The 56,335-nt window shown below is 69.5% G+C and carries 56 protein-coding genes and 1 pseudogene (1 of these 57 cut by a window edge); 24 read left to right on the top strand and 33 right to left on the bottom strand.

The genetic code is table 11. From position 1 onward, the window contains the following. Positions 1–859 carry the 3' portion of a bifunctional acetaldehyde-CoA/alcohol dehydrogenase gene (gene adhE, locus Q9G87_RS51830; RefSeq protein ID WP_305924091.1) on the top strand. Its footprint begins 1,769 nt before the window's first position, so 859 of the gene's 2,628 nt are visible here — the last part of the coding sequence; the start codon falls outside the window, past its left edge; its stop codon occupies positions 857–859. 422 nt (positions 860–1,281) lie between these two features. Here the strand turns inward: adhE and Q9G87_RS51825 are convergent, their stop codons facing one another. After that, positions 1,282–2,166: a potassium channel family protein gene (locus Q9G87_RS51825; protein ID WP_305924090.1), complete on the bottom strand. Its 885-nt coding sequence runs from the start codon at positions 2,164–2,166 to the stop codon at positions 1,282–1,284. A 432-nt stretch (positions 2,167–2,598) separates the two neighbouring features. Next, a complete protein-coding gene (locus Q9G87_RS51820; protein ID WP_305924089.1) occupies positions 2,599–2,928 on the bottom strand; it encodes a hypothetical protein in 330 nt (109 codons plus the stop codon). Positions 2,929–3,461: 533 nt separating this feature from the next. Between Q9G87_RS51820 and Q9G87_RS51815 the strand changes: the two genes are divergently transcribed. The 3 genes and pseudogenes from Q9G87_RS51815 (at position 3,462) to Q9G87_RS51805 (ending at position 4,214) form a co-directional block, all read left to right on the top strand. After that, positions 3,462–3,782 carry a hypothetical protein gene (locus Q9G87_RS51815; RefSeq protein WP_305924088.1) on the top strand — a complete coding sequence of 107 codons (321 nt, stop codon included), beginning with the start codon at positions 3,462–3,464 and terminating at the stop codon, positions 3,780–3,782. Between the two features lie 66 nt (positions 3,783–3,848). Further along, positions 3,849–3,968 (top strand): annotated as a pseudogene (locus tag Q9G87_RS51810) (sigma 54 modulation/S30EA ribosomal C-terminal domain-containing protein); the annotation flags it as partial. Positions 3,969–4,025: 57 nt separating this feature from the next. Then, a complete protein-coding gene (locus tag Q9G87_RS51805; protein ID WP_305924138.1) occupies positions 4,026–4,214 on the top strand; it encodes a sigma 54 modulation/S30EA ribosomal C-terminal domain-containing protein in 189 nt (62 codons plus the stop codon). Between the two features lie 78 nt (positions 4,215–4,292). On the opposite strand, the gene Q9G87_RS51800 is transcribed toward Q9G87_RS51805, so the two are convergent. After that, positions 4,293–4,520, bottom strand: coding sequence for a hypothetical protein (locus Q9G87_RS51800; RefSeq protein WP_305924087.1), 228 nt, complete (start codon positions 4,518–4,520; stop codon positions 4,293–4,295). Positions 4,521–4,677: 157 nt separating this feature from the next. On the opposite strand from Q9G87_RS51800, the gene Q9G87_RS51795 reads away from it, so the two are divergent. After that, positions 4,678–5,115 (top strand): hypothetical protein, encoded by a 438-nt coding sequence (locus Q9G87_RS51795; protein WP_305924086.1) that lies wholly within the window; start codon positions 4,678–4,680, stop codon positions 5,113–5,115. Here the strand turns inward: Q9G87_RS51795 and pta are convergent, their stop codons facing one another. The 3 genes from pta to Q9G87_RS51780 form a co-directional block, all read right to left on the bottom strand. Then, positions 5,116–7,194: a phosphate acetyltransferase gene (gene pta / locus Q9G87_RS51790; RefSeq protein WP_305924085.1), complete on the bottom strand. Its 2,079-nt coding sequence runs from the start codon at positions 7,192–7,194 to the stop codon at positions 5,116–5,118. It abuts the gene before it with no gap. A gap of 207 nt (positions 7,195–7,401) precedes the next feature. Next, on the bottom strand, positions 7,402–7,929 hold the full coding sequence (locus tag Q9G87_RS51785) for a DoxX family membrane protein (RefSeq protein WP_305924084.1): 528 nt from the start codon (positions 7,927–7,929) through the stop codon (positions 7,402–7,404). Positions 7,930–8,526: 597 nt separating this feature from the next. Next, on the bottom strand, positions 8,527–8,718 hold the full coding sequence (locus Q9G87_RS51780; RefSeq protein ID WP_305924083.1) for a DUF1918 domain-containing protein: 192 nt from the start codon (positions 8,716–8,718) through the stop codon (positions 8,527–8,529). Positions 8,719–8,895: 177 nt separating this feature from the next. Between Q9G87_RS51780 and Q9G87_RS51775 the strand changes: the two genes are divergently transcribed. Continuing rightward, entirely contained in the window at positions 8,896–9,501 is a 606-nt protein-coding gene (locus Q9G87_RS51775) for an Rv1733c family protein (RefSeq protein WP_305924082.1), read from the top strand. Between the two features lie 158 nt (positions 9,502–9,659). On the opposite strand, the gene Q9G87_RS51770 is transcribed toward Q9G87_RS51775, so the two are convergent. Together Q9G87_RS51770 and Q9G87_RS51765 are read right to left on the bottom strand one after the other, a co-directional pair. After that, entirely contained in the window at positions 9,660–10,154 is a 495-nt protein-coding gene (locus Q9G87_RS51770; RefSeq protein WP_305924081.1) for an NUDIX domain-containing protein, read from the bottom strand. Further along, positions 10,151–10,891, bottom strand: a complete 741-nt coding sequence (locus Q9G87_RS51765; RefSeq protein ID WP_305924080.1) for a helix-turn-helix domain-containing protein — start codon at positions 10,889–10,891, stop codon at positions 10,151–10,153. The genes Q9G87_RS51770 and Q9G87_RS51765 overlap by 4 nt, the downstream gene beginning before the upstream one ends. Positions 10,892–11,043: 152 nt before the next feature. On the opposite strand from Q9G87_RS51765, the gene Q9G87_RS51760 reads away from it, so the two are divergent. From Q9G87_RS51760 to Q9G87_RS51750, 3 genes are all read left to right on the top strand, one after another. Then, the gene (locus Q9G87_RS51760; protein WP_305924079.1) at positions 11,044–11,343 is read left to right on the top strand and encodes a hypothetical protein; all 300 of its coding nucleotides are present in this window, start codon (positions 11,044–11,046) and stop codon (positions 11,341–11,343) included. A gap of 582 nt (positions 11,344–11,925) precedes the next feature. Then, positions 11,926–12,186: a dsRBD fold-containing protein gene (locus tag Q9G87_RS51755; protein WP_305924078.1), complete on the top strand. Its 261-nt coding sequence runs from the start codon at positions 11,926–11,928 to the stop codon at positions 12,184–12,186. A gap of 393 nt (positions 12,187–12,579) precedes the next feature. Then, entirely contained in the window at positions 12,580–12,927 is a 348-nt protein-coding gene (locus Q9G87_RS51750) for an STAS domain-containing protein (RefSeq protein WP_305924077.1), read from the top strand. Positions 12,928–12,939: 12 nt separating this feature from the next. Here Q9G87_RS51750 and Q9G87_RS51745 read toward each other — a convergent pair whose 3' ends face one another. Both Q9G87_RS51745 and Q9G87_RS51740 read right to left on the bottom strand, forming a co-directional pair. Next, complete coding sequence (locus Q9G87_RS51745) at positions 12,940–14,337, bottom strand: WS/DGAT/MGAT family O-acyltransferase (RefSeq protein WP_305924076.1); 1,398 nt, start codon at positions 14,335–14,337, stop codon at positions 12,940–12,942. A 123-nt stretch (positions 14,338–14,460) separates the two neighbouring features. After that, entirely contained in the window at positions 14,461–15,165 is a 705-nt protein-coding gene (locus Q9G87_RS51740; RefSeq protein ID WP_305924075.1) for a universal stress protein, read from the bottom strand. Between the two features lie 165 nt (positions 15,166–15,330). Between Q9G87_RS51740 and Q9G87_RS51735 the strand changes: the two genes are divergently transcribed. The 4 genes from Q9G87_RS51735 (at position 15,331) to Q9G87_RS51720 (ending at position 19,998) form a co-directional block, all read left to right on the top strand. Beyond that, entirely contained in the window at positions 15,331–17,922 is a 2,592-nt protein-coding gene (locus Q9G87_RS51735; protein ID WP_305924074.1) for a bifunctional acetate--CoA ligase family protein/GNAT family N-acetyltransferase, read from the top strand. An 86-nt stretch (positions 17,923–18,008) separates the two neighbouring features. After that, entirely contained in the window at positions 18,009–18,689 is a 681-nt protein-coding gene (locus Q9G87_RS51730; protein WP_305924073.1) for a CBS domain-containing protein, read from the top strand. Positions 18,690–18,691: 2 nt separating this feature from the next. Then, entirely contained in the window at positions 18,692–19,297 is a 606-nt protein-coding gene (locus tag Q9G87_RS51725) for a CBS domain-containing protein (protein WP_305924072.1), read from the top strand. Next, positions 19,294–19,998, top strand: coding sequence for a CBS domain-containing protein (locus Q9G87_RS51720; protein ID WP_305924071.1), 705 nt, complete (start codon positions 19,294–19,296; stop codon positions 19,996–19,998). Before Q9G87_RS51725 ends, Q9G87_RS51720 begins: the two co-directional genes overlap by 4 nt. Before the next feature lie 86 nt (positions 19,999–20,084). On the opposite strand, the gene Q9G87_RS51715 is transcribed toward Q9G87_RS51720, so the two are convergent. The 8 genes from Q9G87_RS51715 to Q9G87_RS51680 all read right to left on the bottom strand — a co-directional run bounded on the left by Q9G87_RS51715 (position 20,085) and on the right by Q9G87_RS51680 (position 27,781). Beyond that, complete coding sequence (locus Q9G87_RS51715; RefSeq protein WP_305924070.1) at positions 20,085–21,554, bottom strand: hydrogenase large subunit; 1,470 nt, start codon at positions 21,552–21,554, stop codon at positions 20,085–20,087. Then, positions 21,551–22,999 carry a proton-conducting transporter transmembrane domain-containing protein gene (locus tag Q9G87_RS51710; protein WP_305924069.1) on the bottom strand — a complete coding sequence of 483 codons (1,449 nt, stop codon included), beginning with the start codon at positions 22,997–22,999 and terminating at the stop codon, positions 21,551–21,553. The genes Q9G87_RS51715 and Q9G87_RS51710 overlap by 4 nt, the downstream gene beginning before the upstream one ends. After that, positions 22,999–23,658 carry a hypothetical protein gene (locus tag Q9G87_RS51705; protein ID WP_305924068.1) on the bottom strand — a complete coding sequence of 220 codons (660 nt, stop codon included), beginning with the start codon at positions 23,656–23,658 and terminating at the stop codon, positions 22,999–23,001. The genes Q9G87_RS51710 and Q9G87_RS51705 overlap by 1 nt, the downstream gene beginning before the upstream one ends. A gap of 14 nt (positions 23,659–23,672) precedes the next feature. Next, positions 23,673–24,608, bottom strand: coding sequence for a respiratory chain complex I subunit 1 family protein (locus Q9G87_RS51700; protein WP_305924067.1), 936 nt, complete (start codon positions 24,606–24,608; stop codon positions 23,673–23,675). A 5-nt stretch (positions 24,609–24,613) separates the two neighbouring features. Continuing rightward, positions 24,614–26,629, bottom strand: a complete 2,016-nt coding sequence (locus Q9G87_RS51695; RefSeq protein WP_305924066.1) for a proton-conducting transporter transmembrane domain-containing protein — start codon at positions 26,627–26,629, stop codon at positions 24,614–24,616. Then, positions 26,626–27,108: an NADH-quinone oxidoreductase subunit B family protein gene (locus Q9G87_RS51690; protein ID WP_305924065.1), complete on the bottom strand. Its 483-nt coding sequence runs from the start codon at positions 27,106–27,108 to the stop codon at positions 26,626–26,628. The genes Q9G87_RS51695 and Q9G87_RS51690 overlap by 4 nt, the downstream gene beginning before the upstream one ends. A 125-nt stretch (positions 27,109–27,233) precedes the next feature. Continuing rightward, positions 27,234–27,581, bottom strand: coding sequence for an ArsR/SmtB family transcription factor (locus Q9G87_RS51685; protein WP_305924064.1), 348 nt, complete (start codon positions 27,579–27,581; stop codon positions 27,234–27,236). After that, positions 27,581–27,781, bottom strand: a complete 201-nt coding sequence (locus tag Q9G87_RS51680) for a hypothetical protein (RefSeq protein ID WP_305924063.1) — start codon at positions 27,779–27,781, stop codon at positions 27,581–27,583. Before Q9G87_RS51680 ends, Q9G87_RS51685 begins: the two co-directional genes overlap by 1 nt. Positions 27,782–27,941: 160 nt before the next feature. Here Q9G87_RS51680 and Q9G87_RS51675 point away from each other — a divergent pair, with 160 nt between their 5' ends. Next, positions 27,942–28,334: an STAS domain-containing protein gene (locus Q9G87_RS51675; protein ID WP_305924062.1), complete on the top strand. Its 393-nt coding sequence runs from the start codon at positions 27,942–27,944 to the stop codon at positions 28,332–28,334. Between the two features lie 185 nt (positions 28,335–28,519). Here Q9G87_RS51675 and Q9G87_RS51670 read toward each other — a convergent pair whose 3' ends face one another. Both Q9G87_RS51670 and Q9G87_RS51665 read right to left on the bottom strand, forming a co-directional pair. Further along, complete coding sequence (locus Q9G87_RS51670; protein ID WP_305924061.1) at positions 28,520–29,497, bottom strand: Acg family FMN-binding oxidoreductase; 978 nt, start codon at positions 29,495–29,497, stop codon at positions 28,520–28,522. Between the two features lie 457 nt (positions 29,498–29,954). Next, positions 29,955–30,473, bottom strand: coding sequence for a flavodoxin family protein (locus Q9G87_RS51665; protein ID WP_305924060.1), 519 nt, complete (start codon positions 30,471–30,473; stop codon positions 29,955–29,957). Positions 30,474–30,756: 283 nt separating this feature from the next. Here Q9G87_RS51665 and pflB point away from each other — a divergent pair, with 283 nt between their 5' ends. From pflB to exaC, 5 genes are all read left to right on the top strand, one after another. Continuing rightward, positions 30,757–33,003, top strand: a complete 2,247-nt coding sequence (gene pflB / locus Q9G87_RS51660) for a formate C-acetyltransferase (RefSeq protein ID WP_305924059.1) — start codon at positions 30,757–30,759, stop codon at positions 33,001–33,003. Positions 33,004–33,013: 10 nt separating this feature from the next. Next, positions 33,014–33,739, top strand: a complete 726-nt coding sequence (gene pflA, locus Q9G87_RS51655; RefSeq protein WP_305924058.1) for a pyruvate formate-lyase-activating protein — start codon at positions 33,014–33,016, stop codon at positions 33,737–33,739. Positions 33,740–33,893: 154 nt separating this feature from the next. Continuing rightward, complete coding sequence (locus tag Q9G87_RS51650) at positions 33,894–34,304, top strand: pyridoxamine 5'-phosphate oxidase family protein (protein ID WP_305924057.1); 411 nt, start codon at positions 33,894–33,896, stop codon at positions 34,302–34,304. A 240-nt stretch (positions 34,305–34,544) separates the two neighbouring features. Beyond that, the gene (locus Q9G87_RS51645) at positions 34,545–35,750 is read left to right on the top strand and encodes a GAF domain-containing protein (protein ID WP_305924056.1); all 1,206 of its coding nucleotides are present in this window, start codon (positions 34,545–34,547) and stop codon (positions 35,748–35,750) included. Positions 35,751–35,834: 84 nt separating this feature from the next. Then, on the top strand, positions 35,835–37,352 hold the full coding sequence (gene exaC, locus Q9G87_RS51640; RefSeq protein ID WP_305924055.1) for an acetaldehyde dehydrogenase ExaC: 1,518 nt from the start codon (positions 35,835–35,837) through the stop codon (positions 37,350–37,352). 108 nt (positions 37,353–37,460) lie between these two features. Here exaC and Q9G87_RS51635 read toward each other — a convergent pair whose 3' ends face one another. Both Q9G87_RS51635 and Q9G87_RS51630 read right to left on the bottom strand, forming a co-directional pair. Further along, positions 37,461–38,081, bottom strand: a complete 621-nt coding sequence (locus Q9G87_RS51635; RefSeq protein ID WP_305924054.1) for a vitamin K epoxide reductase family protein — start codon at positions 38,079–38,081, stop codon at positions 37,461–37,463. Next, on the bottom strand, positions 38,078–38,836 hold the full coding sequence (locus tag Q9G87_RS51630; RefSeq protein WP_305924053.1) for a DsbA family protein: 759 nt from the start codon (positions 38,834–38,836) through the stop codon (positions 38,078–38,080). The genes Q9G87_RS51635 and Q9G87_RS51630 overlap by 4 nt, the downstream gene beginning before the upstream one ends. Before the next feature lie 408 nt (positions 38,837–39,244). On the opposite strand from Q9G87_RS51630, the gene Q9G87_RS51625 reads away from it, so the two are divergent. Further along, positions 39,245–39,601 (top strand): hypothetical protein, encoded by a 357-nt coding sequence (locus Q9G87_RS51625; RefSeq protein WP_305924052.1) that lies wholly within the window; start codon positions 39,245–39,247, stop codon positions 39,599–39,601. 91 nt (positions 39,602–39,692) lie between these two features. On the opposite strand, the gene Q9G87_RS51620 is transcribed toward Q9G87_RS51625, so the two are convergent. The 6 genes from Q9G87_RS51620 to Q9G87_RS51595 are packed head-to-tail and all read right to left on the bottom strand — an operon-like array spanning position 39,693 to position 47,751. Then, a complete protein-coding gene (locus Q9G87_RS51620; protein WP_305924137.1) occupies positions 39,693–40,655 on the bottom strand; it encodes an Acg family FMN-binding oxidoreductase in 963 nt (320 codons plus the stop codon). 2 nt (positions 40,656–40,657) lie between these two features. After that, positions 40,658–41,149, bottom strand: coding sequence for a hypothetical protein (locus Q9G87_RS51615; RefSeq protein WP_305924051.1), 492 nt, complete (start codon positions 41,147–41,149; stop codon positions 40,658–40,660). A gap of 35 nt (positions 41,150–41,184) precedes the next feature. After that, complete coding sequence (narI, locus tag Q9G87_RS51610; protein ID WP_305924050.1) at positions 41,185–41,868, bottom strand: respiratory nitrate reductase subunit gamma; 684 nt, start codon at positions 41,866–41,868, stop codon at positions 41,185–41,187. Further along, the gene (gene narJ / locus Q9G87_RS51605) at positions 41,865–42,578 is read right to left on the bottom strand and encodes a nitrate reductase molybdenum cofactor assembly chaperone (protein ID WP_305924049.1); all 714 of its coding nucleotides are present in this window, start codon (positions 42,576–42,578) and stop codon (positions 41,865–41,867) included. Before narJ ends, narI begins: the two co-directional genes overlap by 4 nt. Beyond that, entirely contained in the window at positions 42,575–44,125 is a 1,551-nt protein-coding gene (narH, locus tag Q9G87_RS51600) for a nitrate reductase subunit beta (protein ID WP_305924048.1), read from the bottom strand. The genes narJ and narH overlap by 4 nt, the downstream gene beginning before the upstream one ends. Then, entirely contained in the window at positions 44,125–47,751 is a 3,627-nt protein-coding gene (locus tag Q9G87_RS51595; protein WP_305924136.1) for a nitrate reductase subunit alpha, read from the bottom strand. Before Q9G87_RS51595 ends, narH begins: the two co-directional genes overlap by 1 nt. A gap of 230 nt (positions 47,752–47,981) precedes the next feature. Between Q9G87_RS51595 and Q9G87_RS51590 the strand changes: the two genes are divergently transcribed. Beyond that, positions 47,982–48,623, top strand: coding sequence for a response regulator (locus Q9G87_RS51590; RefSeq protein WP_305924047.1), 642 nt, complete (start codon positions 47,982–47,984; stop codon positions 48,621–48,623). Between the two features lie 64 nt (positions 48,624–48,687). On the opposite strand, the gene Q9G87_RS51585 is transcribed toward Q9G87_RS51590, so the two are convergent. Beyond that, the gene (locus tag Q9G87_RS51585) at positions 48,688–49,290 is read right to left on the bottom strand and encodes a hypothetical protein (protein WP_305924046.1); all 603 of its coding nucleotides are present in this window, start codon (positions 49,288–49,290) and stop codon (positions 48,688–48,690) included. 252 nt (positions 49,291–49,542) lie between these two features. Here Q9G87_RS51585 and Q9G87_RS51580 point away from each other — a divergent pair, with 252 nt between their 5' ends. Beyond that, positions 49,543–49,980 (top strand): pyridoxamine 5'-phosphate oxidase family protein, encoded by a 438-nt coding sequence (locus Q9G87_RS51580; RefSeq protein WP_305924045.1) that lies wholly within the window; start codon positions 49,543–49,545, stop codon positions 49,978–49,980. Here the strand turns inward: Q9G87_RS51580 and Q9G87_RS51575 are convergent. Beyond that, positions 49,899–50,795 carry a YncE family protein gene (locus Q9G87_RS51575; protein WP_305924044.1) on the bottom strand — a complete coding sequence of 299 codons (897 nt, stop codon included), beginning with the start codon at positions 50,793–50,795 and terminating at the stop codon, positions 49,899–49,901. The two genes, Q9G87_RS51580 and Q9G87_RS51575, sit on opposite strands and share 82 nt — an antisense overlap. Before the next feature lie 1,189 nt (positions 50,796–51,984). Then, positions 51,985–53,262, bottom strand: a complete 1,278-nt coding sequence (locus tag Q9G87_RS51570; RefSeq protein ID WP_305924043.1) for a serine hydrolase domain-containing protein — start codon at positions 53,260–53,262, stop codon at positions 51,985–51,987. A gap of 85 nt (positions 53,263–53,347) precedes the next feature. Here Q9G87_RS51570 and Q9G87_RS51565 point away from each other — a divergent pair, with 85 nt between their 5' ends. Continuing rightward, complete coding sequence (locus Q9G87_RS51565; RefSeq protein WP_305924042.1) at positions 53,348–53,476, top strand: hypothetical protein; 129 nt, start codon at positions 53,348–53,350, stop codon at positions 53,474–53,476. Between the two features lie 4 nt (positions 53,477–53,480). On the opposite strand, the gene Q9G87_RS51560 is transcribed toward Q9G87_RS51565, so the two are convergent. Then, positions 53,481–54,695: an alpha/beta hydrolase gene (locus tag Q9G87_RS51560; RefSeq protein WP_305924041.1), complete on the bottom strand. Its 1,215-nt coding sequence runs from the start codon at positions 54,693–54,695 to the stop codon at positions 53,481–53,483. Between the two features lie 92 nt (positions 54,696–54,787). Continuing rightward, positions 54,788–55,156 (bottom strand): VOC family protein, encoded by a 369-nt coding sequence (locus tag Q9G87_RS51555; RefSeq protein ID WP_305924040.1) that lies wholly within the window; start codon positions 55,154–55,156, stop codon positions 54,788–54,790. 89 nt (positions 55,157–55,245) lie between these two features. Here Q9G87_RS51555 and Q9G87_RS51550 point away from each other — a divergent pair, with 89 nt between their 5' ends. Next, entirely contained in the window at positions 55,246–56,130 is an 885-nt protein-coding gene (locus Q9G87_RS51550; protein WP_305924039.1) for a LysR family transcriptional regulator, read from the top strand. Positions 56,131–56,335: the final 205 nt, after the last annotated feature.

The raw sequence follows: 56,335 nt of genomic DNA, 5'->3' as shown, positions 1-56,335 counted from the left end.
CGCCTTCAAGTTCCCGCCGCTCGGCGACCTGGCCCGCCTGGTCTGCGTGCCGACCACCTCGGGCACCGGCGCGGAGGTCACGCCGTTCGCGGTGATCACCGACACCGCGACGGGTAAGAAGTATCCCCTGGCCGACTACGCGCTGACGCCGAGCGTCGCGATCGTCGACCCGCACCTGGCGGCGGACCTGCCTCCGGTCGTCACCGCCGACAGCGGTTTCGACGCCCTCACCCACGCGATCGAGGCGTACGTATCGGTCTACGCCAGCGACTACACCGACGGCCTGGCCCTGCACGCGATCAAGCTGATCTTCGCGAACCTGGAGAGCGCCGTCCGTCACGGGGCCGGGGACCCGCGGGCGCGCGAGCGGATGCACAACGCGGGCACCATCGCCGGCATGGCGTTCGGCAACGCCTTCCTCGGCATCGTCCATGCCATGTCGCACACGCTCGGCGCGACCTTTCACATCGCTCACGGCCGGACGAACGCGGTCCTGCTGCCCCACGTGATCCGCTACAACGGCACGGCCCCGACCAAGCTGTCCGGCTGGCCCAAGTACGAGCACTACCGCGCTCCGGAACGCTTCCAGGAGATCGCCCAGACCCTCGGCCTGCCCGCCGCCACCCCGGCCGAAGGCGTGACCTCGCTGGCCGCCGCGGTCGAGCGACTGCGGGCCGCCGCCCTGATCGAGCCGTCATTCCAGGCCCTTGGCGTCGACGAGGACACGTTCCTGGCCGCGCTCCCGGTGCAGGCGCGCAACGCCTACGAGGACCAGTGCGCGCCCGCCAATCCGCGGATGCCGATGCTCGACGACATGCAAGCACTCATGCGGGCCGCGTACTACGGCACCGGCAGCTGAGCAATCCGACAACGGAGGAGAACGCACGTGCGGGTGAGGTCAGGGTCGGGGAAGTGGCGGGCGCCGCTCGCCGCTGCCCCGCATCCTCATGGGCCGCACCCGCGGTCCGGTCATCGTCACCGCTGCGGCGGATCGGCGATGAGTTGGGGTTCTCCTAGGAGCATGTGCGTACGCTGGAGAAACGAGCGCTCGCCATCCAAAGCGCCGACCCTCTAGTGGCCGCCGCCCTGATACCAACCGGCTGGCGACGCTGTCCCTGACCAGGACGCCGCGGCGGGCCGTACGCGACAGCCTGGAGACAATGACGGCGGGCGCGGCCGGCAGCAGCGGGCAGGGCGTGGCCGCTCCCAGCACCGTCACGGCGCGCACGGCCTGATCCGACAGGCACCGGCCTCCGAAAGGCTCCTGGGGGCGCAGGGAGATCAGTCTTGGGCCGATGGGCGGCCGTGGTCGGCGGCGTAAGCGTGGAAAACGGCCGATGTGTTTCCTCCGACTCGGAGGAATCGCTGGTCGAGGACCGCCGCGAGGTCTTCCAGTGCGTGGGCGAGCATGGTGGCGGCGAGGCGGACGTCGGCCTGCCGGGATGCCTGTCCCCGCTCGGCCAAGGAGGCCGCGTAGCCGATCGTGACCGGGAGCGAGGCCTGGTCTTCGCCGTCATGGAAGTAGTAGCTCTCGGCGTACTGCGCGAAGTCGACGCACGCTTGCGCGACCTTGGTGGCCAGATCGTCCAGGAGAACGGCGGCGAAGGGTGAGTCCGTATGGGCCAGCCAGCCGTCCGCGTCACTGCGCCGCAGTACGGAGAGTTTGATCGCCAGGGCCCTCCTTCGCATCAGCGTCGGGTAGATCTGCAGCACCCAGGAGACGGTCGCCGTCAGGAGTACGAATCCGATCAAGGCCTGCATCGGCGCCGCGATCCGCAGCCAGCCGGCCGTTGGGACGATGTCACCGAATCCCAGCGTGGCCACCGTGACCAGCGACAGGTAGAGCGCGTCGAGCAGGTCCATCCGCCGGCCCACGTCCAGACCGGCGGCAAAGACGAAGCCGTCCGGGAGGTGCGGCCAATAGATGAGCGCCCATCCCAGAACGATCACTGAGGTCCACGTGCAGACCACCGCCACCATGGCCAGCGGCCCCGCCAGGGTGCTCGCATGCCGGCGACGTCCGGTTCGCCGGGACAAACGCCAGATCAGCCGCATCAGGTGACGGCCCAGGCTCTTCCTGGCGGTCGGGTGCCAGAGCGTGTGGAAGATGTCGCGCAAGCCAAGCAGGACGAGGCCCGCGCCCAGCGCCGAGATCAACCAGTCCACGCACGTCCCCTCATGGCCGCGGTGTCAGCAGCCTCTGTCCAGCGCGAAGGCGATACCCGGGCCTGCTGATCTTTAGTCACCCTGATCGCTTCCGAACGACACCGGTTCAAGCACCTGGCCTGCTCAAACACCGCCGCCTTTCAACTGATCGCCCGCTCCGAGTCGTGCTGGATGCCGCGCATGGCTACTCAGCGCCCGCATCGCTCAGCGGCGGGTGCCACGCTGCTGTTCCAACTGCACGCACTCAGCGCCCTGATGCTCTTCGCGATCTGACCCTTCACCGGACTGGTGCACATGCTCGCCGCGGCCACTGGCCACCTCACCCGGCCGTACATCGTCTGCCGCAACAACGACGAAGGACGGCCCACGGCCCGGCGCGGCTGTGAGCCATCGCGCTGACGCGGGGCCTGGGCCGATCGCCACACGCACCATCTATGTACCGGCCAGCAACGCCACGTGCGCGACGGTCTGGAAGCGGTCGCGGGTCACCCGCGTGTAAGCGTGCGCGGCCGTCTGGCGTACCTCTTCGGCGAGGACGTTGTTGATCTCGCTCAGGAACGACAGGTACACGTGCACCGTGCCGTCCACTTCCACGAGCTGTACCTGCGGGCGCGTGCCCGCGCGGCGCAGCAAGGGCCCGACCGCATCGGCGACGGCCCGGCGGGCTGCGGGGCCGGTCGGCGAGACCGCCGCCGCGCAGGTCTCGACCAGGTCGGCGGGACCGCCGCCGCGCAGGTCTCGACCAGGTCGGCGGGATCGCATCTGGACGCGACCTCGTCCAGCGCCGTCCCCGACGGCGTGGGCCCGGCCACCAACACCGGGACCTGCGCGCGCAGTGCGCACATGACCCCCGCTTCTCTGAGCGTGAACGGGCCCGGCGCCAGCCTGACGTCGACCAGCAGGTCCACGTCCCCGTCCGCCAGCGGGCAGCGTCCGCCCGGGGCCATGCCGGCGCACGGCGCGGCGGACGCCGCCGCGCCGGGAGGATGGCAGTAGGCCACCTCGTGTCCTTCGAGCGCGAGCAACGCCCCTGCCACCGCGCCGCCGGAGGGGTCCAACTCCGTCATCAGGATCCGCATGTGACCACCCTGTCGTCTGCCGTCGCCCTCCGACAGGGACCAAAGTCCGTTCGGCGACGGGCTAGAGACCTCCATGCGATCGCTCCCGCCCTTCAGGTCCCTTCCGTCGCACGAGCCCAACGTCCTTGCGCAATGGGACGAAAGTCCCTGGCAGCGGCCTCCGAACTGATCAGAGGGTGAAGGCATCAGAATCGGATGCGAAGAAGGTGCTCACCCATGAGGCACAGGTCCATCGCTCTTGATCCCGCCGACGTGCAGGTCAGGATCCGTGGCGGGATCCGGTCAGCCGACATCCGACGTGCCCGGCAGACCGTGGCCGATCTGGCCAGGCTCACCCACGAGCCGGTGCTCGGCGCGACGGTCAAGCTCGCCACCGCGCCGGGCCACGCGGCGGAGCGACGCACGGCGGAGGCCGTGCTGGACGTCCAGGGACGGCTCATCAGGGCCCAGGCCCACGCCGCCTCCACTCGCGCGGCAATCCACCTGCTCAGTGCCCGGTTGCGGACACGGCTGCTGGAGACCGCCAGAGATTGGTAGAACCGGCGGGGGCGCCACCACCAGCAGCGACGGCCCGGCGGCCCTAGCGGGGAGCGGCGGGTTGTACGGACCTTCGCGGCCTCCCGTGACGTGCCCGACGAGGCGGTGGTGGAGATGGAGCAGCTCGACTACGACTTCCTACTGTTCACGGAGGACGCGACGGGCCAGGACAGCGTCGTCTACCGCACCGGCGACGGTTACCGGCTCGCCCAACTCGTGCCCCAACCGGGCCTGCCGGCGCCGATGTGCGCGGCGATCTCGGTCAGCCCGCTGAGCACTCCGCGGCTCACCGCAGAGGAGGCCATCGAGCGGCTGGAGCTGACCGGGTTCGCGTTCGTCTTCTTCGCCGATGCGGGCACCGGTGCCGGCGCTCTCGTCTACCGTCGTGACGACGGGGACTACGGCCTGGTCAGCACCGTTCACGACGCCTGACGGGGGCGTCGCCCCGAACTGGACCGCTGCCCCCATGGCGCGAGTGGGGCCGCGGTCCTCTGGCGTGGGCGAGGCATATCAACGTGCGGGTCCTCGCGCGGAGGTCAGGGCGCGTACCGCGGTCTGAGTCAGCACGATGGCCAGCGCGGCGGTGACGGCCAGCAAGGCCAGGCGATCCTTGTCCGACAACCACCCGCCGACCGGCCGCATCAGGACCGCCAGCACCACGAACCCGGCCATTCGGAACGCTGCGTCGGCTTGCTCGAGCCCATAGCCGGTCTGCAGTGGCGTCAGCGAGGAGGTCACGTGAGGAGACGACCGACCGGCTGCTGTGAGAGCCGGCCCCTTTGTGGAACGTTGCCATCGACATCGCGAGTCCGGAGGCGGTAGAACCTCTTGCGGACTGCTCGTCGGCGTACTGGAACTCGTCCTGGCGTCCGGCAGAGCGGCCACGGAGACAGTAATGGGTGGGGGAAGAGTGCTGGTCAGGTTAGGTGCGGGATTCGCGAGCGCGGTCGTCGTGGGAGTGGTCGGAGGGGTGCTGGCCCGGGTGCTGATGCGGCTGGCGACAGTGGCGGCCGGAGTCGAAGGAAGCTTCTCCTGGGCGGGATCGCTGATCATCGTATTCTTCTTCGCGGCCATCATGATGCCCGGAGCGGTGTTCGCGGCCTTCACTCGCCGCCGCCGCGGGCTGATTCCGCTGATGCTGTGCTCAGGCCTGCTGTGTGTCATGGGGGCAGGCATCGCCATCCAAGATCTGAGCGCGGTCAACAACAGGGCCATTCCGAGCACGTTCGAGTGGATACTGGTCGGCGGCACGGCCGTCGGCATCCTCGCCACTGTCCTCGCCATGCCGGCGTTGATCGCGCGCCTCCTGCGCCGCGTCCGTCAGAGCACCTGATCAGTGGCGTATCGCTGCTTCCACCTCGGCCGCGCGGCCGGCGTCTGGTTCGTCGTCGCGTACTTGCGCGACGGTGATGGCCACGGTGGTGACGATATCGGCGACGGTCGCACCGCGCGACAGGTCGTTGACCGGCTTACGCAGTCCTTGGAGCACCGGTCCCACCGCGACGGCACCGGCGCTGCGCTGAACGGCCTTGTAGAGGTTGTTGCCGGTGTTGAGGTCGGGCACCACGAAGACGGTGGCGCGTCCGGCCACCTGGCTGTCGGGCATCTTGGTTCGGGCCACCGAGGGGTCGACCGCGGCGTCGTACTGGATCGGCCCTTCCGCCGGCAGGTCGGGACGGAGCTTGCGGACCAGCAGGGTTGCGGTGCGGACCTTGTCGACGTCGGCGCCGGCGCCCGAGGCGCCCGTCGAGTACGACAGCATGGCGATCTTGGGGTCGACGCCGAACAGGGCGGCGGTGCGGGCCGAGGAGATGGCGATGTCGGCGAGCTGTTCGGCGGTCGGGTCGGGGTTGACCGCGCAGTCGCCGTACACCAGCACCCGGTCGGCCAGGCACATGAAGAACACGCTGGAGACCAGTCCCAGGCGCAGGATCTCGAACGCGGGCCTGATCGTGTGCGCGGTGGTGTGCGCCGCGCCCGAGACCATGCCGTCGGCCATGCCGGTGTGCACCATCAGCGTGCCGAAGTAGGACACGTCCGTGACGGTGTCGCGGGCCAGCTCGACGGTCATCCCCCGGTGCGCCCGAACCCTGGCGTACTCGCGGGCGAACCGCTCGCGTAGCTGCGCGTCGAACGGGCTGAGCACCCTTGCCTCGTCCAGATCCAGGCCGAGCTGGGCGGCCTGCACCCTGATGCGCTCCTCGTCGCCGAGCAGGGTGAGCTCGGCCACGCCACGGCGCAACAGGACGTCGGCCGCGCGCAGGATGCGGGGTTCCTCGCCTTCGGGCAGCACGATGTGCCGGCGCTGGGTACGCGCGCGGTCCAGCAGCTCGTACTCGAACATCAGCGGCGTGACGACGTCGGTCTTGGCGATGGCCAGCCGATCGAGTAGCAGCCGGCCGTCGACGTGCTCGGCGAACAACCGCAGTGCCGTGTCGATCTTCCCACCGGCTTCGGGTGTGAACTGGCCCTCCACCGCCGACAGACGGGTGGCGGTGTCGAAGGTGTCGTGGTCGGTGGCGATGACCGGCAGAGGAATGGCCATGCTGCGCAGCAGCCGGTCCACCGGGGCGGGCAGATCCGTGCCGCCCGTCATGATCACCGCCGACAGCGTGGGGAAGCCCGGCGCGGCATGCGCCGCGATCAGCCCGGGCAGCAGCGCGGCGGCCCGATCGGAGGGGATGATCACGGCTGCGCCCTCGGTATAGCGGTCCAGGATGCTGGGCAACGACATCGCGCCCACCACCAGCGCGCTCGCCTCCCGGCCGAGCCCGTCGCGCTCGCCGAGGAAGAACCTGCCGTCGCAGGCATCCAGCAGATCGGCGACGGTGGGCGCGCGCAGAGAGGGCGCCTCGGGCAGCACGAACACCAGCGTGGGGTGGTCGATCGCGATGTGCTCGGCAGCCGCCCGGGTGACCACGACCGCGAGCTCCCTGGCGTGGTGGTGCACCAGTTGCCGGGACGACAGCTCGACCGCGGCGGCGATCTCCGCGACCGTCCTGCCTCTCCCGCTCACCACGCTCAGCACGGGTGTTCCCAGGTCCGCTGCCAGCCTGGCGTTGAACTCGAACTCGGTAGGCGCGCCCACGTCGGTGTAGTCCGTCCCGACCACCACCACCGCGTCACACCGCCCCGCGAGCGCACGGTAGCGGGCCACGATATCGCCGGCCGCACGCTCGGCATCGGCGTGCACCTCGTCGTAGGTGACGCCGGCGTACGTCTCGTAGGGCAGGGAGAGCTGGAACCTGCTCCGGAGGGTGTTGATCAGGTTGTCCTCGCGGCCTGCCCTGACGACTGGACGGAACACGCCCACGGTCCCCACCTGCCGCGACAGCAACTCCACCATGCCCAGGGCGATCGTGCCCTTGTTGCTTCCGGCTTCGCCTGCCGCGATGTACACCGCACGTGTCATGTTCACCATTCTCGACGGACGCGGCAAACCCCACACACCGGGGAGGCGGACTCGGATCATCCAGCGGTTACGGTGCACTAGGGTCAGCCGAGCCAAGGCTCGGAATTGTCTACCGCGGACCTGCTGCGGCGGGCAAAGACATGAGAAGGAGCCGCGCAAGGCGACGCCCACCCCTGGGGCATCGGGGTGGGCGTGTGGTCTTGCGCACTACTTGAGCCAGGCGTTCTGCTGCACGATCGGCAGCCTGCCCAGGCCGAGCGTGATGCCGGCGTTGGCCAGGGCCAGGCCGATGAGCACGATCGCGTAGATGATGTGGTCGTCCATGAACGGGTTGTTGGCCAGGGGCAGCTCGGCCGCCCACATGAAGACCAGCAGTAAGCCGCCGGTGGCGGCGGCGATCCGGGTGCCGACGCCCAGGACGAGTGCCAGGCCGATGCCGAGCAGGCCGGCCATGAACAACCAGTCCACCCATGCCTGTCCGGCCAGGCTCGAGAAGAAGCCGCCGAGCGCGTTCTCGCCGGTGCCCTTGAGGAAGCCGGTGGTGGGGCTGCCGCCCTCGATCCAGGCGCGGTTGACCGGGGTGGCGAAGCCCCAGCCGAAGGTCTTGTCCAGGAACGCCCACAGGAACACCCAGCCGATCGAGATCCGGGCCATGGCCCAGATGTAGTCGACGGGGCGGCGTGCCTGCGTGCCCGTGCTGGTCGGGGTGACGGGCCTGTTGATGGTGGCGGCCATGATGGCCCCTTTCATCGCTGATTGGTCGTCTCTGTTACGCCTCAAGCACACCGTCTGCGCCCTTGCCGGGGCAGTGCCGTACGACCCGCAGCGCCAGGACCTTGGTCCCATCACGTCGCCGCGACATGACCAACGCCTGAGCGCCACCCTCCCTCGGCACTCCTCGCCGCCGCGATACCGTCAAACCGCCCCGGCGGGCACCAGTTAGCGGGGCGAGGGATCTTCGGCAGGACCTCCGTCCCTGGCAGCACCCGCTCTCGCGGGAAAGACTGAGGCCCTACACCGCCATCGCCGAGGACGAACTGGCCATCAATCCGGAGTACCTGGCCGAGTTGGCGGCTTGGAGCACAGGCCACGGAGTGCCCGCTCATGTCCAAGGGCCGCTGGCCATGGGCGACGTGGATCCGGTCCGCGACTTCGGCCGCCGTGCCGGCAGCGCGCGCTTTGAGGCGCGTCCTCACCTGGCGGTGCTCACCACCGCCGCAGACGAGCCGCTTGACTGGCTGCGCGCCGGGCAGGCCCCTGCAGCGTGTGGGCGGGACGGCTTCGGCTTCCGCCCTCGCGGTCGATCACGACCTCACGCCTGCGCCGTTCTGCTTACCGGGCGGATTGGACGATCCGCGCATCGGGCCCGGGGAAGATGAGGCTCTCGTGTCCGTCGTCCAGCCAGCGCACCAGGTAGGGCGGCGATCCGTCCGCGTGGCTCACCTCCACGATGAAACCTTCGCGGCGGGTGCTCTCGCCGCGAGTACCCTCCACGACCAGCCGATCACCCACTGTCGCCTTCATCGCCGTCTCCTCAGAAGCGCGTTTGCCTGTCCTTCCCTTTCACCCTCCAAGCCTCCGCCCTGGCGGGGCAGGGCCGGAGGTCTCCACGGCGGAGGACCTTCGGCCCTCACGTAGCCGCCGTTCGGCTCTGCCGTTCCCGGGCGGCTTCTCTCACAGTGACCTGAAGGAGGTTGTCCCATGAAGAGCTCGATTCATCCGGTAATGCTGCGTGTGCGCCTGTACCGGCACGACGACAATCCCTTGCGCCGCCATTCCGATCGGCTGGAGTCCGTTTTCGTGCTGGCGGCTCTGGTCCTGGTGCTGGTCAGCCTGTGGCCGGCCGTGGTCGCCGGGCGGGCGGTGTACGAGGGGGCGGTGCAGGATCAGAGCGCGGGGACCGGTGTTCGACGACAGGTCATGGCCACGTTGACGCAGGATGCTCCGCCCGCCCGCGTGTCGTTCTCCGAGGTCCCCGCCGCGCAACCGGAGACGATGGCCCGCTGGACGACCGCTGAGGGCGCGGCGCGATGCGGCTTCGTGCCGGCACCCTCGTTGGCCAAGGCGGGCTCTGTGGTCCCGGTGTGGATCGATGCCGCTGGTGCACCCGCCTCACCGCCCGCTGACAGTGCGGTGCTCGCCATGCGGGGAATGGTGATGGGGCTCCTGGTCGTGCTCGGGACGGGGTTGCTGGTGCTGACGGCGTTCTTGGTCTTCCGCCGGCGGCTGGATCGGGTCCGGTACGGCGAGTGGGACGCCGCGTGGGTGCGGGCCGGCGAGCAGCGGCGCCGCCCCAGACAGCCGTGAGCAACGGCTCAGCCCGGCTCCATCCGGGGTTTCTGGAAGCGCCAGGACACGTTCAGCTCGGGTGGGTGCACGGCAGCAAGCGCACGCTCCAGCGCCTGCTCCGATGGAATCCGACGCTCCCTGAGACATGCCCCGGAACCAGGGGGCACCGGGGGTCTTTAGCCGATGTACGGGTCCAGCCCTTTGAGGCCGTGATCGATACGCAGCCGAATGGCGGGGTGGATGGGGTAGTCCTGGAGAGCTTCAGGATCGACCCACCGCACCTCGCGTGCTTCAGTGGGCTCGGGCTGCATGATCCCGCCGACGACCCGGGCGCGCAAGCAGATGTTGATCGGCTGCCGCACCTCGTCGACCTTGTCACCGTGCATGTAGACGATCACATGGTCAGGGGTGGAGAACACACCCACCAGGCCCGTCACCTCGACGTCGAGGCCGGTCTCCTCACGGCACTCCCGTGCCGCCGCCTGAGCAACCGTCTCACCTCGCTTCACACCCCCGGTGGGGATCGTCCACAGGTCGTTGTCCGTACGACGCAGCATCAGTAGACGGCCCCCGTCGTCACGGACGAACACACTCGCCGACGCCTTACGACTGGTCGGTTTCGGCGCGTCCGGGTCACGCCAGTAATCGACGCGCTTCGTCTTCTTCGTCACGCGACGACCCCGCGATCCCACGGCCGTGCCGACGCCCATACCCGCTCGAACGATTCCACGTAGGTGTTGAACCACGCCCCGTCCATCCTGCGCAGATGGATCGTGGGCGTGTACGCGGCAAGCAGCCCGTACACGTGGACGTTCACCAACATCTCATCGTCGAAGCGGTAGATCGAGTTGTACAGCGGTGTGTCGTGCAAGCGGATCTGCACGCTGGGCGGCATGTGCTTCCGGTAGTAGCCAACCACCGCCGCCACACGTCCCGCCACGCCCCCGCCGATCTGATGCTCTGCGTCACGCGAGGCGAGCTGTTCCCCCTGTGGATCGCCGAGCAGCAGGCGCACCCGTGCACCCTCTTTCGCCTTGCCGGCCAGCGTGGGGAGCCAGTCAGGGTGTTCCTCCGTCAGGAACAGGCCGGCGAACGCCAGGAGGTCGATGTTGCGCTCGGCGTTGCGCAGCGTCTCCGTCCACAGATGGCGCGGCACGTCATTGCGGCGCGGGTAGGAAGCGACCACCTCGGCACCCATGAGTGACGCCTTGTCGATGGCGTCCGGCCACAGGTACGACTCGTCTTCATCGAGGATGGCGGCGACCCGGTACCGGGTCTTGGGGTAAGGGACGACCGTCCCGTGCAGCCAGCGCTCGACGGACTTCACGCTGACCTCACCTCGGTCCGCGAGTTGACGGGGGTCGAGCCCGGCGCGGAGCATAGCCCGGCGTAGGCGTTCGTTCACCATGGCGGCATCCTGCCTTAGGACATCCGAGCGCATCCAGTTGACTGCAAGATGTCGTTAGGTGTCCAGGGGTGACGGTGCGCTGTCCTGTAGTCACAGAAGATGCTGAGGCTGTGAGCAACGCCGTACGCCAGCAAGTGCCTCCCGCTGACAAGGTGGCCGTCGAGATCAGCGGCATGATCCTTCACGTACCAAAGGGCACGACGACCGTGTATCTCGTGCAGGCCCACGTCAACCCGGTGAAGCCCGCGGAGGTCTCCGGAGCGATCCTGACGACGGATCTCATGTTCGCCTGGACATGGCTGATCGAGGCGCTTGCCGATCAAGGTTGGGGAGAAGTGGTCGCGTTCGATGTGGCGCTCAAGACGTGCCCCCGGTGGTCTCGCAACCTGGGCCGGATTGACGGACCCACCAAATACCCGAACCCGCTCAGGCACACGCCGATCGAGTCCTGACCCATGCTCGGTGTGACCAAGCTCGTTTGGTCGCCTTACCAGGGGCGTGGCGCTCACACCCGGGTACGCGATCACGTCACCGTTCACGAGGGAATCGAGCTGGAGCTGATCACCGAGGCCGGTCAGTGGGCGGTTCGCCGGACGACGTGGGAGGGCTTCCGGATGATCCGGCAAGAGGAGACGGCACGAGGGGTTTCGCGTAGGGCGAAGGATGCGTGGCACTGGCTGACTGGCCGGTGGGTCTAGCCTAGGGCCGTCTCTGGGCGGCACGGCATGTGACGTGCCAACGGGTCCCCCGGAGACCGGAGAGTCCCCGCCGAGAACCGTGCGACGGGGGCTCATGATCGAATTCCTCACGAAGCCTGCGGGCGATCATGAAGGAGCCCCCTAGACAACGTACGGACACCGCCGAATTCATCACAACATGAATACCGATTGCGGCATCCACCCCGACCCAGCGGGCCGATGGGCCTGAGCTAAGGGTCTTTCGTCCCCACGGAACCGGGCGTTCGCCCCTGGCGGGCATGCGAGCGCCAGGTGAAGACTGGACAAGATCCAAGGGTTGCGCAGGAGGTTCCTACGGTGGCGAACAAGCAGTGGACTGTGCAGATCTATCTCGCCGATGAAGGGGATGAGACATCGGCACGTGCTGTCCTGATCACCAAGGGCGGCGGGCGTGTGGACGGTATAGGGCGCAGGCGCCGCAACCCGGCCGATGCCTGGGTGCCCGACATCGGCGATGAGCTGGCCGCCTCTCGCGCACTGGCCGACCTGGCTGGCAAGGTGGCGGCCATCACCAAGCAGGATCTCGCGGAATCTGTCGCCATCCCGGCCGAATCGTGATGGACGACGCCGATACCTTCTACCCAAATGTCCCGTTGGAGGCCCATGTCGCCGCGGCCAGGGGACTTCGGTCCAGGCTGCCGGAGAAGTTCGGCCCCAGCGCATCCGCGACACGCTGCGGTCGGAGTCGGCGGGCAGGGAGGGGCTTGCGGCCCGCGCTCTCGGACCTTTGGCAGGCCAGAGCGTGACACGCCAAGGGCTAATCTGCCGAGATGGCTGAGTCCATGATCGATGAGATGGTGTGATCCGTCCCGGTCAACTATCACTCCGTGTGACGTTGGACGTGAAGAGGTGGGACCTTCGGCCCTGGCGCGACCATCGACGTCTCTAACAGGATGAAGTGATTCGGTGAAGGGCCTGGGCTCTTCGGCGAGACTCAGTTGGAGGGGGAAGATGGACAGGAAGCTTGCCCCGCGGGGCCCGCGTGGACATCCCTTCGGGCTTTCCGCGGAGGTGGAAAACGGCACAGCGCAGATCGCGGTCTCAGGAGAGATCGACATCACGACGGCACCGACGTTGGCAGAGCTGCTCGTCGGCACGATGGCAGAACCGGGTACGGCCGCCGAGGTCGACCTGGGCAACGTGTCCTTCATGGACGCGTCCGGCCTCACCGCCCTCATCCGGGCCGACGACAGGGCCCGGGACATCGGCGGGCAACTGCACCTCTCCCGCGTCCCCGAACGTGTCTCCCGACTCCTGAAAATCACTCATTTGGACCGCCGCTTCTCCGTACTCATCTGATCACATGCCGGCTCAGGCGGCGGCGACCGTGTTGACGAGCTTGCCCAGTTCCTCCTCGATGGCGAGGGCGAACCGCTCGACCTCGGGCACGGTGTCGTAGTCGCCGGTTACGCCGAAGGTGACCTGGTCGCAGTAGGAGAAGACGGAGACGCCGGTGCGCAGCCTGGCGATGATCGGGACGTAGGGGAAGAGCTCCAGGGCTCGGCGGCCGAGGAGGTATAACGGCACGGGAGGGCCGGGGACGTTCGTGGTGACCGTGACGACGGTGCGCTGTGGGAGACGGGCGAGCAACCGGATCACCCAGGATACCGGTGGGAACGGCTCGTGGCGGGCCAGCGTGGTCATCGCCTCGCCGGCCTGTGCCTCCATGCTCGCCTTCAGCTCGGTGAGGTGGGCGTGCACGGCTTGGAGGCGTTCGCCGGGGTCGGCCAGATGCACCGGGAGAAGCGCCAGCATGACCGAGATCCGGTTCGCGCACATGCCTTCGTCACCGGGGGCCCGTACCGACACCGGCACCGCCGTACGTACGGCGTGCGGGTGCGGCTCCTCGCCCCGGTGGAGCAGCAGGGATCGGAAGGCGCCGGCGATGGCCGACAGCGCCACGTCGTTGAGGCTCGCGCCGGCCTGGCGGGCGGCCTGTTTCATCTCTGTCAGGGATGCGCGGGCGACGGCGTAGCGGCGCTGCTCGCCGATCGGGCCGCTGAGCGTGGAGCGGGCTGCCGGCCAGAGTGAACCCGCGAAGGTGAGCAGACCGCGGGCGGTGTCCGCGATGCGCTGCGCGGTGGCGCGTGGCGTCCGGAGCGCCTCGCCGATCATGCGCAGCTGCTCGATCGGGTTGAGCACCAGGTCACGTACCGCGCCGGCGATCAGGTGCGGCGTCGATGGCTCCGGATCGGGGGCGTAGGCATCAAGCGGCGCCTCGCGCTGGTCGCCGTCCGGCGACAGGTCGAAGAGCACGTAGTACAGGTTGGCGCCGGAGATGCCGTCGACCAGGCAATGGTGCACCTTGGACACCAGTGCCCAGCGCCCGCTGGACAGCCCGTCCAGCAGCCAGTACTCCCACAGCGGCCGCTCGCGGTCGAGGCGCTGCGACATGATCTCACCGATCCGTTCGCACAGCGCCGCGTCGTCTCCTGGCTCGGCCACGCTCGCGTGCCGGATGTGCCGGTCGAGATCGAAGTCCGGATCGTCGACCAGGACGGGCGCACCAAGGTCGAACGGCAACTGCCGGGCCTTCTGCCGGTACAGGGGGACCAACGGTAACCTGCGCCGCATGGCCGCGACGAGCTCTTGTCTGGAAGGAGGCGGACCCTCCATGACAGCGATCGACGCGATGGCCATCGAGACCTCCGGCACCTCGTCTTCAACGTCGAGGAAGGCCGCGTCCAGCGGGCTGAGGTGTTCGGTCATGGCCGGACCTCCCCTTGGTCTGGTACGGGTTTCCCCCAAGCCTCCGACCGGGACGCGCGGGGGCACAGAGTCTTAAGTCCTGGTCCGATCCGCGATTTGCCACGTTCTTGCCCCCACCCGGGGTCAGCTTTCCGACACCACCGCCACGGGGCAGGGCGCGTGCTGGAGGAGGTAGTTCGCGGGGCCGAGGCGCGTGGCGCGCGTGCGGCCGATGACCATGAGCATGGCGCGATCGACTGCGTCGCCTTCCTGGGTCCGAACCTCAGGATGGCGTGCCGCCCATTCGGTCAGGTCGGCCGAGGAGGAGAGAGGAACATGGCGCAGGGCGGCCTCGCCGAACGCGAACTCCAGCACGGCCGGGTCCGGCTCCTTGCCGGCGACGACGATCGGCCCTGGATGGGTGGATGTGGGCAGGGGTCCTGGGCCGCGTACGACGATGACCGGGCAGTCGGCGTGGGCGGCGACGTAACCGGCGACCGAGCCGACGACCGCCCGTGGCAGCGCGCTGAGGCCGCGGGAGCCGACCACGATGAGGTCGGCGCTGCCGGAGAGCTCGACGAGGCGCTCCGCGGCGGGGCCTTCGTACAGGTCGGTCTCGACGCGTACGCCCGCGCTGGTCGAGCGGGCGCAGTCGGCGCCGTGCCACAGCACGTGCTCGGCCGCCTTGCGCAGGTGGGTCTTGGCTTCCTCCTCCGCCTCGCCGTAGGGCCATTGCCAGGCGTGGGCGACGGTCAGTGGCAGCTTCCTCAGCTCCGCCTCATCCAGCGCCCAGTCCAGGGCCTGCATCGAGAAGTCCGAGCCGTCGTAGCCGAGCACGATGTGGTTCATGTCAGCAGACCCCCTTCAGACGCCCATGGCACCCAGCCTCCCGTACCCACGGCTCGATGAGCAGGGACCTTCGGCCCCAAGGCGAGGGCCGTACGGCACTGTCCGCCGCACATGGCCGGCGGACAGTCTCGGCGTCGAGAGCCATATCGCGGAAGAGAGACCGGCATGCCCGAGGGATACGACGTACTGCTGCGCGACGGCGGCATTGCCCACGTCCGCCCGCTGCGCCCCACCGACCGCGGCGCCCTGCACGAGCTGATCGACCGATCCTCTGAGCACTCGGCGTACCTGCGTTTCTTCACCGGTGGCCGCAAGACCGCGCACGCCTATATGGACCGCATCACCAGCGACGAATACGGCGGACACGCACTGGTCGCCACCATCCGCGGGCAACTGATCGGGGTAGCGGAGTACGTCCCCGGCCGCGATGGCAGTGCCGACCTGGCCATCCTCATTGATGACGCCGTTCACGGGCACGGCCTGGGCACCTTGCTGCTCGAGCACGTCGCGCTGGACGCGGGCGCGCATGGAGTTCGGGAACTGGTGGCCGACGTGCTGGGTGAGAACCGGCCGATGCTGCGGGTGCTGCACGGCCTCGGGCTGGAGATGACGCAACGCTTCGAGGAGGGCATGCTGCACGTCGTCATCGCCGCCGAGCCCACCCATCGGCTGCACGAGGGCATCGCGGCCCGCGATCACGAAGCGGGACGGGCGTCACTACGGCGGGTGCTCGCGCCTCGCTCGGTGGCGGTGATCGGCGCCGGCCGCAACGAGCGCGCCATCGGACACAAGGTGCTGCGCAACCTGATCGACGGTGGCTTCCGCGGGCCGATCCACCCCGTCAACCCCAACGCCACCGAGGTGGCCGGGCTGGCCTGCCACGCCAAGGTTCCTGATGGCGTGGACCTGGCAGTGGTGGCGGTGCCTGCCCGGCACGTGCTGGAGGTGGCCCGCGACTGCGCGGATGCGGGTGTGGCCGGGTTGGTCGTGGTGACGTCGGGGTTCGCCGAGACCGGGCAGCGCGACGGGGAGTCCGACCTGCTAAAGATCTGCCGTGCGGCCGGGATGCGCCTCATCGGGCCGAACTGCCTGGGCGTGGTCAACACTGCGGCCCGGCTCAACGCCAGCTTCCTGCCACACCGACCCGTCCGTGGCCGGGTGGCGCTGATGTCGCAATCAGGTGCCGTGGGCGCGGCACTGCTGGAGCGGCTGGACGTCTCCTCGTTCGTCTCGGTCGGCAACAAGGCCGACGTCAGTGGCAACGACCTCCTCGAATACTGGGAGGACGACCCTGGCACCGATGTGATCGCCCTGTATCTGGAGTCGTTCGGGAATCCGCGCAGGTTCGCCCGCATCGCCCGCCGGGTCGGGGCGCGCAAGCCGATCCTGCTGGTCAAGAGCGGCCGCGGCGGGGCGGGCGACCGGGCGGTGCGCTCGCACACCGCCGCCGCGGCCACCCCCGACGTGGCGGTGGACGCGCTCACCCGCGCCGCCGGCGTGATCCGGCTCGACAGCGTGCACGAGCTGATCGACACCGCCAAGCTGCTGGCCGCCCAACCCCTGCCGCGCGGCCGCCGGGTCGCGATCGTCGGCAACTCCGGCGGACCCCAAGCGATGGCCGCCGACGCCTGCGAGCGTCACGGCCTGGTCGTTCCGGAGCTGCCGCCCAGGCTGCTGGAGGCCCGTGCCGCCGCCGCGCTGGGCAACCCTGTCGATCTGACCGCCGACGCCACCGCCCCCGAGATCGGCGCCGCCGTCAAGGCGGTCGCCGAGGCACCGGACGTGGACGTGGTCCTCGTCGTCTACACCCCGCCGTTCGGCGATGGCCTCGACGCCACCCGCCAGGCCATCGCCGAGGCGGCCAAATGTACGGACAAGGCCGTGCTGGCCTGCGTCATCGGCCACGGCGGCCTGATCGACGGCCGCGTGCCCAGCTACGCCTTCCCCGAGCAGGCCGTCGCGGCACTCGCGCACGCCGTGCGCTACGCCGAATGGCGCCGACGCCCCCTCGAACCCGCCCCCGCGCCGATGTCGGTGGACGTGGTCACGGCACGCGAGATCGTTCAGGCGGAATTGGCGAAGCGCCCTGACGGCTGCTGGCTCTCCCCCGCCGTCACCGCCCGGCTACTGCGCTGCTACAGCATCCCCTTTGCCGAGACGGTCGACGTGCACAGCCCGGAGACCGCCGTGCGGGCAGCGGTCCACGTCGGCCTGCCCTGCGTGCTCAAGGCCGTGGGCCCGGTGCACAAGAGCGACGTCGGCGGTGTCCTGCTCAACCTCCGGTCACACGATGAAGTGCGGCAGGCCTACCGCGCGATGTCCGCGCGGATCGGCTCGGAGATGACGGGCGCGGTCGTCCAGCGCATGCTGCCCGCGGGCGTCGAGATCATCGTCGGCGGGGTCAACTACCTGGCGTTCGGACCGCTCGTCATGGTGGGCATGGGCGGGGTGACAGCCGACCTGCTGGCCGATCGCGCCTTCCGGGTGCCGCCCGTCACCGACGCCACCGACATGATCGGCGAGCTGCGCTGCGCCCCGCTGCTGCGCGGCTACCGTGGCTCCCCGCCTATGAACATCCAGAGCCTGGCCGACCAGGTCACGCGGATCGGCAGGCTGCTCGAAGACCTGCCACAGGTGGCCGAATTGGACCTCAACCCCGTCATCGTCAGCCCGGACGGCGCGACCACGGTGGACGCGCGCATCAGAGTGGCTCCCTGCGAGCCGCCACCCTCGCCGCTACTGCGGCGGCTGCGCTGACCAACGACCGTCCTGCTCGGGACTTCCGCCCCTACTTCCCGGATCGTCCGGGAGATGTGATGAAACCAGCGACATTGGAGGTAGGCATGCGTATGACCGTCGCGGACGTGATGACGGACAAGGTCGTCTCCGTCACCGCCGCCACCCCGTTCAAGGACATCGCCCACACGCTCATCAACGGCGGCATCAGCGCCGTCCCGGTCACCGATGACGGCAACAACGTGATCGGCATCGTCTCCGAGGCCGATCTGCTGCGCAAGGAAGAATTCCGCGAGGAGTTCTACCGCGAGGGCTACCGGCCGCCGCTGCGCGCCCGGCTGCGCCACCCCAAGGGCAGGCAGAAAGCCAACGGCGACACCGCTGCCGACCTCATGACCAGCCCCGCGATCACCATCTCCCCCACCGCGTCGGCGGTCACCGCCGCCCGCTTGATGGACGCCCACGACGTCAAACGACTCGCCGTCGTCGCCCCCAACGGCCACCTCGTCGGCGTCGTCAGCCGCCGCGACCTGGTCAAGGTATTCCTGCGCAACGACGCGGAGATCGCCGCCGAGATCCGCGACGGCGTCCTCGAGCGCAGCCTGTGGGTGGACACCGCCGGCGTCACCGTCTCGGTGAGCAACGGCGTGGTCACGCTGTCCGGGCAGATGGACCGCCGCACCGAGGCCGGCATCGCGGCCCGCATGACCGGCCGCGTCAACGGCGTCGTCGACGTGGTCGACAAGCTGACCTGGAAACACGACGACTCCTCGTGGGAGGCCAGATAGCCATGCTCGTGCGCGAGGTCATGAGCAGACCGGCCATCACGGTCCGCCGTACCGACCCGGTGCGGCGGGCCATCCGGGTGCTCCACGGCCATGACATCACCGCCGCCCCCGTCGTCGACGAGGAGGACCGCCTGGTCGGCGTGGTGAGCGAGCTCGACCTGCTGCGTGGGGAGTTCGAGCCCGACCCCCGCGCCACCGTACGCCCCGTGCCCGCGGATCACGCGCCGCCGCCACGCCGCGTGGTGGAGGTCATGACGCACGACGTCGCCACCGTCACCGAGACCACCGACGTCACCACCGCCATCGACCTCATGGTCGGCAAACGGATCAAGAGCCTGCCCGTGCTGCACGGCGACGAGATCGTCGGCATGCTCAGCCGCCGCGACCTCATGGCCATGCTGGCCCGCCCCGACGACGACCTGCGCGAGGCCGTTGCCGCCGAGCTGCGCAAGCAGTACCCGTCCGGCCCGAGCTGGGACGTCGCCGTACGCGACGGCGTGGCCGAGCTGTCCGGGCCATCCCACGAGCACGCCGACCACATCGCCGACCTGCTCGCTCGCACCGTGCCCGGCATCGTCCGGGTCAGGCACCTCAGGAGATCGCCATGAGAATGACCGTCGAGAACGTGATGACCACCGACGTAGCCGCCGTCAACCAGAAGGCGTCCTTCCACACCGTGGCCGACCTGCTCATCAATCGGGGCGTCAGCGGCGTGCCCGTGCTGGACGACGACAACCGCGTCGTGGGCGTGGTGTCCGAGGCCGACCTGCTGGCCAAACAGGAGTACAAGGAGCGCCACCGCGGAGACTACTACCGGCCGTCGCTGGGAGCCCGCATCCGCCACACCGTGGGCAGCGAGGGCAGCGGCTTCTACAAGTCGCTCGGCGAGACCGCTGGCGCGCTGATGACTTCGCCCGCGCACACCACCACCCCCGACGCCCCCGTCGTGGTGGCTGCACGGCAGATGGACAAGTACGGCGTCAAACGCCTGCCCGTGGTGGACATGGGCGGCCGCCTGGTCGGCATCGTCAGCCGGCGCGACCTGATCAAGGTCTTCCTCCGTGCCGACACCGACATCGAGCACCAGGTACGAGAAGCCATCCAAGCCGTTCCCGGCGAGGTCACCGCCCTCGGCATCACCGTGGCCGACGCCGTCGTCACCCTGTCGGGAACGTACGACGACCACAGCCATGCCATCGCGGCGGTCCGCATGGCCGAGCGCATCGACAGCGTGGTGGCCGTCCACGACGAGCTCACGTGGAAGCACGACGACATCGTCGAGCTCCCTGTCGTCTGGGGCGGGGCCTAATCTGAAGGTCTCAATTTCGGTAACGCATCGCTCACGTCCACGGCGGCGACCTTGGCGGGCCGCTCACACGCTGGCGCATCTTGCTGTCAGAGGTCGTTGCCGGCGTAGGACAGGTTGAAGCTCTTGTTGACCAGGGGAAAGTCGGGGACGATCGCGCTGTTGAGCGCTACCGGAAGAGCGGGCCAGTTGAAGAAGGACGGATCGACGATCTTCACGCGGGTGAGGGTCCCGTCGGGGGCGAGCTCGATGCGGTGGGCGATCGTGCCGCGCCAGCCCTCGACGAGTCCCACACCCGAGGAAGAGCCCACGGCCGGAGGTGAATCCGCCGGCGCCGTGGGCTCGCCGACCAGATGAGTGATCAGGGCGATGGACGTGGCGATCTCATCCGCCCGGATCTGGAAGCGGGCCAGCACGTCCCCGCCGGTGCGGCGGGCGGGGGTGAAGTCGCCGAGGTCGGTGAAGGGGTGGTCGCGGCGGGCGTCGAGGTCCAGTCCGCTGGCGCGGGCCACATAGCCGAGCGTGCCGAGGTCGCGGGCGGCGTCGCCGGACAGCACGGCGGTGCCGGTGAAGCGGTCGGCGACCACGGTGTGCCGCAGGGCGAGTTCGGCGAGTTCGGCCACGTCTGCGCCGATGGCGTGCAGTCGATCCGGGTCGGGGAGGGCCTCCAGGTGGGCGCCGCCGAGGCGGACGCCGCCACGCAGCAGCCGGTGTCCAGTGACCTGGGCGTTGATCCGCAAGAGTTGTTCGCGGATACGCCCGGTGTGCGCGTGCAGGATGCCGAAGGCCACATCGTTGCAGAGCGCGCCCAGGTCGGTGACGTGGTTGTAGAGGCGTTCCAGCTCCAGCAGCAGGGCTCGTTCCCGCTGCGCCTGCACGCTGACCGGGGCCTGGGTGGCCTCTTCCACGGCCAGGCAGTAGGCGAGCGCGTGGCCGACGGAGGTGTCTCCGCTGACACGCTCGGCCAGTTCCAGCCCGTCGGCAGGTTGGCGGCCTTCGAAGAGCTTTTCGATGCCCTTGTGCACGAACCAGAGCCGGGCCTTGAGCTTGATGATGGTCTCGCCGACCACGGAGAAGCGGAAGTGCCCCGGTTCGATGAGGCCGGCGTGGACGGGTCCGACGGGGATCTCGTAGACGCCCTGACCCTCCACGGTGACGAACGGGTAAGGACCTTCTGGGTCGCCGAAGGAGGGTGGCAACCCGGCGTCGGAGCGCATGGGGTACCAGCCGCGTGGCCAGTGATGGTGGCGCACCAGCCGCCGGGGGAGCGGGTGATCGAGCGGGGTGATCCCGTACAGGTCGCGGATTTCTCGTTCGAACCGGCCGGCGGGGAAGGACAGGTGGGCAAGACTGGGCATGGCCGGCTGCTCGAGGGGCAGGCGGAGCCGGAGCTCGGTTCGGCGATCCGGGCCGCCGGTGACGAACAGGTACGCCAGGCCGAACCCGTCGATCTCCTGGCGTGCGGAGACCAGCGCCAGCCGGTGGCCGTCGGCCAGCAGCCGGGCGGCGTGCTCGGGCAACTCGGCGGAGCTGATGTCGGCTATGGTGCGCATGCTCATGGCGTTGCTCCGGCGATGGTGGCGGCGGCCTGCAACAAGGAGTGCAGCGGCCCGAGAGTGATGCCCAGGACGGCGCAGCCGGCCAGGCCCGCGACCAGCGGGACGGCCACACTGCGCGGCAGCGCGATGGCCTCACCCGGCCCGCCGCCCAGGAGCATCCGCCGGCCCTGGCGCCCGATGGCGGCGACGATGACCAGCATCAGCACCAGGGCCGCCGCGATCGCCCAGCCCAACCCGGTGGCGACGCCCGCCCGCGCGATGCCCAGCTCGCTGGCGAACAGGCTGAAGGGCGGCAGGCCGAGCAGGGCAAGCAGCCCCAGCGCGAAAACCCCAGAGAGCAGCGGCGCTCTGGCCAAGAGCCCGCGTACCGCGTGGATCCGGCTGCTGCCGAGCGCCTGGTGCAGCTGTCCTGCGGACAGGAACAACACCGACTTGCCGAGCCCGTGCCCGAGGATGTGCAGCAGCACGGCGACCAGTGCGAGGGTGTTGCCGATCGCCGCGCCGAGTGCGACCAGCCCCATGTGCTCGATGCTGGAGTAGGCCAGCAGCCGTTTGTAGTCGCGCTGCCCGAGCAGCAGCAACGCGGCCACGGCCAGAGAGGCCAACGCCACGACGACCAGCAAGACCCGGGCGAACCCTGCACCGAGCGCCAGATCGGCGATGACCTTGACGCGCAGGATGGCATAGAACGCCACCGACAGCAGCACCCCTGACATCAGCGCCGACACCGGAGCCGGGGCCTGGCTGTGCGCGTCGGGCAGCCAGGCGTGCATCGGCGCCAGCCCGGCCTTGGTGCCGAACCCGAGCACGAGCAGCATGACCGCGATGCGCATCACGCCGGGGTCGAGCCGGTTCGCGTGCTCGGCCAGCACCACCCAGTCCAGGGAAGCAATTCCGGCGCGGGTGCCGGCGTAGTGGACCATGACGATGCCGAGCAGCGCGAGCGCGATGCCGACCGAGCAGATGACCACGTATTTCCACGCGGCCTCGGTGGCCTGGCGGGTGCGCCGGTGCCCGACCAGGAAGGCGGTCAGGATGGTGGTCGCCTCGATGGCGACCCACAGCAGGCCCAGGCTGGAAGACAGGACGGCCAGCGCCATCGCGGCGATGAAGGACTGGGTGAGCACGCCGTAGCGGCGCATCGCGCGCGGGCCCGTATGCCCCGCGGCAAGCTCGGCCGCCAGGTAGGCGGGACTGGCCGCCATCGCCAGCAGCGCGACCGCGCCGATCACGAGCAGCATGAAGGCGCTCAGCGCGTCGCTGAGCAGCAGCCCGCCCAGCGCGTCGCGCCGGTCCCCCGCCGCCAGCGCGACGGCGCAGGACAGCAGCCCGGCCGCGGACAGCGTGCCCAGCCAGGCGGTGACCCGGTTCCAGCCGAGCACGGCATAGACGCAGGCGGCGGCCGCGGGCACCGCGACCGGAGCGATCACCAGCAGGCTGTCCATCAGTCGTGCAACTCCCGCAGCTCGTCGAGGTCGGTGCCGCCGAAGGCGGCCCGCATCCGGGTGGTCAGCACCTGCAGCACCAGGACGGCCAGCAGGACGTCCAGGGAGATCCCGAGCTCGACGACGAGTGGGACACCGCTGGTGGTAAGAAAGGCGGTGGCGGTGATGGCGTTGTCCATCAGCAGGAAGCCCACCAACTGCGACAGTGCCCGCCGCCGGGTCACCAGGACGAAGAACCCGATCAGCAGCACGGTCAGCGCGACCGGCACCGCCTGCGTGGCCGGGGTGGGCGACAGCCGTACCAGCGGCTGGGAGACCGCGTAGGCCAGCATCGCCAGCACCGCCGCCACCAGCAGCGAGGTCGCCACGTTGACCAGCGGCTGCGTCTCGCGGGCCTCGCCGCTCGCGACGAGTGCGCGGCGCATCAGGTACGGCAGCAGTGCGGCGCGCAACGCGCCCACCCCGAGGCCGATCAGGATCAGCTCGAGATCGTCCTGCCGGACACCCAGGACGATGACCATCGCGGTCAGTGCCACCCCCTGCAAGGCGAACAGCCACACGATCGCCGACAGGTCCCGCCGCCACAGCACCAGCACCCCCGTCAGCAGGAACGCCCCGCAGGCCAGGTCCAGCAACTGGATGTACATCGCATCAGTCATGTTCACGCCCATGTTCAGGCCAGGAAGAAGGAAGCGGCCACGGCCAGCAACGCCAACAGGAACGAACCGGCCAGCAACTCCGGAACGCGGAACAACCGAAGCTTGGCCATGAACACCTCACCGACCGACAACAGCACCCCCAGCAGCCCCACCTTGACCACCAGCGAGATCACCGCCACCAGCAGCGCGAGCACCCCCGCGTCCGCGATGGCGATCCCCACGGGGAAGAACAGGCTGGCCAGCAGGCCCAGTAGCACCGACAGCCGCATCGCCGACGCCCACTCGATCAGCGCCAGGTCCGGCCCGGCGTACTCCAGAACCATCGCCTCATGGATCATCGTCAGTTCCAGATGCGTGGACGGATTGTCCACCGGGATCCGGCCGGTCTCCGCGATCGTGACGATCGCCAGCGCGACCGCGGCCAGCACGCTCACCGGGGAGATCACCGACAACGGATCCTCCACTGTCGCCGTCACGATCGACCCCAGGCTGGTGGAGCCTGCTCTGATCGACAGCGCGAACACCGACACCAGGATCGTCGGCTCCACCAGCGCCAGCACGGTCATCTCCCGGCTGGCGCCCATCCCGCCGAACGCCGTCCCGGTGTCCAGGGCGCCCAGGGCCAGCGCCACCGATCCCAGGGCCAGTAGCGCGGTCACCGCGAACAGGTCGGCGACGCCGTCCAGCGGCGAGGCCGTGGTCACCAGCGGCACCACCGCGGCGACGACCAGCGCCGTACCGGCCAGCAGCAGCGGCGCCGCGCGGAACACCCAGCCGGTGCCGCGCGGAGTGATCGGCTCTTTGCGCATCAGCTTGCGCAGGTCCCGCCACGGCTGCAGGACCCCTGCACCAGCGCGTCCCTCCAGCCGGGCGCGGACCTGCCGCATCACCCCCACCAGCAGCGGCGAGCCGATCCCGACGACGATCACCTGAAGCACAGCTCCGACCACGCCCGTCACCACAGCACCACCAAGACGATCAGCGCCGCGGTCAGCGTCCAGAATCCGTAGCCGAGATAGCGGTGCACGCTGCCGGTGGCCAGCCCGCGGGCGCCGCGTCCGACGGCGGACACGGCGGCGATCAGCGGATCGTAGAGCCGGTGCTCGATCCGGTCCGGCACCCGCGCGTGGAACCGCACACGTTCCACCAAGTAGGTCGACTCCTTCGTTGGGGTGACGTCCACATCGCTTTCGGGGGCCAGCACGTCGTCGAAGACCCGTTGCAGCGGCTCGGCGAACGACGTGGCGGTGTACTCCATCCGGGCCGACATCGGTCCCGCGCCGCAATCCCAGAGCCGGGCGGCGCGCCGTGCCCGCCGCGACGCGGTCACCCGTACCAGGCCGAGGACGGCCACGACGGCGGCCAACAGGGCGACGGCGATCAGCAACGGCGAGATCATCCCCGAGACCCCCGCCAGCCGCAGCGTCAACTCCCCGCTCACCACGTCCCGGCCAGGGAACACCACTCCGACCACCCGGCCGAGCGCGGGCACCACCAGCGTGGGGGCCAGTGCCAAAGCCACGCAGCCCGCCACCGCGAGTGCCATCGCGCCCAGCATGGTCGGTGGGCTCTCACTGGCCCGCTCGGCCTCGGCGCTGCGCGGCCGGGCCAGGAACCCCACGCCGAACGCCTTGACGAAGGTGGCGACCGCCAGCCCTGCCGACAGCGCGATCACCGCGACGGCCAGCGGCATCGTCACCGCACCCGCCACCCCGGAACCGGGCAGGGCGTGGATCAGGCTCTGCAGCAGGAGCCACTCGCTGACGAAGGCGTTGCCGGGCGGCAGCGCCGAGGCGCACAACGCGCCGACCGCGAAAACGGCGGTGGTGTACGGCAGCCGCGTGCGCAGCCCACCGAGGGCGTCCAGATCGCGGGTGCCCGTCGCGTGCAGCACCGAGCCTGCCGACAGGAACAACACCGTCTTGAACGCGGCGTGGTTGACCACATGCAGCAGCGCCGCGGCCAGCGCCAACGCCGCCAGCACCGGCTGGTCGGACGCGGCGAAGAAGCCCGCCGCACCCACCCCGACCAGTACCAGGCCCAGGTTCTCCGTCGTGGAGTAACCCAGCAGCCGCTTCAGATCCGAGGCGACCACCGCCTGCAAGATCCCGAATAGCGCCGACGCCGCGCCCGCCGCCAGCACCAGCAGCCACCACCACGCCGGCCCGCCACCCAGCAGATCCAGCCCGACCCGGACGACGCCGTAGACGCCCATGTTCACCATTGCCGCGCTCATCAGGGCCGAGACGTGACTCGGTGCCTCCGGGTGCGCCCGTGGCAGCCACACGTGCAGCGGCACGATGCCCGCCTTGGAGGCGAACCCGGCGAACGTCGCCAGGAACACGACGGTCCTGGCGGCCGGCGACAGCGCGGCGGCACGCAGCTGCTCGAAGCTCTCCCCACCGGCCCCGGCGGCGAAAGCGACCAGCCCGATCAGGATCGTCACCAAGCCGAGGTGGGTCATGACCGCGTACCACAGCCCGGCCCCGCCCACCGCCGCCCGCCGCCGGTGCTCGGCCAGCACCAGCAGCAGCGACGACACGGCCATCAACTCCCAGGCGAGCAGGAACGTGCTCACGCTGGCCGCGGCGGGGACCAGCAGCATGGCCGCCACGAACAGCGGCAGCACGGACTGGAACACGCGACCGTCCAGGCCGTGGTCGCAGTAGCCGATCCCGTAGATCGCCGCGCATACCGCCACCACCCCGGTGACCGCGATGAACACCCCGCCCAGAGGGTCGATCGCCAGCCGTACCCCGGCCAGCGGCAGCAGCTCCGGCAGCCAGGCCGACCAACTGCTGCCGAAAGACATAACGGCCGCCACACCCGCCGCCGCTCCCAGCCCGCCCGCGCCTGCCATGCACCAGCCCGCCAGATGCAGCCGCGCTCGTGGCGGAGCCAGCAACGCGGCCACAGCGGCGACCGCGCAGCCGGACAGCGCCATCACGTACAGCGTGCTGACCAGGTTCATCGGCCGGTCAGCCCCCGCAACGCCGCCACGATCACGTCAGGCTCCGGCGGGCAGCCCGGCACCTCCACGTCCACCGGCACCACGTCGCTCACCGCCCCGGCCACCCCATAAGCTCCGGCGAACGCCCCGCAGTTGCGTGCGCAGTCACCCAGCGCGATCACCAGCCGCGGTTCGGGAACCGCGTCATGGGTGCGGCGCAGCGCCACCTCCATATTGCGCGTCACCGGCCCGGTCACCAGCAGGGCGTCCGCATGCCGAGGCGAGGCCACCAGCCGCGCGCCGTACCGCTCGGCGTCATACACCGGGCCGAACGCCGAGGCGATCTCCACCTCGCACCCATTGCACGACCCCGCATCCACATGCCTGATCTGCACCGACCCGGCAAGCTCCGCCGCCTTCGCCGGCGGCTCACCTGGTTCGCGCTCCGGTGCGGGCTCGGCCACCCGGCCCGTCTTCGCGATCTTCCGCCACAACCCCATCGTTGCCTCTCCACCGCTCACCAGCCAACACACCAGACGATCAGCAGATGATCACCCGGGTCGGGGCTGATGCGGTGGCTGCCGAAACCCGGCCAGCAGGTCGCCCGGGCCCGAAGTCAACAGGCTCACGAGACTCCGCTTCCGGCTGTGTCCTCCAACAGCTCGCTGAGCAGCTCATGCTGCCCGGACAGCTTCTCGGCCAGCAGCTCGCGAGCCGCGCGCAGCAGCCCGGCCACCCGGCCACCGGCCAGCGCGTACACCACGGTGGTCCCCTCGCGCTGCGCGGTCACCATGCCCGAGCGGCGCAGCACCGCCAGATGCTGCGACAGCCCGGTCGGCTCCACCTCGATCTCGGCCAGCAGCTGGCGCACCGGCATCGGCCCGTCCTGCAGTAGCTCCAGCACCCGGATCCGCACCGGATGGCCCAGCAGCCGAAACAGCTCGGCCTTGGCCTCATACAGCGGCACCGACATCACGCCTCCGCCTCCCACCGCGGGTCGGGGCAACCCTGGTCGATCACGATCCCGTACGCCTGGGCCAGCCGCCGAGCATCCTCCCACTCGGCTTCGGCCACCAGCACGGCGTGCGCGTCATCAGCGTCGCGGGCGGCCTGCAGCTCCTGCCAGGCCTGGCCGGCCCGTTCCCGCACCGCAGCAGCGAACACTGTGCTCACCCGCACCTCTCATCCGCCCGCGCGACACAGTCCGCGAACCCACGCTCGAGAGCAATTACGCATCTTCGCAACTACGATACCGTTATGGGAAGGTGGCCTGTGACCCGCATCACGTCCTGACCGCACCGCAACCATTGCCAACGGTTCAGGAGCGAACGCGATGCGGGAGAGAGCTGAGGTGAACATGCCGCTGCTGCTCTCGCACCAGCACCTGCCCGGCGTGACCGTCATCGCCGTCGACGGGGAGCTGGACGCCCACAACTGCCACCGGCTGGAGGCCTACATCCAGCAGCACCGCCGACGCCCGCCCGACCAGCTGGTCTTCGATCTGTCTCAGGCGCGCTTCATCGACAGCCGCGGACTTCGCGTCCTGGTCCAGGCCCACGCCCTCAGCGTGCGCACAGGCGGTGCGGTCCTCTTAGCCGCACCCGCGGCGATGCCCGCCCGGCTCCTGCAGATCACCGGGCTGGCCGACCACCTGCCCGTGCACGCCACCCTCGAAGAGGCGCTGCGCGCCGCGCTGTCGGCCGCCGCCGAACGGCAGACCCGCTGAACTCGAAGCCCCGTCTATCCGCCACCCGGCCAGTCGGGACGCCGGATGAGGGATGCCGCCTCCACTTCACGAAAGACACCTGACATGCAGGCGGCCATCGACGTCGGACCCGGCTACTCGCTGATCAGGCCCCGTGGGCCGTCAACGGCCGCGGATGGCCGTCGCCGACCGGCAGGCCTGGGTCCTCACCAGATGATCTCGGACAGCGGGCGGCGTATCGAGCCCTTGGCGTCGAAGGTGATGCCCAAACGCGTGATCATCTGCGGGTATTCGCCCGAGCAGAGCTCCTGCCTCATGAACTCGCGCAGCAGCTCCATCTCGAGCGCCTGGGTATGGAAGGCGGCGCTGACCCCGTACGCCGAGGCGTGCAGCAAGACGTGTTGCAGCGCCTGACCGGCGTCGATCCAGTCCTGGCGGCCGTCGCCTCGCGTGGTGAGCACCGCCACGACCCCGGTCGCCGCTGCGGCTCCCTGGTCCGTCTGGCTCCCCCACTCATGCCCCCAGGCGTAATCACGCTGCGCGAAGTGCGGCTCGGTACGCGCCGCCTCACGCGGATAGCCCTCCGCGGGCACCCCGTCCGTGCGGCTACTGCCCGGCGGCCTGGCCCAGCGGATCACCTCGAGACTGAAGCGCTGGTCCTGAGCCTGCACGCCCTGCGCGGCCTGGGTGAGCGCAGCGATCACGCTGATCGCTTCGGCAGAGCGGACAGGCGTCAGCTTGGCACCCTCATCCGCGGCCGCCAGGACCAGCCTCTCGACAAGCCTGTCCGGCACCGGCACGTCGGCGAAGCCCGCCCGGTGCGTGCGGCGGCGCTCGATCTCGCCACCCAGAGCCTGGATGGATTCGTCGGCCTGCACCTCGGCACCCGGCCGGAGCGTGGCGAGCAACGACGGGCGGTCCGGATCCGGCAGGACGCGCACGACCGGCTCGAAGCCCTCGCAGCTCATCGCCATACGCATGGTGAACAGGGCCGCGCCGCAACTGATCAGCAGCTCCCGCCCTGAGACATCCTCGACGCGCAGTTTCCTGTCCGGGTCGGCCCGCAGGCTGATCTCCTGCTCCGACACCGTGAAGATCCAGGGCTGCGTGTTGTGCACGGAAGGCGCCCAGCGCGCGGCATCCACCGCAGCGTCCAGCGCATGCTTGACCGAACCAGTGGCCATGGCTCTCACCTCCATGGGTCCTTACAGTCAGTTCATCACCTGGAGGCCGCCACGGTCAGGGTCGAAGGTCCCTCTTCCCAGGGACGTCGGTCCCTCTGATGTCGAACATAGGCATTCCCATCAATACCATCCTGAGGCTTTGCTTCCCGGCCAGGAGAACCCATGGTCGATGTGGATCGGCTCCGACGGGCTGCCACGCCGTGTCCAGTCGTCAGGCCTCATGATGCCCGTCGTACCCGAGGTTGTGCACGATCTGTCCATGGCAGTCGACATCCGCTTCCATGAATGGGGCGGTGGCCACGCGATCAGCGCCCCACCGGCCGATACCGTCAGCGTGTGACAGCGCGCACAGGCTAAACAACGCGCCGATGATGCCTTCCGCAGGACGCCGCCCGCCGCTGCCCGCGCCGGCGGCGGGCTGATCGTGCCGGCCACCAACTACCGGCTCGTGGGTATGTCAGGTGGCCGGGACCGGGAATGACGAGGCAAGGCTCTCTCCCCACTGCCTGGCCCGCTCCCGTTCCCCCTCCGCCAGCGGCCCTTGCGTGCCGGTGACGTAGAAGCTCTGCGCCGGCGCCACCGCCCGGATGCCCAGGCGGCGCAGCCGCTTGGCGACGGCGCGAGCGGCCGAGCCGGGCATGCGCGGCTTGACGATGCGGGTGTCGAACGCGGCCGAGCCGAGCCCTGCGGAGGAGGTGCGGAGCGTCGCCAGCCATTCCCGGACGCCGTCCCCGCTGGAGACCAGTGGTCCTTCAGCTTGCTCAGCGGCGGACTTCCGGGTGGAGGCCCGGCTCATGGAGAAGGCGTGCGTGGGCCCTCCGACCACGAGCAGTCGCACGTCCTCCCCCACGGCGGCGGGTGCGGAGCCGACCTCCACCACTTCGGCCGGCATCCGGGCGGCCAGCCCTTCGGCCACCGCCTCGGCGATCTGCTTGGTGTTGCCGTACATGGATTCGTACACGACCAGCGCATGCATCGCGCGCCTCCTATCAGGGCCTCGGGTACAGGCCCGGATAAGCCGAACCCTCGGCCAAGTCGGACCTGCCACCTCCACCGTCGCGAAGTGGGTTCGCCCGGACCCGAGGCCAAAGTCCCGGTTCAGGTCGGCGTTGGTCCTGAATTCACCCAGCGGGGGCACAAAGCCGAAAGGTATCGATCTTCGGGGACCTTCGTCCCTCCTGCTGATGTCCTTGGACCGATGTGACGGCGCCCCCCTTGAACAAGAGTGAAAGCGAACAACCGCGGCATAAGGGGAACCAATGACAGCTACGACGTTCGAACTCGGAGCATGGCGCGGCTTCCACGGCACGGCCTGGCAGTCGACCGTGGACGTGCGCGCCTTCATCCAGGCCAACTACAGACCGTACGAGGGCGACGATGGCTTCCTGACGTCGGCCACTGACCGCACCCGGATGGTGTGGAGCCGCGTAACGGAGCTGTTCCTGGAGGAGCGGCGGCGCGGGATCTACGATGTGGACACGTCGACGCCGTCGTCGATCACCTCGCACGGCCCGGGCTACATCGACCGCGACCGCGAGCTGATCGTCGGGCTGCAGACCGACGCGCCGTTGAAGCGGGCCATCATGCCCGCCGGCGGGCTGCGCCTGGTGGAGAACGGCCTGGCCGCCTACGGATACAAGCTCGACCCCGGGGTGAAGGAGATCTTCACGAAGTATCGCAAGACCCACAACGACGGCGTCTTCGACGCCTACACGCCGGAGATCCAGGCCGCCCGCCGCTCCGGCATCATCACCGGCCTGCCCGACGCCTACGGCCGCGGCCGGATCATCGGCGACTACCGCCGTGTCGCCCTGTACGGCGTGGACCGGCTGATCGACGCCAAGCACGCCGAGCAGCGCTCCCTCGACCCCGCCTTCGCCTCCGACGCGGTGATCCGCGACCGGGAGGAGCTGGCCGAGCAGATCCGCGCGCTGGGCGAGCTGAAGGAGATGGCCGCCTCCTACGGCCACGACATCTCCCGCCCCGCCGCCACCGCCCGCGAGGCCATCCAGTGGCTGTACTTCGCCTACCTGGCAGCGATCAAGGAGCAGAACGGCGCCGCCATGTCGCTCGGCCGCACCTCCACCTTCGTGGACATCTACCTGGAACGCGACCTCGCCGAGGGCCGCATCACCGAGGAGCAGGCGCAGGAGCTCATCGACGACTTCGTCATCAAGCTGCGCATCGTCCGCTTCCTGCGCACCCCCGAATACGACCAGCTCTTCTCCGGCGACCCCACCTGGGTGACCGAGTCGATCGGCGGCATCGGCGACGACGGCCGCGCCCTCGTCACCCGCACCAGCTACCGCTACCTGCAGACGCTGCGCAACCTCGGCCCGGCGCCGGAGCCGAACCTCACCGTCTTCTGGTCCCCGCGGCTCCCCGAGCCGTTCAAGCGCTTCTGCGCCGCGCTGTCGATCGAGACCAGCGCCATCCAGTACGAGAGCGACGAGCTGATGCGCCCCCGCATGGGCGACGACACCGCCATCGCCTGCTGCGTCTCGGCCGCCCCGGTCGGCAAGCAGATGCAGTTCTTCGGCGCCCGCGTCAACCTCGCCAAAACGCTGCTGTACGCGATCAACGGCGGCCGCGACGAGATCACCGGCGCCCAGGTCGGCCCGGCGTTCCCGCCACTGACCGGGGATGTTCTCGACTACGAGGAGGTCGCAAAAGCACTGGACCGGATGATGGACTGGCTCGCGCGGACCTACGTCAACGCGCTCAACATCATCCACTACATGCACGACAAGTACGCCTACGAGCGCCTCGAGATGGCCCTGCACGACTACCCGGTCAAGCGCACCCTGGCCTGCGGCATCGCCGGCCTGTCGGTCGTCGCCGACAGCCTGTCGGCCATCGAGTACGCCCGCGTCAAGGTGATCCGCGACGCCACCGGCCTCGCCGTGGACTATCAGGTCGAAGGCGACTACCCGACGTATGGCAACAACGACGATCGCGCTGACGCCATCGCCGTCGACCTGGTCCGCTCGTTCATGGACAAGATCCGCCGCCACCCCGCCTACCGCGAGGCCGAGCACACCCAGTCCGTGCTCACGATCACCTCCAACGTCGTGTACGGCAAGCACACCGGCAACACCCCCGACGGCCGCCGCGCCGGAGAGCCGTTCGCCCCCGGCGCCAACCCGATGAACGGCCGCGACCGCCACGGCGTGATCGCCTCCGCGCTGTCGGTCGCCAAACTGCCCTACGACCAGGCCCTCGACGGCATCTCCCTGACCAACACGGTCACCCCCGACGGCCTCGGCCGCACACCGGAGGAACGCATCGCCAACCTGGTCGGAGTGCTCGACGGCTACTTCGACGCCGGCGGCTTCCACATGAACGTCAACGTGCTCACCCGCGCCGTGCTCCTGGACGCCGTGGAACACCCCGAGCGCTACCCGCAGCTGACCATCCGCGTCTCCGGCTACGCCGTCAACTTCGTCCGCCTCACCCCTGACCAGCAGCGTGACGTCATCAACCGCACCTTCCACGGCTCCCTGTGATTGAACGACCATGAACGGCGTCATCAGCTCCTGGGACCTGTCGATCGGGGTGGACGGCCCCGGCACCCGCTTCGTGGTCTTCACGTGCGGGTGCCCGCTGCGCTGCCAGTACTGCCAGAACCCGGAAACCTGGCGCATGCGCGACGGCCGCCAGGTCACCGCCGACGAGGTGATGGCCGAGATCGACACGTACCGGCGCTTCATCGCCGTCTCCGGCGGCGGGGTGACAATCAGCGGCGGCGAGCCACTGCTCCAGCCCCGCTTCACCGCCGAGTTGCTGCGCCGCTGTCACAACAGCGGCCTGCACACCGCCCTGGACACCTCTGGACTCCTCGGCGCCCGAGCCACCGACGCCATGCTGGCCGACACCGACCTGGTGCTGCTCGACATCAAGTCGTACGACCCGGCCACTTACCGCCGGGTCACCGGCGGCCCCGTGCAGCCGACCCTGCGCTTCGCGCGGCGGCTCGCCGAGCTCGGCAGGCCCACGTGGGTGCGGTTCGTGCTGGTCCCCGGGCTCACGGACGCCATCGAGAACGTGGACCGGCTGGCCCGATTCGTCGCCGGTCTCGGCAACGTCGAACGGGTCGACGTCCTGCCGTTCCACCGCATGGCCACCGCGAAGTACCAGCGCCTCGGCGTGCGCTTCCCGCTGGCCGACGTGGCGCCGCCCGACGACGCGCTCCTGGATCGCGTCCGCGCCCAGTTCCGCGACCAAGGGCTCATCGCCATCTAGATCCTTGGGGTCGATGGTCTTGCAAAGCGACCCCAAGCGATCAGCAAGACGGCTTGTCGGACGGTCTACGGTCACCGCGACCAAGGGCGATCGGCGGCCGTCCCGGGACTTTCGTCCCTAACCTGTCAGACAGGGGCGCTGGCAGGCCGGCGATATGAAACTCGACTCGGCCGGCCTGCAGGTGCTGAGCCACGAGGAGTGCATGCGCCTGCTGCCCTCACGCCCGATCGGGCGAATCGTCTTCACCGACCGCGCCCTGCCGGCCGTGCAGCCGGTCAACTTCTGCATGGACGGGGAGGACATCGTCATCCGCGCAGCGGCCGGTTCCAAGCTGGCCGCCGCCACCCGCCGTGCGGTCGTGGCCTTCGAGGTCGACGACTTCGACCCGGGAGAGCGTAACGGCTGGTCGGTCACCATCGTCGGGTATGCCCGTGTCGCCGACGACCCTGCGGAGATCGCCCGGCTGGAAGAATTGCGGCTGACGCCGTGGGCACGCGGCCGCGACCACTTCATCGTCATCACGACGGTTGAGGCCACCGGTCGGCGCATTCAGCAGCCCACCTGACCATCCAGATCAGGCAAGCAGCCCCCCAGATGTTGGTTCAGGTGGCACATCAGGCGGGTCCGCCCGCCGCAGGGCCGCCAGGTCGGGACAATTTAGTCTTTAGTCGTCAATCCGGCTGGGCCGTCACGGGCCGGGGACTTTCGTCCCTGGCGCGAGAAGGGCGCGTCCCTCATGCTGGAACGACATCAGCCGAAGGGCTCAAGGGAGCGCGGCCCATGAGCACGTATTCGAGGATTGGGCATGGATCGGCACGGCACGCTGCGTGAGCGCCGTGACCGGCTGCATCGCCACTGGGCGGGGTGGGTCGCGGGCGATCGGGCGAACAAGCAGGTTAGCCTGCGCGAGGAGATCATCGCGTCGTGGCGGCGGTCGATCCGGTGGGTGCCTCCCGAACGCGACTGCGCACCCGTCGACGCCGCCGCCGACGACCGGTGGTCCTGTTCGCCACTGCGCGAGCCTGTACGGGCCATCTCGGATGAGTTGCGGACGATCGCCGAGGACGGCGGGTTCATCGCCGCGATCACCGACGAGTCTGGCACGATCCTGTGGACGTGTGGCGGACGGGTCATGCGCCGCCGCGCCGAGACGGTGAACTTCGCGCCCGGCGGATGCTGGGACGAGCCGGCGATGGGCACCAACGCGCTGTCCCTGGCGCTGCGGCACGGGCAGCCGGCCACCGTGTTCTCGGCCGAGCACCTGGTGCAGGCCCTGCACGGCTGGGTCTGCTACTGCGCCCCGATCAAGGCGCCGGACGGGCGGGTGCTGGGCGTCTTGGACCTGTCCAGCACCTGGGACCGGTCCCATCCTCTAGCCATGCCCGCGCTGACCAATCTGGTCACCGGCATCGAGCAGCGGCTCGCCGAGCGTCTGAGGCCTGGCCGGCCGGGTCTGTTCCTGCGCTGCCTGGGGGACGCGCAGTTGCTGCGCGACGGCGCCCCGGTACGGCTGCGGCCCCGCCAGTTGGAGATCCTCACTCTGCTGACGCTTGACGGGCACGCGATGTCCCCCGAGCGGTTGCGCGATGGGCTCTACGGCGAGCGGCATGTCACTGCGGCCACGCTGAAGGCGGAGGTGTCCCATCTCAGGAGCGCGCTGCTCGGGGCGCTGTCGACCAGGCGGTACGAGCTCACCGAGCCGATCGCGTGCGATGCGGCAGAGGTCCTCGCGCTGCTGGCGTCCGGGCGGGGCGAGCAGGCCGTCGACGTCTACAGCGGCCCACTGCTGCCGTCGTCCGACGCGCCCGGCATCCGGATGTGGCGGGAGCACATCGAGGTCGCGGTGCGCGAGGCGGCGCTCCGGTCCAGGCGGCCGGAGCCGGTGCTCAGGTACGGCGAGTCGCACCCGTACGACCTGGAGGTCCATGAGCGAGCCCTGGCCCTGCTGCCCGCCGGCGATGCGCGCCGCGGGGTAGCGCTGGCCCGCTCCCGAAGCGCCCTGGGCGACTGAGCGGCGATCCTCCCGCCAACCTTTCGCCAACCTCACCTCTTCACCGTGGGCTTTGTTAGCACCGTGTGAAGGAGAGACGACACCATGGCATACGCACCCCCAGGCTCCGAGGGCAGCATCGTCACCTACGCCAAGCAGTACGAGAACTTCATCGGCGGGGCGTGGGTACCCCCGGTGGGTGGCGAGTACCTCGATGACCTCAGCCCGATCAACGGACAGGTCTTCACCCAGGTCCCGCGTTCCACCGCCGCCGACGTCGAGCTGGCCCTGGACGCGGCGCACGCCGCCGCCGACCGATGGGGACGCACCTCCCCGGCCGAGCGGGCGAACATCCTCAACAAGATCGCCGACCGCATCGAGGCCGACCTGGTGCGGCTCGCTGTCGCCGAGACCTGGGAGAACGGCAAGCCGGTACGGGAGACCTTGGCCGCGGACCTGCCGCTGGCGGTCGACCACTTCCGGTACTTCGCCGGCGTGCTGCGCGCCCAGGAGGGCGGCGTCAGCCAGCTCGACGACGACACCGTCGCCTACCACTTCCACGAGCCACTCGGCGTAGTGGCGCAGATCATCCCGTGGAACTTCCCCATCCTGATGGCCGCCTGGAAGCTCGCCCCTGCACTGGCGGCCGGCAACTGCGTGATCCTCAAGCCGGCCGAGCAGACCCCGGCCAGCATCCTGCTGGTGATGGAGCTGATCGCCGACCTGCTCCCGCCCGGCGTCCTCAACATCGTCAACGGCCTGGGCCCCGAGGCGGGCAAACCACTGGCCGCCAGCCCGCGCGTGGCCAAGGTGGCCTTCACCGGAGAGACCACCACCGGCAGGCTAATCATGCAATACGCCGCCCAGAACATCATCCCGGTCACCCTGGAACTCGGCGGCAAGAGCGCCAACATCTTCCTGCCCGACATCCAGTCGGCGGACGACGACTTCCTGGACAAGGCCGTCGAGGGATTCGTGATGTTCGCCCTCAACCAGGGCGAGGTCTGCACGTGCCCGTCCCGGGCGCTGATCCACTCCTCCATCTACGACGAGTTCATCAGCCGGGCCCTTGCCCGCACCGCGGCCATCGTCGGCGGCGACCCGCTCGACCCCGCCACGATGATCGGCGCCCAGGCGAGCAACGACCAGTACAACAAGATCCTCTCCTACATCGACATCGGCCGCAACGAGGGCGCCGAGCTGCTGACCGGCGGCGGCGCCCGTACGATTCCCGGTCTGGAAGGTGGCTACTACATCCAGCCGACCGTGTTCCGCGGCACCAACGACATGCGCATCTTCCAGGAGGAGATCTTCGGCCCGGTGGTCTCGGTGACCACGTTCGACTCCGAGGACGAGGCCCTGAAGATCGCCAACGACACCCGGTACGGGCTCGGAGCCGGCCTGTGGACCCGCGACATCAACGCCGCCTATCGGCTCGGCCGCGGGATCAAGGCCGGTCGGGTTTGGACCAACTGCTATCACGCCTACCCGGCGCACGCCGCCTTCGGCGGCTACAAGGAGTCCGGCATCGGCCGCGAGAACCACCGCGCCATGCTCGACCATTACCAGCAGACCAAGAACCTGCTGGTGAGCTACTCGCCGAAGAAGCTCGGCTTCTTCTGACAAGCACCGCCGACGGGCCGTACCCGCCCCCAAGCCAGGCGGGTACGACCCCTGCGCGTGCAGGGGGTTGGCGAGCCTGGCCGGGCGCGTCCTGACCGTGAAATGACGTTAGCCGAACAGCGTCCAGCCGTACTTGAGCACGACGGCCAGGACCATGACCAGGATCCAGATCGTGACGGCCATCGCGTCCAGGTCGGAGTCGATAGCCCGGGTCAGCGCCGTCTGTACTCGCCGGGGCAGGAACAGGTTGCCGTCGCGAACGTTCACGTGCGTCAGGGTCGACCACACCAGCGTCGTGGACACAGTTACCAGCAGGCACCACGGGCACAATGCGCCGATCACGTACATGGACTGGGAGAACAGCCAGTACGCGAAGATCAGGCCGAGCGTGTAGACCACCTGCGCGGCGAACATGAACCAGCGCGGGAACCGCACCCGGCCCAGGCCGGCCATCGCGATCGTGATCACGACCGGCTCGGCCACCAGCCCCAGGAAGGCGTTCGGGAAGCCGAACAGGTGCGCCTGCCAGGAGCTGCCGACCGTTCCGCAGCTGACGACGCTGTTGATGTTGCAGGACAGGTCCGCGCCCGGGTCGGCCGCCAGGCGCACCGCGTCGATCGACAGCACGAAGGACGCGGTCAGGCTCAGGCACGCCGAGAACAGCATGGTTCCGAAGATCCAGGCGTTGGAGTGGCGGAGCGCGTGCAGGCGAGGCAAGACCGTGCTCACTGCTGGCCCTTCGCTGCGGTCACTGCTGTGGTCAGCGGGCCGGCGGTGTAGAGGTCGCCCTCGAACACCTTGCCGTTGATCTTCACGGTCGGCGTGCCCGAGATCCCCGTGTCGAAAGCGGCCTGCGTCGAGGTCGCGATCCACGGCTCGAAGCTGCGGCTGGTGAAGGCGTTCACCACGTGCGCCGGGACCCCGGCATTACGGGCCAGCGTGGCAATCTCCTCGTCGGACAGGCCGCGGCTGCCCTCCTCGGGCTGATTGGCGAACAGCGCCGCGCTGAGCGCCAGAACCTTGCCGGGTGCCCGGTCGGCGACGGTTGCGACGGCGTTGGCCGCCCGCGTGGAGTACTTCGCGCCGCTGGACGCCTTGTCCAGGAACGACAGCGGGTACAGCTCCAGCCGCACCGTTCCGTCGGCCACCATCCGGTCCAGCTCGCCGCTATTGGCCGGCTCGAAGCGCCCGCAGTACGGGCACATGTAGTCGAGGTAGACCTCAAGCTTCACCGGCGCGACCGCGTTGCCCAGGGCCAGCGCCCCGCCCGCCGTCGCGATCGCCGGGGCCTTGCCGCCCTGAGCGGCCGGGGAGCTGCCGGTACCCGCCGCGTTGATCAAGCTGATCACGATGGCGACCAGCAGGCCCACGATGATCAAGCCGCCGCCGGCGGCGATCAGGCGGGTGCGCTTCTGCCTGCGCCGCTCGGCGGCAGCCCGGGCGATGCGTAGCTCGCGGGACTTGATGCGTGCCTCGGTGCTCATGGTCTCGTTTCCTTGCTGGACGAAAGATCGAACGCCACGCGACCAACGCGTCGTCACCATTCCTGACCGGCTCTCGGCCCTGGCCGGATGCCTCTCGCTGACGCTCGCCGTCCAGCTTGGAGCAGACCGCCGCACCCACACCCGGGCCGAAAGTCCCAACCCTGTGGACCTTGGTCCTGTATCGGACGTCTCACCCAGCCGTGGCCCCTCGGCCAGGCCCAGGCATACGCCCCTGCGGACGTGCCCCGCGGCAGGAAGCGCTGGTCTAATAGGACTGCGAGTGCTACGCAATGCGCAGGAGCACTCGCTTTCCGGGTTGTTGTACCGGGTGCCGCGCCTCGCGCTCGCTCACCCTGTCAGCACAGCGGGGGGCATCGTGGTCCCCCTTTACCCGAAATGAGGCCCGCTGTGGCACAGCTCGACATCACCAACCTGCACTGCTTCAAGACCCGCGATGGCATCACGAACCTGGACGAGATCGACGTCTACCTCGCCCTCGACGGCGGGTCCGAGGAGCACGTGTCCGGCCCGCATCACCTGAACAAGTCCAGGAACAACGAGACCGTCTCGCTCGCCATCCACAAGGAGTTCAGTACGCGGGCCGTGGTCCGGCTCAGGGAGCGCAACGGCGGCCGCGGCGGCGAAAACGATCTCGACCTCGGGACCGAAGAATTCGGCCCGGCCGTCCAGGCGGCCCGTGACATTTCATTCAGCGGCAACAACGGACGGGTGGTCTACACCGCGCAGATCGGCGTCTCAGCCTGATCCTGGCAGAGAGTCACCGCCGCCCCGGCCGCCACTGGCGGTCGGGGCGGCTAGTAGTGCTGACCACAGCACAGGGACCAGGCACCTACTCTTACCGCCGGGTGTTGAAGACCTCGTGGAGGGGGCGGCGTGGCACGGCGGGAACCGGCGGACCGTACCCCAGCCGCAGCAGCATCTGCAGATGCCCGAGTGTCCCCGTGGGCTCGCCGCGGCGCCCATTGTCTGGTAGATCCAGAGGCTGGCTGAACAATGACGCCGACACCCCGTGGGCGGTGGCGGTGAGCAGCACCCGCTGCAGCGCCTGTCCGGCGACCAGCCAGTCGCGCGGGCTGTCCCCACCGGTGAACAGGGCGGCAATCTGCCGGGTTCTTTCGAACCTTGCCGCCTCCCGGCTCGCCCCGAGCCCGAAGTCGCGCAAGGGCAGTTCGGTGCCGTCGGGGCGAGGGCCGAAGGCGCGGCGAGGGACGCCTTCCGCGTCGGGGGCGTCTCTCGCCCAGGGGGACAGCTCGCAGCGGTAGGCCTCATCGCGGGAGAGCGCCCGCTCTGCGGCGGCGACCATGTCGAGGACCGTGCGTGCCGCCCGGCCGTCCAGCATGACAAGGGTGGCGCCCTCGTGGCGGGCCGCGACGACCAGGTCAACGACGGTCTCGTGCGGCAGGAGCCGGCCGTCGAAGGGGAAGCGGTTGGTGCGCCGGTGCGGGATCACGGCATGCAGCCGCTGCTCGTTCGGTGACGGCGGCTCCCCTGGGACGGCGCGCACGACGGCGAGGAGATCGGGCGCGCCGCGCGGAGCGGGCAACGGCAGGACACGAGCCTCGTACCCGGTCATTCGGATGGCCAGCCTCATGTTGAACAGCGCCGCCCCGCAGCTCAAGCCGAGGCAGCGCCCGAGGGGATCAGTGACGTGCAGTTGCCGACGGAGGTCAGCGTAGACGGTCATGCTGTCCCTCAGGTGGTGGAACAGCCACGGCTGGGTGTTGTGCACGGAGGGCGCGGCGACCGCGGCCTCGACGATCCGGCGTACGCCGGCGGGCGTGGCGAAGGGCTGGACCATCGTCACGTGTCAAGGGCGAGCGTGGTGCTCGTGGCGAGGAGAGCGGCGCCGGTGATGGTCAGCAGTGGGCCGAGGCCGATGACCAGGGTGGTGAGCTGCCAGGCCTGGTAGGCGTTCAGCAGGGAGGCGCGCAGCATCTGGCCGGTGAAGGCGGTTTGCCGCAGCCCTTCCAGCTTCTCGTCGTCGCCGCCTGCGGCGTGCAGCTCGGCGCTGATCTCGCCGTAGGTCCGGCCGCCCGTCGCCGTCAGCACGTTGTTCCCGATCACTTGGGCGAAGGCGCGGGCCTGCGGGCCGGTCAGGACCGGCTTGCCCTCGTGGGTGGCGAGTTCGGCAGGCAGTCCCTTGCCGGGGAAGCTGATCGCCTGCCTGCGCAGCTCCCCCTGGATCTCGGCGCGCGCCTTCCTCCCCTGGGCGGCCATCACCGGGCCCGCGGCCACCATCGCGGCGCCGGCGGCGCCCAAAAGCATCACCGCCGCCGCTCGGACAACGCTCATTTCTTGCTCCTTGCCGTGATAACGATGAATGCCGGTCATCGGTGCGCGGGAAGGCGCCGCCGGTAGACGACGTAGGGCCGCCATAGGTACGCGATGGGTGCCGACCAGACGTGGACGAGCCTGGTGAACGGCCAGATCGCGGCCAGCAGCCAGGCCGACATGGCGTGCAGCTGGAAGATCAGCGGCACGTCGGCCATCAGGTTCGGGTCGGGGCGGAAGGACAGCACGCCACGGAACCAGACGGCGATGGTGGCGCGGTAGTCGTAGCCGCCGCCGAGCGGGTTCTTGCCGACGGTCGCGGTCATGCCGAGCAGGATCACGACGGCCAGGACGGCGAACAGGACTTTGTCGGCGCGGGTGGTGGTGCGGCGTACCCGCGGGCTGGTGAAGCGGCGGGCCAGCAGCAGCGCGAGCCCCGCGATCACCATCAGCCCGGCGACGGTTCCGGCGCTTACCGACACCAGGTGATAGAGATGCTCGTCGACGCCCACCGTCTCGGTCCATGACTTGGGGACGAGCAGGCCGAGCACGTGGCCGCCGATGGCGGCGAACGCGCCGAGGTGGAACAGCGGTGAGCCGAGCCGCAGCAGTCTGCTCTCCAGCACCTGCGTGGTGCGGGTGGTCCAGCCGAACTGGTCGACGCGCCAGCGCCAGACGTGACCGACGACGAAGATCGTCAGAGCAATATAGGGGACGACGCCCCAGAGCGCGACGCTCACGGTCTTACCTCCAATTCGGTGAGCGGCGGACCGTATGGGGCCAGCCCAACCTCCTCGGCGGGCGGACCCGCCAACGCGAGGTCGGCGACGGCGGCGTGCTCGGCCGCGGATAGATCGGGCAGCTCGGCGCAGAGCGCGTCGAGGACGAGGAAGTAGGGCGAGCCGCCCTCGTGCAGAGCCGTGCGGATGAGCTCCAGGCCCTTGCGGTGCTGACGCAGCGGCGCCTCGCCCGTGGCCGGGCCCGCCAGGGCGGCGAACTCGCAGACCACCGGCAGGAAGTCGGGCAGCTCGCCCTCGGGCGGGGTGAGCCCGGCCACGCGGTAACGCTGCTTGAGCGTCAGCAGGGCCATGCCGCGGCGGCGAGTGTCGCCGTGCAGGTAGTAGGTGAGGTAGAGGCTGGACTTACGGCGCAGGTCGAACGTCTCGACGTAGGCGCGGGCCAGCGCCATCGGCTCGGTGTCGCGGAACCACGTGAGGAACCGCGTCAGCGACTCGCGTGCCGCCGACTCCGGCAGGCCGCTCACCGCCTCGGTCAGCTCGTCGCGGGCGGCGATCAGGCCGGCGTCCGGGTACTGCAGAAGGATGGAGACCAGCCGGAGCAGCACCGCACGGTGCTCGGGCGCTGTGTGCCCGTCGCGGATGCGCGCGGTGTGCTGGGACTGGACGGGCGGGGCGGCGGCCGCCCGCCGGGGCCAGGACAGGAGCTTCACGCCGTGCCTCCCTTGCCGACGAAGAGCTTCAGCGCCATGCGGCCGTCGCTGCGGCGGCCGGTGAGGCCGGTCGGGTGGAACTCGCTCATGCCGGGGCCTCCGTCGCCGTCGAGGCTGCATCCGTCCACCTGGGCGGACAGGGCGGCGGCGTCCTCGCGGTGGGCGGCGGGCACGACGTAGCGCTCGTCGTACTTGGCGATGGCCAGCAGCCGGTACATGTCCTCCATGTCGGAGGCCGTCATCCCGGCCGACTCCAGCAGGTCCGTGGCGACGGTGCCGTCGATGGTGCGGGCCCGCATGTAGGCGCGCATCGCCGACAGCTTCATCAGCACTCCCGCCACGACCTCGGTGTCCCCGGCCGTGAACAGGCTGGCCAGGTAGTCGAGGGGGATGCGCAGGTCGGTGATGGCGTGGAAGATGTTGTCGGGGTCGTCGGCGTCGGCGCCCGCGCCGGTCACGGCGTCGAGTACGGGTGACAGCGGCGGGATATACCAGACCATGGGCAGGGTGCGGTACTCGGGGTGCAGCGGCAGCGCGACCCGGTAACGCATGGCCAGCCGGTAGATCGGCGAGCGCTGCGCCGCCTGGATCCAGTCCTCGCTGATCCCGCCTGCGCGGGCCGCCTCGACCACCTGGGGATGGGACGGGTCGAGGAAGACCTTGCGCTGCGCCTCCAGCAGGTCGCGTGGATCGGCGACACGGGCCGCGTCCAGCACGGCGTCGGCGTCGTACAGGATGAGGCCGATGTAGCGCAGCCGGCCGACGCAGGTCTCGGCGCACACGGTCGGCTGGCCCGCCTCGATCCGCGGGAAGCAGAACGTGCACTTCTCGGCCTTGCCGGTCTTGTGGTTGACGTACACCTTCTTGTACGGGCACGAGGACACGCACATGCGCCAGCCGCGGCAGCGGTCCTGGTCGACCAGGACGATGCCGTCCTCTTCGCGCTTGTACATGGCGCCGGACGGGCAGGCGGCGACGCACGCCGGGTTGAGGCAGTGCTCGCAGATGCGTGGCAGGTGGAACATGAAGGTCTTGTCGAACTCCATCTTCACCTTCTCCGCCATGGCCGCCAGGTTGGGGTCGGCCGGGGCGTGCTCGGGGGCGCCGCCGAGATCGTCCTCCCAGTTCGCGCCCCACGTGATGGCCATGTCGCGCCCGGTGATGGCGGATTTGGGGCGGATGACCGGGGTGTGCGGACCGGCGGGGGCGTTGATGAGGGTGTCGTAGTCGTAGGTCGCCGGCTCGTAGTAGTGGTCCAGGCCGGGCAGGTCGGGGTTGGAGAACAGGTTGAGCAGGCGCTTGACGCGGCCGCCGGCGCGGAGCTTGAGCCGGCCGCGCCGGTCCAGCATCCAGCCGCCGTGCCAGCGGTCCTGGTCCTCGTAGCGCTTGGGGTAGCCGACGCCGGGCTTGGTCTCGACGTTGTTGAACCAGACGTACTCGACGCCGTCCCGGTTGGTCCAGGTCTGCTTGCAGGTGACCGAGCAGGTGTGGCAGCCGATGCACTTGTCCAGGTTCATGACCATGGCGACCTGTGCCATGACGCGCATCAGTAATCGACCTCCTGGGTGCGGCGGCGGATCACGGTGATCTCGTCACGCTGGTTGCCGGTCGGCCCGTAGTAGTTGAAGGCGTAGGTGAACTGCGCGTACCCGCCGATGAGGTGGCTGGGCTTGAGCAGCAGCCGGGTCAGGGAGTTGTGCACGCCGCCGCGCCGCCCCGACTTCTCCGTCAGTGGGACGTTCACGTTGCGGTCCTTGGCGTGGTACATGTACACGGTCCCGGCGGGCATGCGGTGCGAGACCACCGCCCGGGCCACGACCACGCCGTTGCGGTTGTATGCCTCGATCCAGTCGTTGTCGGCCACCCCGATCTTCGCGGCGTCCTCGACGCTCACCCAGATCGTGGGACCGCCGCGCGACAGGGCCAGCATGTAGGCGTTGTCCTGGTATTCAGAGTGGATGGACCACTTCGAATGCGGGGTCAGGTAGCGCACGGTCACCTCGGCCCCGTCCTGCCCGTCGCCCTGTTCGCCGTAGTGGCGGCGCATGTTGAGCGGCGGCCGGTAGGCGGGCAACTGCTCCCCCAGCTCGATGATCCAGTCGTGGTCGAGGAAGAAATGCTGGCGGCCGGTCAGCGTGTGCCAGGGCTTGTCCCGCTCGACGTTGATGACGAAGGCGGAGTAGCGGCGTCCGCCGGTCTCCGACCCCGACCACTCCGGTGAGGTGATCACCGGTTGCGGCCTGGATTGCGTGTCGGCGAACGTGATGCGCTTGCCCTCGTGCTCGGCAGCCAGGTCGGCGAGCCGGGTGCCGGTGCGCTTCTCCAAGGTCTCGAAGCCCTGCGTGGACAGGCGGCCGTTGGTGGTGCCGGACAGCGCGAGGATGGCCTCACACATCCGATCGGCCGACTCCAGCGAGATGCGGCCTTCGGGGGTGACGCCGTTCTGGCTGCGCAGATACTCCAGCTCCGGCGCGACCCGGTAGGTGATGCCCTTGGTGGTCAGGCCCAGGTCGGCGAACAGCGGGCCGATGCCGCGCACACGCTCGCCGATGGCGGCGTAGTCACGCTCGATCGTGATGATCTTCGGCATGGTCTTACCGGGGATCGGCTCGCACTCGCCGTACTTCCAGTCGCGTACCCGGCCGCCGGGCTGGGCCAGCTCGTCGGGGGTGTCGTGGGTGAGCGGGATCGCCAGCACGTCCGTGCGCTTGCCCAGGTGGCGAGCGGCCAGCTCGGAGAACTTGTCGGCCAGGCCGAGGAAGACGTCGTAGTCGGGACGGGTCTGCCAGGGCGGGGCGATGGCCGGGTTGAAGGCGTGCACGAACGGGTGCATGTCGGTCGAGGACAGGTCGTGCTTCTCGTACCAGGTGGCGGCCGGCAGCACGACGTCGGCGAAGAGCGCTGTGGACGTCATCCGGAAGTCGATCGTGGTCAGCAGGTCGAGCTTGCCTTCGGCGGCCTCCTCGCGCCAGGTCACCTCGACCGGGTGGACGCCTTCGGTGTTGCGCATCTCGGCGTCAGTGCCGAGCAGGTGGCGCAGGAAGTACTCGTTGCCCTTGCCGGAGGAGCCGAGCAGGTTGGCCCGCCACACGGTCAGCACCCGTGGGTAGTTGGCGGGGTCGCCCGGGTCTTCGGCGGCGAACCGCAGCCGGCCGGCTGTGAGCTCGTTCACCACATGCTCAGCGGCGGGGATGCCCTTGGCGGCGGCCTCGTCGGCGAGCGTGAGCGGGTTGCGGTTGAACGTCGGGTGCGACGGCAGCCAGCCCAGCCGCGCCGCCTGGGCGTTGCAGTCGGCGAACGACCGCCCCTTGAACAGGCCCTCCCCCAGCGGACTCGCCAGTTCATCGGCCCGGATCTGCTCGTAGCGCCACTGGTCGGTGGCCAGATACCAGAACGCGGTACCGGCCATGTGCCGGGTCGGCCGCTGCCAGTCGAAGGCGAAGGCCAGGTGCTGGAACCCGGTGATCGGGCGGACCTTCTCCTGACCCACATAGTGGCCCCAGCCGCCGCCGTTGACGCCCTGGCAGCCGGTCAGCAGCACCAGCGTCAGGAACGCGCGGTAGATCTGGTCGGAGTGGAACCAGTGGTTCGTGCCCGCCCCCATCGCGATCATCGACCGGCCCTCGGTGCGCTCGGCGTTACGGGCGAACTCGCGACCGATCCTGGCGATCGTCGCCGCCGGCACCGACGTGATCTCCTCGGCCCAGGCAGGCGTGTACGGCTGCGAGGCGTCCTCGTAACCCGCCGGCCACTCGCCGGGCAGATCGCCGCGGGAGACCCCGTACTGCGCCATGAGCAGGTCGAACACCGTCGTGACCAGCCTGCCGCCCACTTCGGTCACCGGCACACCGCGCCGCATCACGCAGCCGCCCTCGGTGGCACCCTCGTCGAAACGCGGCAGGTCGACCTCCACCGCGCGATCCGACCGGTCGAGCAGCGTCAGCGTGGGGGTCGCACCGTGCAGGTCCAGGTTCCAGCGGCCCTCACCCTCCTGGCCCCACCGGAAGCCGAGCGAGCCGTTCGGCACCTCCGGCTCACCCGTCTCCTCGTCCAGGAAGACGGTCTTGAACTCGGCGTTCTCGCTCTGCTCGCCCAGGTCCGCGGCGGTCAGGAAGCGGCGCGGCACGTACGCGTCGTCGCGCGGCTCCAACGTCACCAGGAACGGCAAGTCGGTATATTTCCGCACATAGTCGGTGAAGTACGGGACCTGGCGGTCGCGGAAGAACTCCGTCAGCGTCACGTGGCCCATCGCCATGGCCAGTGCGCCGTCCGTGCCCGGGTGCGGGGCCAGCCAGTCGTCGGCGAACTTGACGTTGTCGGCGTAGTCCGGGCTGACCGCCACCACCTTGGTGCCCTGGTAGCGCGCCTCGGTCATGAAATGGGCGTCCGGCGTCCGGGTGACCGGGATGTTGGAGCCCCACATGATCAGGTAGCGGGAGTTCCACCAGTCCGCCGCCTCCGGCACATCCGTCTGATCGCCCCACACCTGCGGCGAGGCGATCGGAAGGTCCGCATACCAGTCGTAGAACGACAACAACGTGCCACCGATCATCGACAGGAACCGCGTCCCGGCCGCGAACGACGCCATCGACATCGCCGGAATCGGCGAGAACCCCACCACCCGGTCAGGGCCGTACTCCTTGACCGTGTGCACATGGGCCGCGGCCATCAGCTCGAGGACCTCGTCCCAGCTGGAGCGCACGAACCCGCCCTTGCCACGGGCGCGCTTGTACGTCCTGGCCCGGTAGGGGTCGCCGGTCAGCTCCGCCCACGCCAGCACCGGATCCCCCAGCCTGGCCTTGGCCTCCCGCCACATCTCCAGCAGCACCCCGCGCACGTACGGGTACCGCACCCGCGACGGCGAGTAGGTATACCAGGAGAACGACGCACCCCGCGGGCAACCGCGCGGCTCGTACTCCGGCGACTCCGGCCCCACCGACGGATAGTCGGTCGCCTGGTGCTCCCACGTGATCAGCCCGTCCTTGACGAACACCTGCCACGAGCACGACCCCGTGCAGTTCACGCCATGCGTCGAGCGCACCACCTTGTCGTGCGCCCACCGGTCCCGGTAGAAGCGGTCCCAAGCGCTGGGGTCGATCTGGTGCAGGGTGCGACCGTCGGCCGACACCTCTGCCTTGGTGAAGAACTTCCGGGCGGCCAGCAGCGGCCCCATGCCGGGAATCGCGTCGATATCAGTCACAACATCTTCCTTGCCACAGCGGTCCAGCGGACATGGCTCAAGGCTCGTGCCCGCCGCACTTTCTCCGACAGGGACCAAAGTCCCTTGTCACGGGCCCGATAGGCCCACGATCAACCGACGGCCTGCCAACGGTCTGCCCGTCGAGCTGGGCTGAGGACCTTGGTCCCTATGGCTGCGTGGCCAGACCGGATAGCGTCGAAGGCATGATTCGTGTGTTTCTCCTCGACGATCATGAGGTCGTACGACGGGGCGTGGCCGCCCTGCTGGAGGCCGAGGACGACATTGAGGTGATCGGGGAGGCAGGAACCGCGGAGTCGGCCATCGCCCGCATCCCGGCGTTGCGCCCCGATGTCGCGGTGCTGGACGTGCGACTGCCGGACGGCAACGGCGTGGACGTGTGCCGCGAGGTGCGCTCCCGGCTGCCCGGGCTGGCCTGCCTCATGCTGACCTCCTTCGCCGACGACGACGCGCTGTTCGACGCGGTGATGGCCGGCGCCTCCGGGTATGTGCTCAAGCAGATCCACGGCTCCGACCTGGTCGGCGCGGTCCGCACGGTCGCCGCCGGAGAATCGCTGCTGGACCCGCAAACCACCGCCGCCATGCTGCAGCGACTGCGCGACCAAGCCTCCAGGCAGGACCCGCTGGCCGCGTTGTCGGAGCAGGAGCGGCACATCCTCGACCTGATCGGCGAGGGCCTGACCAACCGGCAGATCGGCGAGCGGCTGTTCCTGGCGGAGAAGACCGTCAAGAATTACGTGTCCAACCTGCTGGCCAAGCTCAACATGCAGCGCCGCACGCAGGCCGCCGCGCTGGCCGCGCGCCTGCGGGCTGATCGGCGGGATTGACGGGACTTTCGGTCTGGGGCACCTCGCGCGTGCGGTGCGTACCCATCGTTCGGCGAGCAAACCGTCAGGGCGCGAATCCGAGCGCGGCGGTCACGCGATCCACCACGTCTGGCCACGGGCGCGCGGAGACGACCGGAACACCCAGTTCGCGGGCCTGTCCGGCCAGCCAGTCGCCGTATAGGCGGCTCACCCGGGCCCGCGTGTGCTGCTCGCCCGCGTCCGGCTCGCGCCGCCAGTAGTTGTCCACCAGTTGCCGCTCGTCCGGCTCGTGCAGGAAGACCGCGCGAACCCGGTCGGCCGCGGCCGTACCGGCGAAACTCCCCGCAACGGCCAGCGCCGGCAGCAGGTAGTCACCCTCGATGAGAACCGGGGTGCCGGTGTTCAGATGGTTGGCGATGACCGCGGCCACGGCCGGCGTGAGGGCCTGAGCCGCGGCTATCTGCAGCTCGACGATCTTCTCGGGAGGCAGCGTGTGGGCCTCGGGATGGGTCTGCCAGTAGTGCAGCAGCGGCGCCTGGTCGGGCGTGGTCATCGCCTGCAGCGCCTCGACGAGGTCGTCCACCTCGACGATCGGGATGCCGAGGAGGCGTGCCAATGGATAGGAGATCTGGGTCTTGCCGACGCCGGAGGCGCCGCCGAGGAGGATGATCGACTTGTACAGAGACACAGGGGCGCCACCGCCTTTCGTGTGGATCTTCGCCTGTCACGGGGAGCCGGGGCAAGGCCCGCATGCGGCTGCCTTGGCCTGAAGGGCCACCGCCCGGCGTGGGCGGGGAGCAGAGGGTACGGCCAGCCCTACTCGGGTGCGCCGTGGCTAGGGAGCAGGTCAGCCAGCGCGCCCGCCCATGAGCCGTTCTGCAGGAACGATGGGACTTTCGTCCCTACCGCGGAAGGGGCGAAAGCGGGAATGTTGAGAGGTATGCAGCTCGACTCGTCAGGACTTCAGGTGCTCTCCCGCGAGGAGTGTCTCACCCTGCTGTCCACCACACCGATCGGGCGCATCGTGTTCACCGATCGCGCCCTGCCGGCCGTGCAACCGGTCAACTTCCATCTCGACGGCCTGTTCATCGTGATCCGCACCTCGATCGGATCGAAGCTGGCCGCCGCCACCCGCCGGGCCGTGGTGGCCTTCGAGGCCGACGAGTTCGACCCCGATCTGCGCACGGGCTGGTCGGTCACCGCGGTGGGACACGCCCGCGCCGTGACCGACCCCGCCGAGATCAATCGGCTGGCCGCGCTCCCCCTGACCACGTGGGCGCCCGGCAGCCGAGACCACTACATCGTGGTCGAGGCCGAGCAGGTCTCCGGCCGCCGCATCGTCGGCCCGCGACTCAACGGAGCAGCTCCACAGCAGTGACGCAGGCAGCCACTTGGGTGCCCGGCGGGCCGCAACCCGCCGAGCACACTGCTTGACCGTGTCGTCAGCTGGGTCATTCCGTTCCTGTCGTGTCGTGTCGTGTCGTGTCGTGTCGTGTCGTGGTCGTGCGGTCTGTCCGTGTGTGCTGGACGGGATGTGGCCGGGGGAAGCGTCACCTGCATGCAGGCGGCGGCAGGCATGGTGGGCGGGCGGGTGGCGAAGCTGATCCCGTTCGGCTCGTCGCCCACCTCAACGGTGGCGATGGCCTTGCGGGCACGCAGGTCGAGGACGGAGACGGTGCCGTCGTAGACGTTCGTCACCCAGGCCCGGCGGCCGGTGGGATCGACGACCAGGCCGTGCGGGCCCGAGCCGGTGGCGATCTGGCCGGTGACCGTCATGCTCTCGGTGTCGATGAGGGAGATCGAGGTGCCCGGCTTCTCCTCGGTCCCCTGGTCGGCCGACAGGAGCGTCCGCCCATGCGGTGTGAGGTACGCCTGTGCGGGCGCGGCCGGCACTGCGGTGCGTGCGACGATCTTGGCGGTCCGCAGGTCGATCTTCACCACGCCGGCGGGCCGGGAGACGGTGGCGTAGGCGTAGCGGCCGTTGCAGGAGATCGCCACCTGCACAGGTGGGCCGCCCACAGGCACGGCGGCGGTCTTGGCGTCGGTCCGGGTGTCGATGACGTCGACCGTTTCGGCCTCCATGTTGGCTACGACCAGGGAGTTGCCGTCCGGGGTCGGCCGGGCGCCGTGTGGGCCGCCGCCGACGCGAATCACCTTCGCCGACGCCAGATCGCGCGGCTGGTATGCCGACACCGTGCCGTCGCCGTAGTTGGTGACCGTTCCAAGCGGACCACGCGCGCCTGTTGGCCCAGGTTGAACTGATCGGGACGGCCAAGGTCCGAGCTGCTAATGCGGTTTGGGTTTACCGCCCATCCGGGGTTCAAATCCCCGATCCTCCGCAGGCGGAAGGCCCTCTCCCCGATCGGGGAGAGGGCCTTTTTGATCTCTGTGGGTATCAGGGTTGCAGTTGCCCATCAGGGCGTGCCGCAGAGGGCCTCGTCCATGCGGTTGCTGGCCCTTCATCTGGAGCGTGGCCACGTGGGTGGTGCGCGGCGGCGCGGCGCGCCGCCGGCCCTCCGCCCGCCCGCCGTCCGGGCATGCGGCCTCGGGCGGTCCCGGACGGCGGCGGGACGCCGGCCCGATGCCCCGCCCGGGACACGGGGCCGGGCATCGTACCCCTGCCCCGCCGTACCGACCGAACGCGCCGGTCCGGGGTTGCCCCGCCGCCGCACGAATGCAGCCTTTGCGATCGCCACGGCGTGGCCGGCCGCCATACGTGCTTTGGGGGGCGATCGATGATCCAGGGTTTGTTCCTCACCCTGGATCATCGAGTAACGTGGCTGATCGTCGAGCTTGACCCCTGAACCGGCGGGTTGCAGGTGACGAAGGCATGGGCAGGAGACGCCACGTCGCCAGAGGCGTTCCTAGCGGCTACCGGATCTGGGACAACAGGGCGCGACGCGTGGGGTGACCTCTACGAGTTATGCCCCGACGATCTGCTCGACGAGCTGAACGGCACGCGTGACTACGACAAATCACGGTCCTCCTCAAACGTTACCGAGCCATGAAGCGGTGGGCGGTGCTCCGCTCCAGGTGAAGGTTCTGCCAGATGGCGCCGTTCATACGCCATCCCATGCCTTCCGCTGTACCAAGGACCATTGAGAGGGGCCTGTAGTCGTCGTCCATGTTGCCGGTCGGAAGCTGACCGTTGGGGGCCCGCCGCACCGCAGCACGGTGCCGAGAAGGCCAGTGAGGTCATCGTCCACGTGGGCGAGAAGCTCGTCATCAAAGACACTTGAAGACGCTTCCCGCCAGTTGCCGAACGTGCCCATCCGGAGATCCTCGGTGACTTGGAATCGATCAGGTACGTGTAACCCATCCATGGGGGCTGCGGGTCCCGCAGAGTGGTCAGGCTTCGGTCGGGCTGTTTGAGGTGTCGTGTTCAATTGATTGCCTGGTAGGCGGTGGTCCAGAAGTCGCGGTGCAGGCGTGGTGTGTGGGCCGAGTCCATCGCACTTTGGGTCAGCAGGATGCCTGTGAGGCCTTCGGCGGGGTCGGCGTAGGCGGTGGTGCCCAGTCCGCCGTCCCAGCCGAACTGGCCCGGTGAGGCCAGGTCGCGGCGGTGGGTGCGGACCGCCATGCCGAAGCCGTACCCGCCTTGCCGGCCGAAGTGGTCGCCGAACGCGTCCTTCTCGACCTTCTGGCCCGGCGTCAGGTGGTCCATCGTCATGAGCTCGACCGAGGCGCGGGACAGGATCCGCTCGCCAGCCAGGGCGCCCTTGTTGAGCAGCATCCGGTAGAAGGCGTGGTAGTCGTCCACGGTCGACACCAGCCCGTCGCCGCCGGCCTGGAACACCGGCGGCGTGCTGTACTTCCCGCCGGCGGCCTCGTCCCACACCACCAGTTCACCGGTCTCGGGATGGTGCGCGTAGCTGGTGGGCAGCCGGTGGATCCGGTCGGCGGGCACGTGGAAGCCGGTGTCCTTCATGCCGAGCGGGGCGAACAGCCGCTCGCGCAGGAACTCCTCCAGCGACTGCCCGCTCACTCTGGCGACGAGCACGCTGAGCACGTCGGAGCCGACGTGGTACTGCCACAGCTCGCCGGGCTGATGCATCAGCGGCAGCGTGCCGAGCCGCCGGATCCACTCCTGGGGCCCGAAGCCGGGTGAGGTGGTGTCCAGGCCGAGTTCGCGGATGGCGGTCTGGATGGGGTAGGTGTCCGGTGCCGCCAGCACGACGCCGAACCCGAAGGTGAAGGTCAGCAGGTCGCGTACGGTGATCGGGCGGGCCGCGGGCACCGTCTCGTCCAGCGGGGCGTCGATCCGGGCGAGCACCCGGCGGTTGGCCAGCTCGGGCAGCCACTCGTCGACCGGGTCGTCCAGCCGCAGTCGGCACTCCTCGACGAGGATCATCACCCCGGCCGCCGTGACCGGCTTGGTCAGCGACGCCATCCGGAAGATCGTGTCCCGTCGCATCGGCTCGGCGCCGCCCGCGTGCATCGTGCCCATCGCCTCGACGTGCGTGTCGTCGCCCCGGCTGACCAGCGCGACCAGGCCGGGGACCGCGCCGGAGGCGACATGGCCGCTCAGCACGTCGCGCATCCGGCGCAGGCCCGCCTCGGACAGTCCGGCGCGCTGGTGCTCTTCCAACCGCCCATGAGTCTCCCAAGCGCCTTTGCTGTCCCAGGTGCCCTTCATGTCCCAGCTGGTGACCTTCGACATGGCCCAACATCCCTTCGCGTTTGCCGTTCTCGTTATGCGCACACCGTGTCCGTATCGAAACGCTGTGCGCGAATGGTGTTGTCCGGTGGCTCTACGGCTGGTCTCCGCGGAGCTGCGTTGCGTCCCGATAGGCCCTGGCCACGGCCGCGATCGCGGCGGCCGCGTGGAGGTGTCTTCCGAGCTCGGCAACCCGGCGGCCGCCGAGCCGGCCTGACACCTCAGCCCTTGATCACGCGTTCCTGAAGGAACCGCTGGACATGGGGGCGCATGATCTGCGATCCCCAGGTGCCCCACTGGCCGGTGAAGTTGTGCTCGGCCCAGGGGATGGTCACGGCGGTGGCGGGAACGCCCACGGCGTCGAGCCGGGCGGCCAGGTCGGCGGCCTGGGTTGCGGGGATCATGTGGTCGCGGTCGCCCTGGACGAGCAGGGTCGGCGGGAGGCCGGGCCGGACGTGCGCGGCTGGGGAGGAGGCCTCGTAGCGGTCGCGGTGGGTGTCAATGTTGCCGCCGAGGTAGTCGCTCGCGACGGTGGCCGCCATGCCGGGCAGGCCGTTCTCGTCGAGCAGGCGGGGCAAATCGGTCGGCGCATACCAGCCCATGACGGACTTCACCGGCACTTCGGGCACCTGGCAGGAGGGCGGGAACCGAGCGTCGTCGACGGTGTAGGCGGCGATCATGGAGAGTTGGCCACCGGCGGAGTCTCCGGCGATCGAGACATTGGACGGCGCGATGCCGTACTTGCCGGCCTTGGCGCGGATCCAGCCGAGCGCGCACTTGACGTCTCCCACCGCGTCCTGCCAGCGCGGCGGCGGGGCCAGGCGGTAGTCGATGGAGAAGACGGCGATGCCCTGGTCGGCCATCCAGCGCAGCCAGGGTGCGCTGTCGGCGCGGGTGCCGGAGTTCCATGAGCCGCCGTGGACGTAGAGCAGCGCGGGCTTGCTCGCGGCGAGCGCGCGCGGCCGGTAAACGTCGATGTTGAGGTCCTGGCCGTCGACCGTGGTGTACGTCTCGGTCGAGGTGGGGGTCGCCGCGGCCGGTGAGGCAAAGTAGTCCGACCAGGAGACCTCCGCGGTACGGGCGGCCGCCGCCCAGGGCACGACGACCATGAGCACTGCCAGCAGCCCGGCCAGCACGCCGGCGCCGAACAGGGCACGGCGACCGGACCGCCACGCCATCACCGCCGTCACGGCGGCGCCGAGCACACAGACCAGCAGGAACCCGGTCAGCCAGGGCACGAACAGCGCGGTCACGCCCAGCACGTCCTGCACCGGAGCGATGGGCAGGCGCGGCGCGAAGAACGCCACCCCTAAGACGACAACCAGCACGCACATGGCCCAGGCCGACACGCGGCCGGCCCGCCGCCACAGGAGCTTCTTCCTGGGCTCGCCCGCGTCACGCGGGAGGGCGGTCGTAGGGCTGGCGGTCACTGTCATGTTTCCTCCTCAAAAGATGCGTACACCGTACTCATAGCGGAACAATGTACTCACATGGACGTCAAGAACCCGAGAGAACGCGGGATGCCCGCTCAGGCGCCCGCGGGCGGCACCCATTCCACGAGCTGGACCACGATGCCGTTGGGATCGGTGAGCTGGAACAGCCGCTCCGCCCACGGCTCCTCGCGCAGCGGCATGCTGATGGGAGCCCTCTCCCGCAAAAGCCTCTCGTACTCGGCGGCGACGTCGGTGACGGTGAGGGTCACCACGACCCCGGTCACGGGCCGCTCTCCTGCACCCCGCAGTCGCAGCACGACGTCACTGGTGGCGTCAGGGCGGACGAGACAGGCGTGAGCCTCACCCACCACCGACTCGTGAAATCCCAGGTAGCCGGTGAAGAAGTTGCTGGACGCCGCTACGTCGTCGACGTTCAGCGTCACCGCGGAAGCGATGATGTTCACGGCATCAGCGTGCCGGGATTCCGCCCGGGCGGACAACGCCGGATCCAGTACCGTGCCTTAACCTCTCACTAAACAACGAACGGGGCCGCGTGGAACTGCGTGACATCGAGATCTTCCTGACCCTTGCCGAAGAGCTGCACTTCGGCCGCACGGCGGAGCGGCTGCACGTGACGCCGGCCCGGGTGAGCCAGGCGATCAAGAAGCAGGAGCGCCGCATCGGCGCCGCCCTGTTCGAACGCGACAACCGCCGCGTCGCGCTGACCCCCATCGGGCAGCAGCTCTTCCAGGATCTCCTGCCGATGTACCGCGGGCTGCGCGACGGCATCGAACGCGCCGCCCTGACCGCCCGCGGGACAACGAACACGCTGGTCCTGGGCATGGTCAATGAGAATCCCCAGGACCTGCGCCCGCTGTTCGACTCTTTCAAGAGCCGCCGCCCCGGATGCGACCTCCAGCTCCGCTACGCCGGCTTCGCCGATCCCTTCAGGCTGCTGCGCTCCGGGGACATCGACCTGCTGATCGCCTGGTTACCGGTCAAGGAGCCCGACCTCACCGTGGGCCCCGTCGTCTACACCGAACCAGTCGTGCTCGTGGTGGGCCCCGGCCACCGGCTGGCCGGCCGGGAATCGGTGTCGTACGAAGACCTCGGGGACGAGATCGTCTTCGGCGGAGCCAAGCCGGACTACTGGCGCAACTGGCTGGTCCCCACCCACACCCCCAGCGGGCGCCTCATCCGGGTCGGACCCATTGTCGCCAACTCCGCCGAAATGATCCCCCTCGTCGCGAACGGTGAGGCCGTCTCACCGTGTTTCGCACACTCCATCCGCTACTACGCCCGGCCTGACCACATCTACGTGCCCATCCGCGACGCTCCCCTGGCCCACTGGGCGCTCATCTGGCGCACCGCCACCGAGACCAGCCTGATCCGGGACTTCGCCAAGGCCGCCCGCGACCTCGGCATCATCGCCCTTTGAACCCGAACGCGTACCGGACCTGACACGCGGCAGCATTACGGTGCCAGTTCGCTTGTCAGCCGCATGTGGAACAGCCGTTTAGCTTGTTCTTTATCCTCCGGATTGTTGTAGGGCTGCGAGAGTGCGGCCGCGTTTGACGGTCTTGCCAACGTCGTAGCGGGGTGCGGGCCGGCGATTGGGGATCCCGGGTGGACGTCCTGGGCCG

The organism is Nonomuraea turcica (genome assembly GCF_030718205.1).
GTDB lineage: Bacteria > Actinomycetota > Actinomycetes > Streptosporangiales > Streptosporangiaceae > Nonomuraea.
Note: the sequence above shows the minus strand (reverse complement) of the source record. Positions and strands in the feature narration are given on the sequence as shown.

Coding starts and splice junctions, on each gene's coding strand:
- Q9G87_RS51650 (WP_305924057.1), top strand. CDS start 33,894: ATGAAACTCGACTCGGCCGGCCTGCAGGTGCTGAGCCACGAGGAGTGC.
- narH (WP_305924048.1), bottom strand. CDS start 44,125: ATGCGCGTCATGGCACAGGTCGCCATGGTCATGAACCTGGACAAGTGC.
- Q9G87_RS51690 (WP_305924065.1), bottom strand. CDS start 27,108: ATGGGGTTGTGGCGGAAGATCGCGAAGACGGGCCGGGTGGCCGAGCCC.
- Q9G87_RS51750 (WP_305924077.1), top strand. CDS start 12,580: ATGGACAGGAAGCTTGCCCCGCGGGGCCCGCGTGGACATCCCTTCGGG.
- Q9G87_RS51715 (WP_305924070.1), bottom strand. CDS start 21,554: ATGAGCATGCGCACCATAGCCGACATCAGCTCCGCCGAGTTGCCCGAG.
- Q9G87_RS51725 (WP_305924072.1), top strand. CDS start 18,692: ATGCTCGTGCGCGAGGTCATGAGCAGACCGGCCATCACGGTCCGCCGT.
- pflB (WP_305924059.1), top strand. CDS start 30,757: ATGACAGCTACGACGTTCGAACTCGGAGCATGGCGCGGCTTCCACGGC.
- Q9G87_RS51740 (WP_305924075.1), bottom strand. CDS start 15,165: ATGAACCACATCGTGCTCGGCTACGACGGCTCGGACTTCTCGATGCAG.
- Q9G87_RS51695 (WP_305924066.1), bottom strand. CDS start 26,629: ATGAACCTGGTCAGCACGCTGTACGTGATGGCGCTGTCCGGCTGCGCG.
- Q9G87_RS51620 (WP_305924137.1), bottom strand. CDS start 40,655: ATGGTCCAGCCCTTCGCCACGCCCGCCGGCGTACGCCGGATCGTCGAG.
- Q9G87_RS51710 (WP_305924069.1), bottom strand. CDS start 22,999: ATGGACAGCCTGCTGGTGATCGCTCCGGTCGCGGTGCCCGCGGCCGCC.
- Q9G87_RS51765 (WP_305924080.1), bottom strand. CDS start 10,891: ATGGTGAACGAACGCCTACGCCGGGCTATGCTCCGCGCCGGGCTCGAC.
- Q9G87_RS51685 (WP_305924064.1), bottom strand. CDS start 27,581: ATGTCGGTGCCGCTGTATGAGGCCAAGGCCGAGCTGTTTCGGCTGCTG.
- Q9G87_RS51615 (WP_305924051.1), bottom strand. CDS start 41,149: ATGAGCGTTGTCCGAGCGGCGGCGGTGATGCTTTTGGGCGCCGCCGGC.
- Q9G87_RS51780 (WP_305924083.1), bottom strand. CDS start 8,718: ATGAAGGCGACAGTGGGTGATCGGCTGGTCGTGGAGGGTACTCGCGGC.
- Q9G87_RS51665 (WP_305924060.1), bottom strand. CDS start 30,473: ATGCATGCGCTGGTCGTGTACGAATCCATGTACGGCAACACCAAGCAG.
- Q9G87_RS51630 (WP_305924053.1), bottom strand. CDS start 38,836: ATGAGCACCGAGGCACGCATCAAGTCCCGCGAGCTACGCATCGCCCGG.
- Q9G87_RS51730 (WP_305924073.1), top strand. CDS start 18,009: ATGCGTATGACCGTCGCGGACGTGATGACGGACAAGGTCGTCTCCGTC.
- Q9G87_RS51590 (WP_305924047.1), top strand. CDS start 47,982: ATGATTCGTGTGTTTCTCCTCGACGATCATGAGGTCGTACGACGGGGC.
- Q9G87_RS51570 (WP_305924043.1), bottom strand. CDS start 53,262: ATGTCGAAGGTCACCAGCTGGGACATGAAGGGCACCTGGGACAGCAAA.
- Q9G87_RS51580 (WP_305924045.1), top strand. CDS start 49,543: ATGCAGCTCGACTCGTCAGGACTTCAGGTGCTCTCCCGCGAGGAGTGT.
- pta (WP_305924085.1), bottom strand. CDS start 7,194: ATGACACGTGCGGTGTACATCGCGGCAGGCGAAGCCGGAAGCAACAAG.
- Q9G87_RS51785 (WP_305924084.1), bottom strand. CDS start 7,929: ATGGCCGCCACCATCAACAGGCCCGTCACCCCGACCAGCACGGGCACG.
- Q9G87_RS51775 (WP_305924082.1), top strand. CDS start 8,896: ATGAAGAGCTCGATTCATCCGGTAATGCTGCGTGTGCGCCTGTACCGG.
- Q9G87_RS51745 (WP_305924076.1), bottom strand. CDS start 14,337: ATGACCGAACACCTCAGCCCGCTGGACGCGGCCTTCCTCGACGTTGAA.
- Q9G87_RS51805 (WP_305924138.1), top strand. CDS start 4,026: ATGTGCGCGGCGATCTCGGTCAGCCCGCTGAGCACTCCGCGGCTCACC.
- Q9G87_RS51795 (WP_305924086.1), top strand. CDS start 4,678: ATGGGTGGGGGAAGAGTGCTGGTCAGGTTAGGTGCGGGATTCGCGAGC.
- Q9G87_RS51705 (WP_305924068.1), bottom strand. CDS start 23,658: ATGACTGATGCGATGTACATCCAGTTGCTGGACCTGGCCTGCGGGGCG.
- Q9G87_RS51670 (WP_305924061.1), bottom strand. CDS start 29,497: ATGGCCACTGGTTCGGTCAAGCATGCGCTGGACGCTGCGGTGGATGCC.
- Q9G87_RS51820 (WP_305924089.1), bottom strand. CDS start 2,928: ATGCGATCCCGCCGACCTGGTCGAGACCTGCGCGGCGGCGGTCCCGCC.
- Q9G87_RS51815 (WP_305924088.1), top strand. CDS start 3,462: ATGAGGCACAGGTCCATCGCTCTTGATCCCGCCGACGTGCAGGTCAGG.
- Q9G87_RS51595 (WP_305924136.1), bottom strand. CDS start 47,751: ATGGGGCCGCTGCTGGCCGCCCGGAAGTTCTTCACCAAGGCAGAGGTG.
- Q9G87_RS51645 (WP_305924056.1), top strand. CDS start 34,545: ATGGATCGGCACGGCACGCTGCGTGAGCGCCGTGACCGGCTGCATCGC.
- Q9G87_RS51735 (WP_305924074.1), top strand. CDS start 15,331: ATGCCCGAGGGATACGACGTACTGCTGCGCGACGGCGGCATTGCCCAC.
- Q9G87_RS51560 (WP_305924041.1), bottom strand. CDS start 54,695: ATGACAGTGACCGCCAGCCCTACGACCGCCCTCCCGCGTGACGCGGGC.
- exaC (WP_305924055.1), top strand. CDS start 35,835: ATGGCATACGCACCCCCAGGCTCCGAGGGCAGCATCGTCACCTACGCC.
- Q9G87_RS51675 (WP_305924062.1), top strand. CDS start 27,942: ATGCGGGAGAGAGCTGAGGTGAACATGCCGCTGCTGCTCTCGCACCAG.
- pflA (WP_305924058.1), top strand. CDS start 33,014: ATGAACGGCGTCATCAGCTCCTGGGACCTGTCGATCGGGGTGGACGGC.
- Q9G87_RS51720 (WP_305924071.1), top strand. CDS start 19,294: ATGAGAATGACCGTCGAGAACGTGATGACCACCGACGTAGCCGCCGTC.